Origin of the sequence: Paraburkholderia bonniea (assembly GCF_009455625.1) — a bacterium.
Taxonomy (GTDB): Bacteria; Pseudomonadota; Gammaproteobacteria; order Burkholderiales; family Burkholderiaceae; genus Paraburkholderia; species Paraburkholderia bonniea.
In genome coordinates this window covers 2,304,860-2,359,163 of record NZ_QPEQ01000001.1, presented here as the reverse complement: position 1 = coordinate 2,359,163, position 54,304 = coordinate 2,304,860, and the positions used below count along the sequence as shown (strand labels likewise).

68 protein-coding genes and 1 tRNA gene (2 of these 69 cut by a window edge) are annotated in these 54,304 nt (G+C 55.7%); 54 read left to right on the top strand and 15 right to left on the bottom strand.

Going from position 1 to position 54,304, the window contains the following annotated elements:
• Positions 1 to 1,124, top strand: the 3' portion of a protein-coding gene (gene otsA, locus GH656_RS10355; protein ID WP_153075805.1) for an alpha,alpha-trehalose-phosphate synthase (UDP-forming). 271 nt of this gene lie to the left of the window's left edge; 1,124 of the gene's 1,395 nt are visible here — the last part of the coding sequence; its start codon lies beyond the left edge, outside the window; it ends in the stop codon at positions 1,122 to 1,124.
• A gap of 209 nt (positions 1,125 to 1,333) precedes the next feature.
• On the opposite strand, the gene GH656_RS10350 is transcribed toward otsA, so the two are convergent.
• Positions 1,334 to 3,127, bottom strand: a complete 1,794-nt coding sequence (locus GH656_RS10350; protein ID WP_174769738.1) for an ATP-binding cassette domain-containing protein — start codon at positions 3,125 to 3,127, stop codon at positions 1,334 to 1,336.
• Positions 3,128 to 3,834: 707 nt separating this feature from the next.
• Here GH656_RS10350 and GH656_RS10345 point away from each other — a divergent pair.
• Positions 3,835 to 4,899, top strand: a complete 1,065-nt coding sequence (locus GH656_RS10345) for a glycosyltransferase family 4 protein (protein WP_153075803.1) — start codon at positions 3,835 to 3,837, stop codon at positions 4,897 to 4,899.
• 232 nt (positions 4,900 to 5,131) lie between these two features.
• A complete protein-coding gene (locus GH656_RS10340; RefSeq protein WP_153075802.1) occupies positions 5,132 to 6,013 on the top strand; it encodes a hypothetical protein in 882 nt (293 codons plus the stop codon).
• A 42-nt stretch (positions 6,014 to 6,055) separates the two neighbouring features.
• On the opposite strand, the gene GH656_RS10335 is transcribed toward GH656_RS10340, so the two are convergent.
• The 3 genes from GH656_RS10335 to GH656_RS10325 all read right to left on the bottom strand — a co-directional run bounded on the left by GH656_RS10335 (position 6,056) and on the right by GH656_RS10325 (position 7,230).
• Positions 6,056 to 6,346: a hypothetical protein gene (locus GH656_RS10335; RefSeq protein WP_174769737.1), complete on the bottom strand. Its 291-nt coding sequence runs from the start codon at positions 6,344 to 6,346 to the stop codon at positions 6,056 to 6,058.
• Positions 6,347 to 6,359: 13 nt separating this feature from the next.
• Positions 6,360 to 6,683, bottom strand: coding sequence for a hypothetical protein (locus tag GH656_RS10330; protein ID WP_153075801.1), 324 nt, complete (start codon positions 6,681 to 6,683; stop codon positions 6,360 to 6,362).
• A 307-nt stretch (positions 6,684 to 6,990) separates the two neighbouring features.
• Complete coding sequence (locus GH656_RS10325) at positions 6,991 to 7,230, bottom strand: hypothetical protein (protein WP_153075800.1); 240 nt, start codon at positions 7,228 to 7,230, stop codon at positions 6,991 to 6,993.
• Between the two features lie 166 nt (positions 7,231 to 7,396).
• On the opposite strand from GH656_RS10325, the gene GH656_RS10320 reads away from it, so the two are divergent.
• The 5 genes from GH656_RS10320 (at position 7,397) to GH656_RS10300 (ending at position 10,816) form a co-directional block, all read left to right on the top strand.
• Positions 7,397 to 7,567, top strand: a complete 171-nt coding sequence (locus tag GH656_RS10320) for a hypothetical protein (protein ID WP_153075799.1) — start codon at positions 7,397 to 7,399, stop codon at positions 7,565 to 7,567.
• Between the two features lie 180 nt (positions 7,568 to 7,747).
• Positions 7,748 to 8,179: a helix-turn-helix domain-containing protein gene (locus tag GH656_RS10315; protein ID WP_153075798.1), complete on the top strand. Its 432-nt coding sequence runs from the start codon at positions 7,748 to 7,750 to the stop codon at positions 8,177 to 8,179.
• 329 nt (positions 8,180 to 8,508) lie between these two features.
• On the top strand, positions 8,509 to 9,222 hold the full coding sequence (locus tag GH656_RS10310; RefSeq protein WP_153075797.1) for an alpha/beta hydrolase: 714 nt from the start codon (positions 8,509 to 8,511) through the stop codon (positions 9,220 to 9,222).
• 925 nt (positions 9,223 to 10,147) lie between these two features.
• A complete protein-coding gene (locus tag GH656_RS10305) occupies positions 10,148 to 10,462 on the top strand; it encodes a type II toxin-antitoxin system RelE/ParE family toxin (protein ID WP_153075796.1) in 315 nt (104 codons plus the stop codon).
• Between the two features lie 3 nt (positions 10,463 to 10,465).
• Positions 10,466 to 10,816 carry an addiction module antidote protein gene (locus GH656_RS10300; RefSeq protein ID WP_153075795.1) on the top strand — a complete coding sequence of 117 codons (351 nt, stop codon included), beginning with the start codon at positions 10,466 to 10,468 and terminating at the stop codon, positions 10,814 to 10,816.
• A 309-nt stretch (positions 10,817 to 11,125) separates the two neighbouring features.
• Here GH656_RS10300 and GH656_RS10295 read toward each other — a convergent pair whose 3' ends face one another.
• The 3 genes from GH656_RS10295 to GH656_RS10285 all read right to left on the bottom strand — a co-directional run bounded on the left by GH656_RS10295 (position 11,126) and on the right by GH656_RS10285 (position 14,826).
• Complete coding sequence (locus GH656_RS10295; RefSeq protein WP_153075794.1) at positions 11,126 to 11,800, bottom strand: hypothetical protein; 675 nt, start codon at positions 11,798 to 11,800, stop codon at positions 11,126 to 11,128.
• Positions 11,801 to 11,983: 183 nt separating this feature from the next.
• Entirely contained in the window at positions 11,984 to 13,057 is a 1,074-nt protein-coding gene (locus GH656_RS10290) for a phage portal protein (protein WP_153075793.1), read from the bottom strand.
• Positions 13,054 to 14,826, bottom strand: a complete 1,773-nt coding sequence (locus GH656_RS10285) for a terminase ATPase subunit family protein (RefSeq protein ID WP_153075792.1) — start codon at positions 14,824 to 14,826, stop codon at positions 13,054 to 13,056. Before GH656_RS10285 ends, GH656_RS10290 begins: the two co-directional genes overlap by 4 nt.
• A 146-nt stretch (positions 14,827 to 14,972) precedes the next feature.
• On the opposite strand from GH656_RS10285, the gene GH656_RS10280 reads away from it, so the two are divergent.
• The 27 genes from GH656_RS10280 (at position 14,973) to GH656_RS18070 (ending at position 34,053) form a co-directional block, all read left to right on the top strand.
• A complete protein-coding gene (locus GH656_RS10280; protein WP_153076636.1) occupies positions 14,973 to 15,782 on the top strand; it encodes a GPO family capsid scaffolding protein in 810 nt (269 codons plus the stop codon).
• Between the two features lie 87 nt (positions 15,783 to 15,869).
• Entirely contained in the window at positions 15,870 to 16,892 is a 1,023-nt protein-coding gene (locus GH656_RS10275; protein ID WP_153075791.1) for a phage major capsid protein, P2 family, read from the top strand.
• Positions 16,889 to 17,572: a phage terminase small subunit gene (locus tag GH656_RS10270; RefSeq protein ID WP_153075790.1), complete on the top strand. Its 684-nt coding sequence runs from the start codon at positions 16,889 to 16,891 to the stop codon at positions 17,570 to 17,572. The genes GH656_RS10275 and GH656_RS10270 overlap by 4 nt, the downstream gene beginning before the upstream one ends.
• A 113-nt stretch (positions 17,573 to 17,685) precedes the next feature.
• Positions 17,686 to 18,162 carry a head completion/stabilization protein gene (locus GH656_RS10265; RefSeq protein WP_153075789.1) on the top strand — a complete coding sequence of 159 codons (477 nt, stop codon included), beginning with the start codon at positions 17,686 to 17,688 and terminating at the stop codon, positions 18,160 to 18,162.
• A gap of 34 nt (positions 18,163 to 18,196) precedes the next feature.
• Entirely contained in the window at positions 18,197 to 18,403 is a 207-nt protein-coding gene (locus GH656_RS10260) for a tail protein X (protein ID WP_153075788.1), read from the top strand.
• 17 nt (positions 18,404 to 18,420) lie between these two features.
• The gene (locus tag GH656_RS10255; RefSeq protein WP_153075787.1) at positions 18,421 to 18,765 is read left to right on the top strand and encodes a putative holin; all 345 of its coding nucleotides are present in this window, start codon (positions 18,421 to 18,423) and stop codon (positions 18,763 to 18,765) included.
• Positions 18,766 to 18,791: 26 nt separating this feature from the next.
• Positions 18,792 to 19,064: a phage holin family protein gene (locus GH656_RS10250; RefSeq protein WP_153076635.1), complete on the top strand. Its 273-nt coding sequence runs from the start codon at positions 18,792 to 18,794 to the stop codon at positions 19,062 to 19,064.
• Positions 19,061 to 19,885 carry an N-acetylmuramidase family protein gene (locus GH656_RS10245; RefSeq protein ID WP_153075786.1) on the top strand — a complete coding sequence of 275 codons (825 nt, stop codon included), beginning with the start codon at positions 19,061 to 19,063 and terminating at the stop codon, positions 19,883 to 19,885. The genes GH656_RS10250 and GH656_RS10245 overlap by 4 nt, the downstream gene beginning before the upstream one ends.
• 273 nt (positions 19,886 to 20,158) lie before the next feature.
• Positions 20,159 to 20,422, top strand: coding sequence for an Rz1-like lysis system protein LysC (gene lysC, locus GH656_RS17900; RefSeq protein WP_217352249.1), 264 nt, complete (start codon positions 20,159 to 20,161; stop codon positions 20,420 to 20,422).
• Entirely contained in the window at positions 20,419 to 20,835 is a 417-nt protein-coding gene (locus tag GH656_RS10235) for a phage tail protein (protein WP_153075784.1), read from the top strand. Before lysC ends, GH656_RS10235 begins: the two co-directional genes overlap by 4 nt.
• Positions 20,823 to 21,320 (top strand): phage virion morphogenesis protein, encoded by a 498-nt coding sequence (locus GH656_RS10230; RefSeq protein ID WP_153075783.1) that lies wholly within the window; start codon positions 20,823 to 20,825, stop codon positions 21,318 to 21,320. The genes GH656_RS10235 and GH656_RS10230 overlap by 13 nt, the downstream gene beginning before the upstream one ends.
• Positions 21,321 to 21,422: 102 nt before the next feature.
• Positions 21,423 to 21,698, top strand: a complete 276-nt coding sequence (locus GH656_RS10225) for a BrnT family toxin (protein ID WP_153075782.1) — start codon at positions 21,423 to 21,425, stop codon at positions 21,696 to 21,698.
• Positions 21,676 to 21,966, top strand: coding sequence for a BrnA antitoxin family protein (locus GH656_RS10220; RefSeq protein WP_217352248.1), 291 nt, complete (start codon positions 21,676 to 21,678; stop codon positions 21,964 to 21,966). Before GH656_RS10225 ends, GH656_RS10220 begins: the two co-directional genes overlap by 23 nt.
• A gap of 123 nt (positions 21,967 to 22,089) precedes the next feature.
• The gene (locus tag GH656_RS10215; RefSeq protein WP_153075781.1) at positions 22,090 to 22,773 is read left to right on the top strand and encodes a phage baseplate assembly protein V; all 684 of its coding nucleotides are present in this window, start codon (positions 22,090 to 22,092) and stop codon (positions 22,771 to 22,773) included.
• Positions 22,770 to 23,123 (top strand): GPW/gp25 family protein, encoded by a 354-nt coding sequence (locus GH656_RS10210; protein WP_153075780.1) that lies wholly within the window; start codon positions 22,770 to 22,772, stop codon positions 23,121 to 23,123. Before GH656_RS10215 ends, GH656_RS10210 begins: the two co-directional genes overlap by 4 nt.
• Entirely contained in the window at positions 23,120 to 24,028 is a 909-nt protein-coding gene (locus GH656_RS10205; RefSeq protein ID WP_153075779.1) for a baseplate J/gp47 family protein, read from the top strand. Before GH656_RS10210 ends, GH656_RS10205 begins: the two co-directional genes overlap by 4 nt.
• Complete coding sequence (locus GH656_RS10200; RefSeq protein ID WP_153075778.1) at positions 24,021 to 24,563, top strand: phage tail protein I; 543 nt, start codon at positions 24,021 to 24,023, stop codon at positions 24,561 to 24,563. Before GH656_RS10205 ends, GH656_RS10200 begins: the two co-directional genes overlap by 8 nt.
• A gap of 1 nt (position 24,564) precedes the next feature.
• Positions 24,565 to 26,385 (top strand): phage tail protein, encoded by a 1,821-nt coding sequence (locus GH656_RS10195; RefSeq protein ID WP_153075777.1) that lies wholly within the window; start codon positions 24,565 to 24,567, stop codon positions 26,383 to 26,385.
• Between the two features lie 13 nt (positions 26,386 to 26,398).
• Positions 26,399 to 27,031, top strand: coding sequence for a tail fiber assembly protein (locus GH656_RS10190; RefSeq protein ID WP_153075776.1), 633 nt, complete (start codon positions 26,399 to 26,401; stop codon positions 27,029 to 27,031).
• Positions 27,032 to 27,072: 41 nt separating this feature from the next.
• The gene (locus GH656_RS10185) at positions 27,073 to 28,245 is read left to right on the top strand and encodes a phage tail sheath protein (RefSeq protein WP_153075775.1); all 1,173 of its coding nucleotides are present in this window, start codon (positions 27,073 to 27,075) and stop codon (positions 28,243 to 28,245) included.
• Positions 28,246 to 28,261: 16 nt separating this feature from the next.
• Positions 28,262 to 28,771, top strand: a complete 510-nt coding sequence (locus GH656_RS10180; protein WP_174769736.1) for a phage major tail tube protein — start codon at positions 28,262 to 28,264, stop codon at positions 28,769 to 28,771.
• A gap of 70 nt (positions 28,772 to 28,841) precedes the next feature.
• A complete protein-coding gene (locus GH656_RS10175; protein WP_153075774.1) occupies positions 28,842 to 29,249 on the top strand; it encodes a phage tail assembly protein in 408 nt (135 codons plus the stop codon).
• 8 nt (positions 29,250 to 29,257) lie between these two features.
• Positions 29,258 to 29,380, top strand: coding sequence for a GpE family phage tail protein (locus tag GH656_RS10170; protein ID WP_153075773.1), 123 nt, complete (start codon positions 29,258 to 29,260; stop codon positions 29,378 to 29,380).
• Positions 29,373 to 32,054 (top strand): phage tail tape measure protein, encoded by a 2,682-nt coding sequence (locus GH656_RS10165; RefSeq protein WP_153075772.1) that lies wholly within the window; start codon positions 29,373 to 29,375, stop codon positions 32,052 to 32,054. Before GH656_RS10170 ends, GH656_RS10165 begins: the two co-directional genes overlap by 8 nt.
• Positions 32,055 to 32,069: 15 nt before the next feature.
• Positions 32,070 to 32,483, top strand: a complete 414-nt coding sequence (locus tag GH656_RS10160) for a phage tail protein (protein WP_153075771.1) — start codon at positions 32,070 to 32,072, stop codon at positions 32,481 to 32,483.
• Positions 32,483 to 33,571, top strand: a complete 1,089-nt coding sequence (locus GH656_RS10155; protein ID WP_153075770.1) for a phage late control D family protein — start codon at positions 32,483 to 32,485, stop codon at positions 33,569 to 33,571. Before GH656_RS10160 ends, GH656_RS10155 begins: the two co-directional genes overlap by 1 nt.
• A gap of 2 nt (positions 33,572 to 33,573) precedes the next feature.
• Complete coding sequence (locus GH656_RS18070; RefSeq protein WP_246184245.1) at positions 33,574 to 34,053, top strand: hypothetical protein; 480 nt, start codon at positions 33,574 to 33,576, stop codon at positions 34,051 to 34,053.
• 94 nt (positions 34,054 to 34,147) lie between these two features.
• Here the strand turns inward: GH656_RS18070 and GH656_RS10145 are convergent, their stop codons facing one another.
• The 3 genes from GH656_RS10145 to GH656_RS10135 all read right to left on the bottom strand — a co-directional run bounded on the left by GH656_RS10145 (position 34,148) and on the right by GH656_RS10135 (position 36,612).
• Entirely contained in the window at positions 34,148 to 34,642 is a 495-nt protein-coding gene (locus tag GH656_RS10145) for a BRCT domain-containing protein (RefSeq protein WP_153075769.1), read from the bottom strand.
• 462 nt (positions 34,643 to 35,104) lie between these two features.
• On the bottom strand, positions 35,105 to 35,824 hold the full coding sequence (locus tag GH656_RS10140) for an alpha/beta hydrolase (RefSeq protein ID WP_153075768.1): 720 nt from the start codon (positions 35,822 to 35,824) through the stop codon (positions 35,105 to 35,107).
• Between the two features lie 329 nt (positions 35,825 to 36,153).
• A complete protein-coding gene (locus GH656_RS10135) occupies positions 36,154 to 36,612 on the bottom strand; it encodes a helix-turn-helix domain-containing protein (protein ID WP_153075767.1) in 459 nt (152 codons plus the stop codon).
• 83 nt (positions 36,613 to 36,695) lie between these two features.
• On the opposite strand from GH656_RS10135, the gene GH656_RS10130 reads away from it, so the two are divergent.
• Together GH656_RS10130 and GH656_RS10125 are read left to right on the top strand one after the other, a co-directional pair.
• Positions 36,696 to 36,932, top strand: a complete 237-nt coding sequence (locus tag GH656_RS10130) for a hypothetical protein (RefSeq protein ID WP_153075766.1) — start codon at positions 36,696 to 36,698, stop codon at positions 36,930 to 36,932.
• Between the two features lie 2 nt (positions 36,933 to 36,934).
• A complete protein-coding gene (locus GH656_RS10125; RefSeq protein ID WP_153076631.1) occupies positions 36,935 to 37,213 on the top strand; it encodes a DNA-binding protein in 279 nt (92 codons plus the stop codon).
• A 34-nt stretch (positions 37,214 to 37,247) separates the two neighbouring features.
• Here the strand turns inward: GH656_RS10125 and GH656_RS10120 are convergent, their stop codons facing one another.
• A complete protein-coding gene (locus GH656_RS10120; RefSeq protein ID WP_153075765.1) occupies positions 37,248 to 37,553 on the bottom strand; it encodes a hypothetical protein in 306 nt (101 codons plus the stop codon).
• Between GH656_RS10120 and GH656_RS10115 the strand changes: the two genes are divergently transcribed.
• From GH656_RS10115 to GH656_RS10060, 12 genes are all read left to right on the top strand, one after another.
• Positions 37,552 to 37,809, top strand: coding sequence for a hypothetical protein (locus GH656_RS10115; protein ID WP_153075764.1), 258 nt, complete (start codon positions 37,552 to 37,554; stop codon positions 37,807 to 37,809). The two genes, GH656_RS10120 and GH656_RS10115, sit on opposite strands and share 2 nt — an antisense overlap.
• Positions 37,810 to 37,849: 40 nt before the next feature.
• Positions 37,850 to 38,098 (top strand): Ogr/Delta-like zinc finger protein, encoded by a 249-nt coding sequence (locus tag GH656_RS10110; RefSeq protein WP_153076630.1) that lies wholly within the window; start codon positions 37,850 to 37,852, stop codon positions 38,096 to 38,098.
• An 85-nt stretch (positions 38,099 to 38,183) separates the two neighbouring features.
• The gene (locus GH656_RS10105) at positions 38,184 to 38,732 is read left to right on the top strand and encodes a BRO-N domain-containing protein (RefSeq protein ID WP_153075763.1); all 549 of its coding nucleotides are present in this window, start codon (positions 38,184 to 38,186) and stop codon (positions 38,730 to 38,732) included.
• Positions 38,733 to 38,745: 13 nt separating this feature from the next.
• Positions 38,746 to 38,961, top strand: a complete 216-nt coding sequence (locus GH656_RS10100) for a hypothetical protein (RefSeq protein ID WP_153075762.1) — start codon at positions 38,746 to 38,748, stop codon at positions 38,959 to 38,961.
• A 13-nt stretch (positions 38,962 to 38,974) separates the two neighbouring features.
• Positions 38,975 to 39,178, top strand: a complete 204-nt coding sequence (locus GH656_RS10095; protein ID WP_153075761.1) for a hypothetical protein — start codon at positions 38,975 to 38,977, stop codon at positions 39,176 to 39,178.
• Positions 39,179 to 39,222: 44 nt separating this feature from the next.
• On the top strand, positions 39,223 to 39,435 hold the full coding sequence (locus GH656_RS10090) for a hypothetical protein (RefSeq protein ID WP_153075760.1): 213 nt from the start codon (positions 39,223 to 39,225) through the stop codon (positions 39,433 to 39,435).
• The gene (locus GH656_RS10085; RefSeq protein WP_153075759.1) at positions 39,432 to 39,674 is read left to right on the top strand and encodes a hypothetical protein; all 243 of its coding nucleotides are present in this window, start codon (positions 39,432 to 39,434) and stop codon (positions 39,672 to 39,674) included. Before GH656_RS10090 ends, GH656_RS10085 begins: the two co-directional genes overlap by 4 nt.
• On the top strand, positions 39,675 to 40,067 hold the full coding sequence (locus GH656_RS10080; RefSeq protein WP_153075758.1) for a hypothetical protein: 393 nt from the start codon (positions 39,675 to 39,677) through the stop codon (positions 40,065 to 40,067).
• Entirely contained in the window at positions 40,054 to 42,852 is a 2,799-nt protein-coding gene (locus GH656_RS10075; protein ID WP_153075757.1) for a toprim domain-containing protein, read from the top strand. The genes GH656_RS10080 and GH656_RS10075 overlap by 14 nt, the downstream gene beginning before the upstream one ends.
• The gene (locus tag GH656_RS10070; protein ID WP_153075756.1) at positions 42,849 to 43,538 is read left to right on the top strand and encodes a Baseplate J family protein; all 690 of its coding nucleotides are present in this window, start codon (positions 42,849 to 42,851) and stop codon (positions 43,536 to 43,538) included. Before GH656_RS10075 ends, GH656_RS10070 begins: the two co-directional genes overlap by 4 nt.
• On the top strand, positions 43,538 to 43,891 hold the full coding sequence (locus GH656_RS18065) for a helix-turn-helix domain-containing protein (protein ID WP_153075755.1): 354 nt from the start codon (positions 43,538 to 43,540) through the stop codon (positions 43,889 to 43,891). The genes GH656_RS10070 and GH656_RS18065 overlap by 1 nt, the downstream gene beginning before the upstream one ends.
• Entirely contained in the window at positions 43,804 to 44,838 is a 1,035-nt protein-coding gene (locus tag GH656_RS10060; RefSeq protein ID WP_246184301.1) for a site-specific integrase, read from the top strand. Before GH656_RS18065 ends, GH656_RS10060 begins: the two co-directional genes overlap by 88 nt.
• A 54-nt stretch (positions 44,839 to 44,892) precedes the next feature.
• On the opposite strand, the gene GH656_RS10055 is transcribed toward GH656_RS10060, so the two are convergent.
• From GH656_RS10055 to GH656_RS10040, 4 genes are all read right to left on the bottom strand, one after another.
• Positions 44,893 to 44,967: transfer RNA gene (locus GH656_RS10055), tRNA-Val, on the bottom strand.
• A gap of 123 nt (positions 44,968 to 45,090) precedes the next feature.
• Positions 45,091 to 45,807, bottom strand: a complete 717-nt coding sequence (gene dnaQ / locus GH656_RS10050) for a DNA polymerase III subunit epsilon (RefSeq protein WP_153075753.1) — start codon at positions 45,805 to 45,807, stop codon at positions 45,091 to 45,093.
• 64 nt (positions 45,808 to 45,871) lie between these two features.
• Positions 45,872 to 46,321, bottom strand: coding sequence for a ribonuclease HI (gene rnhA / locus GH656_RS10045; protein WP_153075752.1), 450 nt, complete (start codon positions 46,319 to 46,321; stop codon positions 45,872 to 45,874).
• Entirely contained in the window at positions 46,318 to 47,133 is an 816-nt protein-coding gene (locus tag GH656_RS10040; protein ID WP_153075751.1) for a class I SAM-dependent methyltransferase, read from the bottom strand. The genes rnhA and GH656_RS10040 overlap by 4 nt, the downstream gene beginning before the upstream one ends.
• An 18-nt stretch (positions 47,134 to 47,151) precedes the next feature.
• Between GH656_RS10040 and gloB the strand changes: the two genes are divergently transcribed.
• The 5 genes from gloB to carB all read left to right on the top strand — a co-directional run.
• Entirely contained in the window at positions 47,152 to 47,943 is a 792-nt protein-coding gene (gene gloB, locus GH656_RS10035; RefSeq protein WP_153075750.1) for a hydroxyacylglutathione hydrolase, read from the top strand.
• Between the two features lie 159 nt (positions 47,944 to 48,102).
• A complete protein-coding gene (locus GH656_RS10030; protein ID WP_153075749.1) occupies positions 48,103 to 49,737 on the top strand; it encodes a transglycosylase SLT domain-containing protein in 1,635 nt (544 codons plus the stop codon).
• A gap of 265 nt (positions 49,738 to 50,002) precedes the next feature.
• On the top strand, positions 50,003 to 51,220 hold the full coding sequence (locus GH656_RS10025) for an MFS transporter (RefSeq protein WP_153075748.1): 1,218 nt from the start codon (positions 50,003 to 50,005) through the stop codon (positions 51,218 to 51,220).
• 396 nt (positions 51,221 to 51,616) lie between these two features.
• Positions 51,617 to 52,774, top strand: coding sequence for a glutamine-hydrolyzing carbamoyl-phosphate synthase small subunit (carA, locus tag GH656_RS10020; RefSeq protein WP_153075747.1), 1,158 nt, complete (start codon positions 51,617 to 51,619; stop codon positions 52,772 to 52,774).
• 94 nt (positions 52,775 to 52,868) lie between these two features.
• Positions 52,869 to 54,304 carry the 5' end (the start) of a carbamoyl-phosphate synthase large subunit gene (carB, locus tag GH656_RS10015; protein WP_153075746.1) on the top strand. It continues 1,819 nt past the right edge of the window, so only the first 1,436 of its 3,255 coding nucleotides appear in the window; the start codon lies at positions 52,869 to 52,871; the stop codon falls past the right edge of the window.

The window sequence follows — 54,304 nt, the reverse complement described above, 5'->3', positions numbered from 1 at the left end:
ATTACCGGGCAGATTTGCTGCAATACGACCGGCATGATTTTGCCGGCTATTGCCGCGTCAACATCTGGCTGGCGCGACAGCTCGTGCCGCTCTTGCATCCAGATGATGTGATCTGGGTGCATGACTATCACCTGATTCCCTTTGCCCAGGCGCTACGCGCAGCGGGCGTGAAAAACCGCATTGGCTTTTTCCTGCATATCCCGTTTCCGGCTTCGCAAGTGTTGCTGGCCGTGCCGCCGCACCGGGAACTGGTCGAGGCGCTGTGTTCGTTTGATCTGCTGGGGTTTCAGACCGCACCGGATGTCCGGGCATTTTGCGATTACATCGTGAATGAGGCCAATGGGTCCGTTGAGCCAACGGCGGAAGGTCCGTGCTGCGTGAAAGCGTTTGGCCGCACGTTGCGCGTGGCGGCCTATCCGATTGGCGTGTATCCCGATGAGATTGCCGAACTGGCGAAAGCGGGCCAGCGCGGCCGGCCGGTGCGGATGATGAAGGCGACGCTGCATGCCCGCAAGCTGGTGATGAGCGTTGACCGGCTGGATTATTCGAAGGGCCTGGTCGAACGTTTCAGAGCATTCGAGCGCTTGCTGGAGCAAGCGCCTGGTCAGCGCAACAAGGTGTCGTTTTTGCAGATTGCGCCGCCGACCCGGGCTGACATGAATGCCTATCAGGACATTCGCCTGCAACTGGAAGGGGAGTCGGGCCGCATCAATGGCCGCTTTGCTGAACTGGACTGGACTCCGATCCGGTATATCCACCGGCAGTACGAGCGCTCAGTACTGGCTGCGTTGTTCCGGAGCGCTCATGTGGGCTACGTGACGCCGTTGCGTGACGGCATGAATCTGGTGGCCAAAGAATACGTGTCGGCGCAGGACCCGGAGGATCCCGGCGTGCTGGTGCTCTCGCGTTTTGCAGGTGCCGCGCAGGAACTGAACGGCGCGCTGATCGTCAATCCGGCTGATATTGATGGCATGGCAGAGGCGCTGTCTTGTGCGCTGGCGATGCCGCTGGCGGAGCGGCAAATGCGTTATCAGGAAATGATGACGCAGATGCGCGAAAACAATGTCTCGGTCTGGCGCGACAACTTCATGCGCGATCTTCAGGCAGCGGGTACAGCAAGGTAGGCAAGGTAGGCCGCGCGTGGGCTTGATGCCAGCCTGGCGTGAGTTCGGCATGGCAATTTGCCCGAACCCTGCGCCTGAACCCTTCGCAGCAAAAGCAATCAACCGCACCTCAGCGTTCTGGGGGGCGGTTGATTGGTTTAATGCATTAAATAACGCTTAATTAATGTTTAAAGCCACTCGTCTGAGCGTTGCCTGATATTTGCCCGATATCAGGCAACCGGCTGCTGTTCATCGTGCTTTTTGCCACCGAGATGCAGCGTAGTGGTTTTGCCGTGCTGCTTCGAGAGCAATTCGTTGTAGAGCCCAGGGCGGTTGCGCAAGATTTCCGGGCTGCCATCGTCGATCACCTTGCCGTTGCTCATCACGATGATGCGGTCGAAGTGATGCAGCGTCGATAGCCGGTGGGCAATCGCAATCACCGTGCGGCCGACCATCAGGCGGTCAAGCGCGTGCTGGATGGCTTCTTCCGAGGCGCTATCGAGTGCTGAGGTTGCTTCGTCAAGCAGCAGAATCGGAGCGTTTTTCAGAATCGCACGGGCGATGGCGATCCGTTGCCGCTGCCCGCCCGAGAGTTTCACGCCACGGTCGCCCACGATCGTGTCATAGCCATCGGGCATGTTCTCGATGAAATCTGAGCAGCGTGCTTCGCGGGCGGCGGCGAGCACTTCGTCACGGGTGGCGTCAGGCCGCCCATAGGCGATGTTCTCGTACACCGAGCGGTGAAACAGCGAAATGTCCTGCGGCACAAGCGCGATGGCGTGACGCAGGCTTTCCTGTGTGGTGCCCGCAATATCTTGCCCATCAATCTTGATCTGGCCACCCTGGGTTTCATAGAAACGCTGCAGCAGCGCCAGCACCGTAGATTTGCCCGCGCCCGATTTGCCGATCAGCCCGACGCGCTGGCCAGCTTCGATACGCAGGTCAAAGTGGTCGAGGATTGGTTTGCGGCGGGGGTAGGCAAACGTCACTTTGTCGAACTCAACCTGACCGCCCTGCGGTATCAGCTCAACAGCATTGGGCCGGTCAGGCATGCCGTGCGGCTCCAGCAAGGTTTTGACGGCTTCAGCCAGTCGCGCTATGTGCTGGGTTACGTCGACAAGAGCAACGGCCAGATCCCGTGTGCCGTGCAAGATGGTGAAGCCCAGCGAGCTGACCAGCACGATATCGCCGGACGTGGCTTTGCCCTGATCCCAGAGCCACAGCGCCCAGCCCAGCAGGCCCGCCGACAGTAACGCGGTGATGACAGCGTGCAGCAGGCGCAGCTTTTCGAGGTAAAGCAGGCTTTGTTGGCGCGCGTCCATTTCTGCCTTGACCGTGGCACCGAAGCGGGCGTGTTCCCGCCGGGTCATGCCAAACGCCCGCACCAGCCCCATGTTGCTGATGACATCAACCAGTTCACCATCCACCGATGCGGCCCGGGTGGCGAACTGATGATGCCGCTCCGAGCCGCGCCCGGCCAGGCGGTACAGCACGAGGGCGAGAATCGCCGAGCAGGCCAGCAAGCCCGCGGCCATCAGCGGATTCACCGTGACGATCATCACGATGGCCCCTAGCACCGCGATACAGGGTGGCAGCACGTTCCATGCAACGGTGTTCTCGGCGGTGTAGACCGCATTTGACGTGGCGGTGATGCGGCTGGCGAGCATGCCAGGTTGCCGCTCTGCGTAATAGGTCGGAGAGTGGCCGCTCAGATACTGGAACAAGTCGCGGCGCAAGTCGCCGGTGACGGTGACGAAGGTATGCGCGGCCACCCAGCCGCCGACGCGCCACAACAGGTTATCGGCGGCGATCAGACCGACCAGGATAGCGAACGCGCTCCAGAGCGGCCCAGGATGATGGCGGCCAGTGCCGAGCACGTCGATCAGGTGCTTGATTGCATATTGCGAAGCAAGCGCGCAGCCGACTGCGGCCAGCACACTGCACAGCACGGTGGTGTGGGCGAGCGGATGGCGCCGGATATAGCGAAAGAGAAACGCCAGTGGCCGGTGCGCATAGCTGGCCATCCGGACATTTTCTGCGTTCCGCTGGGCGATGGTGAGAGGTTCCAATTGGGCGAGGAGCTGAAGGAGTGGGGTTTATGTCAGGAGCCATAGAGGTGCTACGGGCAATGAAAGCTGGGCCCCCTGGCAGAGTGCTTCGCATTGTAAACATGCCGAAGCCAATATGTAGCAGCCTGAGCGCAATGATCTGCAGGCTGGTGCCTGGTGAATCGGCGATGGATGGCGGACGTCCCCGCGCACCGCAGCACCGCGTATGCCGTAGCTTATCCCAGACTGTGGTTTTTTCGAGATAGAATTACAGATTGCATTCGGCTTGTCCGGAAATGGCGGGGCGGGTGCTAGGCAATGTAAAACTCTTATTTAAAACAAAGGTTTGTAAAGTGTGTCAACTTTGTAACAAGGTAAAGACTTTGAAATAGCTGCCTCGCATGCGCCATGTGACACGGATAATCGCTCCCCAGTCGCTTTGAATTTGTTGTAAAGACTTGCCCGCCGTGTCAACGAATGTTCTTCCGGTGCGTTAGGCACGGAGCATGATTTCTGTGAGATAGCTTGCCTGGGCACTGTGGCCAGGCACTTTAAGCGACGAATTGATTTTTAGACATGAGGGGGCATCCGGACTGGTTGGCCCATTCATCCTGATGAGCCTGCGGCTAGCCCCTGATATACCGCAGCATTTTTTGCCTGATTTTTTACGAGGAGTTTTTATTATGCGAATCGCTCAAATCGCTCCGTTACACGAGGCGGTTCCTCCCAAGCTGTATGGCGGCACAGAACGGGTGGTGTCTTACCTGACCGAAGCACTGGTCGAACAAGGACATGACGTGACGCTCTTTGCTAGCGGCGATTCACAGACCTCGGCAAAACTCGAAGCGTTTTGGCCCCAAGCCCTGCGTCTTGACCCGACGATTCGGGACACGATGGCACCCCATATGCTGCTGCTCGAGGAAGTGCGCCGCCGCGCCGACGAATTCGACGTGCTGCATTTCCACATCGACTACTACCCGTTCTCGCTTTTTACACGCCAGCCGGTGCCATTCCTGACAACTCTGCATGGCCGCCTTGACCTGCCAGAGCTGCAACCTGTTTTCAGCACCTTTAACGACGTACCGGTGGTGTCGATCTCGGACAACCAGCGCATCCCATTGCCGCAAGCCAACTGGCTCTCCACCGTGTATCACGGGCTGCCAGAAAACCTGCTGACCCCGCGTACCGATGTCAAACCAGGCTATCTGGCGTTCCTCGGCCGCATTTCGCCGGAAAAACGTCTGGACACAGCGATCCGCATTGCCCAGCAAGCGGGCATGCCAATCAAGATTGCAGCCAAGCTCGACAAGGCTGACCGTGCGTACTACGACGAAGTCATCAAGCCGTTGATGTCGCTGCCGCACGTTGAATACATTGGCGAAATCGGTGAAGCCGACAAAGCTGAATTTTTGGGTGGAGCGCATGCATTGCTGTTTCCGATTGACTGGCCAGAGCCGTTTGGCCTGGTGATGATCGAAGCGATGGCGTGCGGTACGCCGGTGATCGCCTTCAAACGCGGCTCGGTGCCAGAAGTGATCGAAAACGGAGTGTCGGGTTTTGTCGTCGAAGACGAAATCAGCGCGGTAGCCGCTGTTAAACGCTTGTCGTCATTGCCGCGCGCCCGAGTGCGTCAGGCATTTGAAGATCGTTTTTCATCGAAAGTAATGGCGCAAAACTACGTCGCTTCATACGAAGAGCTGTTGCGTCAAAAGCGCCGGACTGTGCTGCGCGAAGTCAACGCTAGCTAACACGCTGACCGGGCTTGCCCCGGCCGGTCGATGATCTGCTGAAACAGCGTCTGAGGGGAAACCCATCAGACGCTGTTTTTATTTGCGCAGCTGAAAGTGCAGGAGGTGGCCGGGAGCGGCAGGAGGCGTTTCGCGGGCTGGCCGGTGAGATGCGCTGCCATTGTCCCTATAATGGCCGGGCTGTAAATTTCGCGGTCGTGCGTTTGATGACGAGTGATGACAGGAGAATGCTTTGACGAGAACGACAGAAACGCGTGCGAATACGGTGCCCGGTGCCGGGACGATTTTCGTGCTGCGCGCCATCGGGCTCGTGATTCTGGTGCGCTGGCTGCTTTCGATGTGGCAAATGGGCATGCTCATTTCGATATTTTCGGTGCTGGACGCGTTTTCAATCATGCAGGCGTCACCGTGGGTCTATATCAGCCTGGTTTTTCTGTTTTTGCTGATTTTTTTGCCAGGCGCGCGCGCTCGTGCCGAGCGCCCATTTCATCCGCTGCCGCAATGGCTACGGCAGGCGTTACGGCTGCTGGCTTTACCTGGATTTTTGTTCGCCGTCTGGTCGATTGGCGTTTTTGTCTCGACGGTTGGTTTGAGCCAGGCATGGATCGCCGTTGCTGAGACCAACGGCTGGCTGATTGCGGCTCCCATGCTGTATGCCGCCGTGATCTGGATTTGCCGGCCACGGCCACTGTGGCGCAGCAATTTTGCTGCACGGCGTTTTGCGCTCGGACGTTATGCGGTGGCGCTTGATGTTGCGACGCGCACGGCGAGTGTCTGGGCTGAAAACCGCAAGCTCGGTCAGTACGATGCGCGCGAACTATCGGTGCGCTGGGCGGGGCGAGGGCCTGTAGGAAGGCCGCTGGCTGGGGTGGCCATAGGTGAGTTGCCCGCAGCAAGTGAGGCAAGTGAGGTGCCGCGGCACATTGCTGCTGCGCCGGCGCTGCGGGATGCGGCAAACCTGTCGCGCTGGACCAAGGTCGAGTTGTTATGGGATTCGCCTGCGGCAGCGGGCCACAACCGGCAAAGGGTGTTTCGGGTCACCCTGATGACCGAAGGTGACCGGGCGGCGGTGATGGCGCTGGATGCCGCGCTCGCTTCGTTACGGCATGACTGAACTGCATGGTTTATCGCAGAGCACAGTCTCGCCGCATTACCGTTACCGGTTTTTAAACGCAGAGATTCTTCTGCTACCCGTTTGCGGGGTGATGGCATGAACGTCGTGAACCTCACCCGTGACGGCGCAACCGCTGATGGGCGAAAGCGTCGGCATGTCATGCCGGCAATCCCAATGACAGCGCACGACATAGCCGAGACGACGTGCGATATCGCGGAACAGCATCGGGTCGATATCGGCATTCCACAAGCGGCGCAGATAAGTACGGCGATCTTCAACAGAGAACGAGGCGAGCTTGTCGAGAGGAAAAAGCGGGGTAATCGCGCGGATCATGTCGATCTTCCTGTCAGTCGGCTAGCGTTTGTTGTTTGAGATTTGGCATCAACATCTCAAGATTGCAGGCCGGCATGCCGGGTAGATAGACGTCACGTGGGCTGAAAATCCGGATCTGCTGGCAGTCACCGGATGTTTTGGGCTCGACCAGCCGAGTCATTAATTCGGTAAGTTCGTTGGCACGGCGCTTGTTAGGCAGGTTGATAGCGCTGCGTTTTTCATCACTCAAGACCGCCTCAATCGAAGGTGCCTTTAGCCGCGGCACGCTATGCCTGTCAGTCACATCGAATTCGATGTTTTCGAATAGCAGAATTGCGTTTGAACAAATGCTTTCCATAGGTGTCTCCTTTTCCTTTTGTCAGGCAAAAAAATCACCACACACCAGACAGGCGTGATTTGAAATCAAACAGGGGATTCGTTAAAAAAACGTTAGACAGGCAATTCAGGTTGCTGCGCAAGCGTTCACGCGCGTGTGGTGAGAGCAATAAATTCAACTGGCAGGTTCGGCATAGCAGAGGGCGATAACGGTTCGCGCGAACGCTATATCGACTACATACGTATGGCTGCATTTCGGGCTTGTTTTCTCACGGTATGTGCCCCGGACGAAATGCAAGTTTCAAACGACATCTCAGCCGAGCGCCCTCTCATCCATAGTCCGGATATCCCGGCATGTACATGGCAGAAGTGCGTTGCAGGCTAGACTGCGCAGCGGAATCCGGCTGACCAAGAAGGGGGTCGTAGCAGGCGAGCAACTGACCGTCTGGGCAGTAGTAGAAATTAACCATACGTGGCGGATCACCTTCATCACCCGAACCAGTCGCCACGCGCACGTGAATGACTTTGATTAATTTTGTTTCAACGGAAAGCGGAGAGAATTTATTCATGAAAGCCTCGGGGAAAATTTTCGTTATTCATGGCGATAGTGATTAATCTGCCGGTATGCCTATGCAGATTCAATGTCATGTAAAAACCAGGAGGAGTTATTGAACTTCGATTACATTGAGCAGCACTGCGCTTCCGATAACCAGATCAGGCAGGAGGAGGCCGGGTATGAAAGGCTTTAATTGCGCTTGCCTTCAGTCGGGAAAATTCCAGTATTGGGTGATGCGTATTGATTCTGGCGGAAGACCATTGCTGAACGGTATTGCAAGCGGAAATCTGTGCGATTTTCCCTCTGCGATTAAATATCGAGCGATTTTTATCGGAGAGGAGATGGCTTAATGTGTTTTTTTCGTCTGGTATTAGGAACATGCAAATCGGCTTGCCAGACAACGTGCCGCGTGATGTGCGCGTGACGGGATATTTCTTCGGAGTCATGTCGATATACTCGCTGCTGGTAACTTTACACAGCACTCGTAATAGTGAACAAACGTTTACCTGTATACGAATATTGGTGGCCAATTGATTGATTTTTTCCAGCGTCTGAAAGAAGAGCGAAAACGTCTCAAGATGAATCAGACAACCTTTGCTGCTTTAGGAGGAATCACAAAAGAAACTCAGCTTCGATACGAAAATGGTTCACGACAACCAGATTCGTCTTATCTGAAAGCAATTGCTGGGCACGGGGTGGACGTACTTTATGTATTGACGGGCCGTCGGGATACCTCAGCGTTGTCGCCGCATGAAGCCGACCTCATTAACCGATACAGGGAGGCGCCGGACGTGGTGCGTGTTGCGGTGTTTGCTGCGCTTGCTGCAGGCTCCGCACCCGGCAAATACCATCAAGACTTTAGCGGTGCGAACATTGGCCAGCAGGTAAGCGGTGACGTCACCGCGCCATTTTCAATCAACATGGCTGCAACAAAGCGCACCGGGAAGAAGCGGGAATCCTGAGCGCGAGGAATGCGCAAAATGATCTCACTGGCCGTAAGAGAAAAAGAAGAGAACGTTGCCAGCAGCAGCGCGCAGCCCAATCAATGAGCCAAGTGCGGATATAGCACGCTGACCCAAGGCATTGAGTCATATGCGGTGCAGTAGCTTCGTTTACCTATATACGAACGGCCTAATACCCAGCCTCAAACGTCCCGCATCACATTTTTAAGATGGTCGCAGAGATATACTTTTTTCCTTCGCCTTGCACTGCGCAAAAGAGTGAGAGCCATCTAGCCTGCGCAGAAACCCAAGCCACGATCGGGCCGGTCGTGAAGGAGATGAGTAAGGAAATGAATCAAAAATTCTCAGGGGACATCGGGCAGGTGGCCGGTCGGAATGTGTGGTCAAACAGCATTCAATCTACAGTGAGCGTGCATATTCATGATGGAGCGAAGGCTCGATATGTCACCGAGCGGCAGCGTGCTGCAATCGCCAGGCTAGTGTTCAAAATCGAAGCAAAGACCTATACCGACAAGCTGATGGTTTATCGGCGGTTGATGAACGAATTTGGTTTCCCGAGCATGGATACGCTGCCTCGCGGAAAATACACCCACATTATTTTTTATCTTGATAACTGGTTGCGTACCGGTGAGGCACCGCAACGGATCAGCGATCCGGTCTTTGCAGCGCGAGTCCGTCCTGAATCTTGCCCGAATAACAATGCCAGGTTGGCGCGATCCAATACGAAGCAACTGCGCGAGCCGGCGTTTGCTCAGGCGCTGCCTGTTCAAAGCGCAATGCTTGCCAGAAAAATATCCTGGCGCATCGTTGTTGTCGTAGGTGGCGCTATAGCGGTAGCTACCACAAGCACGTATATCGCTATAGGGCAGTCTAGAGCTATGGCGCTTGCTGCTGTCGTTACTCATGCGCCGCTGTGTGAATACGGTGGCAGCCAGTACTCGATCGGGAGTGTCGTCATGCAGGCGGGTGTGCGCCAGCGCTGTGACGTAGCGGGTAATCAGTACGTTGTATGGCAACAGGCTAATGCGGGCCGCCAACGCTGACCGGTTTGAGAGGCTGATATGAGCCGTCTCGTGCTACGTGCTTTTGCTCAAGATGATTGCGCTTGAATGATTTAAGGGCGGCGGTGATGCCGGTTTTCCGGGAGGCGGTTTTAGTTCGCTGAGGAAGGGCAATGATCTGACGCGAAGGGCTCTGTAAAAGCAGGCCTGCGATAAGTTTTGATGATGAGCGCGCCAAAGAATTGTTGGCATTGCCGGCACGTCGGATGGTGACGCAAGCCTGTGCTTCGCGGCTGCTGAGCCAGATTCGGGCAATAAAAAAACCACGCCGTGTAGCGTGGTTTTTTATATCAATGACTTGGTTTGCTTCTAAGTCATTGATTTTTTTGGTGGGCGGTACAGGGTTTGAACCTGTGACCCCTGCCGTGTGAATTCTATCTACGCTACCTAGTGCCTTTATAAATCAACGCCTTACGCAACTCGCAAATTGCAAAACCAAGGTGGATCAAGGCCAATCAAGGCTGATAAAGATCACTTCAGCTGTAATTTAGCTGCACTATTGCTTTGGCCGAGCGTACTAATCTCCCCACTGATGTTTGCGTCAAAGTGCATCATTTGCGCATCAAAATGCGTCAATTTTCCGCATCATGAAATCCGCTCCAGCACGTGTGGCAAGGCCTTGGGGCTTTGGCGGGGTGATGCACCAAAACCACACACTTAAGCGAAGCCCGCAGGCGGGGAGGGGACTGCGATTTTGCCGCTGGTGTTCATCATGCCGCGACCCAATATTGAGGGGGCGGCGGTCGAACCAGATCATCTTAAATGGGCCATAGTGGCTCATAGGCAGCCCGCCAGAGCTTTTTGGGTCGCGCGACCTTCCAGGTCGCATCGGACGCTGTCAGCGTGCGGTAGCGCGTAACAATCATTTAAAGCAGAAGTTACAATTACGCTAGCAAATTTGTCCCTCATGGATTACGATTTCAACGTGAACACGATTCTGCGCACCTCCGAATTTGATGCTTGGCTCGATAAGCTGCGTGACCCAGTAGCGAGTGCCGCGATTAACATCCGCATCGAGCGCGCACGGCTCGGCAATCTCGGAAATTGGAAGGCGGTGGGAGAGGGGGTGTGCGAGATGAAAATTGACGTCGGGCAGGGATACCGTGCTTACTTCGTACAGCGCGGACAAATCATCGTGGTCCTGCTCTGTGGCGGTAGCAAATCGACGCAGCAAAAAGACATCAAGTTAGCGAAAAAGCTCGCCGGCGAACTGGAGGAATGATTGATGAAACTCAGCGAACTGAAAGAATATGACGGGTCGAAGTATCTGAAAGACGAAGAAACGATCAGATGCTATCTGGCGGGAGCTTTCGAAGATGGCGACCCGAGATTGATTCAGGCCGCGCTCGGAACTGTTGCGAAAGCACGCGGTATGTCAGCGCTCGCACGAGATTCGGGTGTCAAGCGTGAAGCGCTTTACCGTGCGCTGTCGGATGGGGGAAATGCCGAATTTGCAACGATCATGAAAGTCATGCTCGCGCTCGGGCTGCATCTGACGATCGCTGAACCAAAGCCTGCAGCCAAAGCCGCATCTAAACCTGCGCGTAAGTCCGCGCGCGAACCGGTGCATGTGTAGCGCTTAGGTTGGAATAATTGTGTCAAATGATTTTCGGCTTAGCTAAACGGCTGCCGGTAGAGTCTCATGTCCGCCACTTCTCCCCCTAATAGGGGGATTTTTCGGCAAACCAAAAATCAAAAGACCCCTCGGCTTTACGCCTGAGAGCTTTTTGCTGCGGGGGCTTCGTGAAGCATCCCGCAAATCTGGTGGGTGGTGCACAGGTTTGACCCTGTGGCCCGTGCCGTGTGAAGGTGCTAGGCAGAAGTGATTGGGTACGCGCGCGGCTGCATGTGCATATGTAGCGGATCATGGGGCTCTTTCAAGCAATCATCTAATCATCTCGACAGCCGCAAAGAAGTCTTTGAAATTACTCTCCGCAAAATCGAGATGCACCTTGACGTTTCTTTTCAACACGGCTCGTGCATTTTCAACCATCCGGTCAATCTCTTTGCGGTCGCAATCTTGTTTCTTGAGTTTCTTAATTTCTTCTATCGTCTCCGGGTCTTTATATGGTCCGTCAATGTATGACTTTATCGATTTTTTTAGGAAAGGAAACTGCCCGATCAAAAGAATAAATGAATTTATCGCCTTGTCTGAGCCGAGTTCGCTAACCGGCAACTTCGACATAATATCGACGAATGAATCAATTATCGAATCGTGGTAAACGTCATGGATATTTAGATCAGATTCTTCAAGCCCTTTTCTGATTTCATCCAGGCGGAATTTGGCGGCCTGAATCACAGACAATATGCTTTTCTGGCGCTTTTCTTCAGCCAAATTATGTGCATCCTGTGCCGCACGTAACGTCGCTTTGGCCTGGCGCTCGCCGACAATGTAGGCCCCGACGATTGCAACGACAGAGCCGACCGCCTGCACCCATGCTGCGACACTCTCAGAGTTCCAGCCCCACGCACGGGTTGCCATGGCTGCGACCGAAAGAGTGATTAAGAATGTCGCAGCGATGACAAAAAATGCGTCTGAGGTGATGCGAAATAGTTTCACTTTATTTTCCTTTTCGGAGAAATCGTAACACGGGGGATGTTCAGATGGCATTGCGCATTTTCCACAAAATCACTCGCGTAAGCGATTCCTCATTTGCGACGAAAAACCGCGTAGTTATGAACTGCCCCCCAAAGATTGGATCAATGTCCAACTTTTTTGGGGGGCAGTTTATTACGCGGTTTTTTAATCGATTCTCTGTTCGGCAACGTGTTTTTTTTCTTGGGTGGTCGCCGCTGGAATCTCGTAATCGTTGAATCGGATTACCTCTTCTCCAAGCCACTCATTAAGCTCAAGAAAGCGTGCCTGGAGCGGATTAATTTCATTCCGCGCGAACACGCGGGCTGCGGTGTCCGGCGTGCCAAAACCGCCAGAATTGCTGGGCACTATGCCCAGCAGCTGAGGCGGCGTCCGATGCGCAGCAAGCAGATCGTCGCGCGTCACGTTCTTGATATTGAAAAACTCATCTTTCGCGGCGACCTCCGACACCGGAATTAACTGAATGCCATCCTTTTTACCGTTCGGCGCATAAACGAAAACGTTCCGGAAATTGCCGGGGCCTTTGCTCTTCTTCAGCGCATCTCGCATGCCGTCCACGTCGGCCTGATTCTGTGCCGCGTCGGTCATATACAGAATGAACCCAGCATGACTGCCGTTCTCGTAATACTTTCGGCGGAATAGCGTCGAAGACTCGTTCAGCCACGCCGAATGCAGTGAGCTGAGATATTCCGGCAGGCCGTACACCTCCTGATTAATATCCGGTCGCATCAGATGGAATACGCTATCCGGCTCGAACTCGTGCGTGTCTTGCCAGCCGTTCACAAACACGTAGCCGCTAAAATCCGACTTGCGCCGCATATATTTGGCCAGCGCAGGGATGAGTTGCAGCGCTCCGCCCAGGCGATTGCACCGCTTCTCAAGGTAGCCGTTCCCAAACGTCAGAAAATCCAGTGCGAAACGCTCGAATGCCTGCCGCGATAACAACCGGTGCGGTATGAACGTCGAAGCCAGCAAATTCGATTTGAAATACAGCGCAGAGCTGTGATGCGTGCTCGCCCGGAAAGATTTCGCCAGTCCGGCCCAGCTAACCGGCGGCTCAAACCACTGCCCGTTGGACCAGCATTCAGCGTAATCGAGAATTTCGGCGCGGCTCATTACTGGCACCGGCTCATCAAAAGTGAATACCTCGGCCTTTGATGGTGGCGAAGCGTCACGCTGCTCATTTTCGACTGACACGTGTTTCGTACGCTTTTTTCTCATGAATAAAACTCCATAAATCCTGTGGTTTCAATACCGCCACCGGCAAGCGGTTCACGATCAAGGGCATGCAGGCAAGCCCAGGCCAGATCGGCATGCCCCGTTTCCTCATTGCGGCCAGCCGAATAAGTTGACTGACGCCCGCTTGCCGTCATCGCGTGTTTGATCGCCATAAACGATGCGGCGAAGTCCGTCCAGCCTGCATCGAACTGCAAGCGGCCATTGCGAATAACCGATTGCCCTTTGAGAACCAGCCGGGTCTTGACCTCGGGCGAATAATTAATCGCCACCACGGCGGGATAGAACTTGCGCACGAGTTGATAGGCCCCTTGGCCCATACCCGTTGTGTCGATAGCTAAATGCCCGACGTTGTAGCGTTCAGTTATTTTCTTGATTGCCTCAGCCTGGGATTCGAAGTCATTCCCGCGAAACTGATGTTTTTCCAGAACACGGAATGCACCGCCTTCGACCAGCGGCGGGGCGATCACCACCAGACCCGCCGAATCACCGGTTAGCGCCGGGTCGTAACCAACCCAAACCTCGCGGTAACCAAATGGGCGCAACGCGAACGGCGAAAAATCCTCGGACCACTCCTCCCACGAATCGACCATGCAGCGTTGCAATTCAGCGAGTTTGAATGCCGATGCGGTGTCGTCAATGAAGCCGCACATCAGCAGATTTTCAAACTCTTCCGGGCTGTACTCGCGCAGTAACTCGGCCAGATCAAACAAGTTACAGCCGCCCTCAATGGCATCCCGCACTGTGACTATCTGGCGCCACTGCGCATCCGCACCCAGCATGCCGCGCACCAGCGCTTCGTGGCTCGTATCAATCTCAATCCGGTCGGACCTGTCGCGGCTACGGCCACGGTTCGCGTGAGACCCGCTCCAGAATGCGTAGGCCTCGTGCGTGACGCTGGACGGCGTGCTGAAATAGGTTTTACGCCAGCGCTTGTGCATCGCCATGCCCGACGCGACTTTATTCAGCTCGCGAAATTTCGGAACCCAGAAATATTCATCGAAATAGAAATTGCCATGGTAGCTCTGAGCCGTGCGCGCATTCGTTCCAAGAAAATAAAGAATGGCTTCATTCGGTAAAACAATCGGATCGCCGGTTAATTCAACGTCCGTTGCTTCACGCGCGAACTGCGCGATGTACTGCTTGAAAACGTGCGCCTGAGCTTTACTCGCGGACAAAAAAATCTGGTTTCGTCCCGTCTCAAGCGCGTCGACAAACGCTTCGCGGGCGAAATACCAGGTCGCGCCAATCTGTCGTGACTTCAAGATATTCCGCGTGCGTTGATCGCCGTTTCGATACCATACTTTCTGATAATCGAACAGCGATTCACGAAATGCCGACACGATGCGCTCATGCTGCTCGTCGCTGATCTCGTTGCGTCTCGGCTTTCTTTTCCGGCCTGCATTACGCGCTTCAATATTCGGATTGAGATCAGCCTCCCGGCCCGTCTCGCCGTACTTGCGCACGCGTGCGATTCGCTCGATTTGCCGCCCAAGAAGATCGATTTCTTTGAAGTCAGCCCCGTCTTTTTTCTTTTTCTCGATCAGCACCACAAGGCGTGTTTCTAGCGATGACTCGACTCGCTCAATCGGGTTCGCTTCCTTCCATTTTTCGCGCCGACACCATGACGCAACGGTAGATCTTTCGATCTTCAGTTGGCGCGCAATCGACGAAATGCGCCAGCCCTGCCAGTAAAGCGAGCGCGCAATTTTTCGAACGTCGGTTTCGCGTGAATGGTTTGTGTTTTCGAGCATGCGGCAAGGGTAGCGACACCTCGCGCGCGTAAGCACGCGCGGCAATATGTCCCCAGCCCCGCGACCTACGGCGGTCGTTGAGACATCGCGTGTAAACGCAGATGATGAGAATCAACCGAACTCAACCGAAAAACAGGGCATTCGAAATGGCAACAAAATCGAAGTTCTTCCGGGTCGCAGTCGAGGGAGACACGACGGACGGTCGTGTCATTCAGCGCGAATGGATTCGACAAATGGCGGCAAGCTACGACCCCGCGACCTACGGCGCACGCGTCAATATCGAACATATCCGGGGCTATGCGCCGTTATCCGACAAAAACCCATTCGGCGCTTACGGCGACGTGATTGAGCTTGAGGCGCGCGAGATTGAAGACGGCCCGCTAAAAGGAAAAATGGCGCTGTTCGCCAAAATTGATCCAACGCCACAACTCATTGAGCTGACGAAGGCACGGCAAAAAATCTACACGTCGATTGAGATTGACCCGTCGTTTTCCGATAGCGGTAGCGCCTATCTTGTCGGACTCGCCGCGACCGATAACCCCGCCAGCCTCGGCACAGAAATTCTCTCCTTCGCAGCACAAAACCCGAGCGCAAGCCCGTTCACGGCAAAGAAGCAACGTCCAGAAAACCTGTTCACAGCAGCATGTGAGGTGGTTATCGAATTCGAGGCAGACGGCGATAACGCGGGTCTCTTTTCTATGGTCAAAAACCTCCTGACCGGGGCGAGCCGGAAAAATGCTGTCGATGACTCACGATTTTCCGACGTAGCAAAAGCTGTCGAAGCGCTGGCCACGCATTCATCCAGCGAAGCTCGAACGCTTGAAAAATTGGACCTACGCGTTGCTGGCCAGGAAAGCGAGCTTGTTGAATTGAAGAAAAAAACGGACGACTGCAAAGAAGCGTTTGAGGCTCTGAAACAAACGCTATCTAGAACTGACGGCAGCACGACACATTGACCGAAATCGACCGGCGGCGGAACAGACGCGGTAACTGATTGCTAAACCTGTTCATCGTCTCTCGCTAAACATCCCGGAGAATAATTAATGAAGAATCAAACTCGCGTGGCATTCGATGGCTACGTCTCGCAGATTCAAACGCTCAACGGCGTTGAAAACGCACGGACAAAATTCAGTGTGACGCCATCGGTTCAGCAAACGCTAGAAACGAAGATGCAGGAATCCAGTGAATTCCTGAAGCAAATTAACGTCTGGCCAGTCGCCGATCAGGAGGGGGAAAAGCTGGGTCTCAGTATCGGCAGCCCGGTTGCCGGAACCACTGACACGACAGCGAAAGAACGGGAAACCCGCGATTCGACGGCGCTGGAAAGCAATAAATACCGATGCGAAAAAACCGATTTCGACAGTCACATCACATATCAAAAGCTTGATGCGTGGGCAAAATTCGCGGACTTTCAGCAGCGTATACGCGATGTGATCGTGCGTCGCGCGGCGCTCGACCGGATCATGATCGGATGGAATGGAAAAAGCCGTTCTGCCACATCAGATCGCGTGACAAATCCCTTGCTCCAGGACGTCAACATCGGCTGGTTGCAGCAATACCGAAACGCTGCACCGCATCGCGTATTGAGCAGCGGAAAGGTCGACGGAAAAGTCACGTTTGGCTCGAAAGATGCCGACTACGCGAACATCGACGCGGTCGTGATGGACATTCTGTCGAACATGGTTGATCCCTGGTTTCAGGAAGACACCGAGCTCGTCGTGATCTGCGGCCGAAAGCTGCTGCATGACAAGTACTTTCCTATCGTCAACGCGACCCATTCACCCACTGAGCGGCTGGCAGCTGACCTGATCGTCAGTCAGAAACGCATTGGCAACCTGCCAGCCGTCCGCGTGCCGTCGTTCCCCGCCAATGCGCTGATGGTCACGCGATTGGACAACCTGTCGATCTATTTTCAAGAAGGCGCGCGGCGTAGAACGATTGTCGATAACGCAAAGCGTGACCGGATCGAAAACTACGAATCGTCAAACGACGCCTATGTGATTGAAGATTTCGGTGCGGGTTGCGTTGCTGAGAACCTTGAACTGCTCTCGGATGCGAAGCCATGAAGAGCCCAGCGCAAGTTCATTTCGAACGGGTAGCCGCCTCGCTCATGGCGGCGGCTACTCCGCCAGGAGCCTCGATGGCGGGTGCCAGCCGCTATGAACTGATGCTTGCGAAGCTGGCCGCAGACCGGCGCACGCTGAAAGGCATTCAGTCCATCGCGCGAAAAATAGAGGTCAAAAAAAGGCTATTGCCTGAATACCTCGAGTACGTTGCGGGCGTCCTTGAATCGGGTCGTGGAGCACAAGACGACGTGATCGTGACTGTGATGATCTGGATGATCGACGCCGGTGGCTATGACGATGCGTTGATGATCGCCCGCTACGCGCTGAAGCATGGCCTGGCGTTGCCGGAACAGTTCGAGCGAACGCTTGCATCTGCGGTCGTTGAACAGTACGCGGATGCGGCGCTCGCCGCGCTTGCAGAAGGCGAAACGTTCGACGCGGCGCTACTCGCTAACGTTGCAGAGCTGACCGAGGGCGCTGATATGCATGACCAGGTGCGAGCGAAGCTCTACAAATCGTTGGGCTACGCCTTCACTGAATCAGAGCCGCAAGCCAAACTTCACTACTTGCGCAAAGCACTTTCGCTGAATGATCGCGTCGGCGTAAAGCGAGATATCGAGCGGCTGGAAAAACAGATCAAAAACGATGCCGCCGGTGAAGGTTCCGGCGACAGCGAGTAAAGAGCCCCTACGGCATGGCGGCACCGGCGTTCAATTTCTGCACTCCATTTAACGAAAATGTAACGCCGGTCCACCGCCATCCATCGTCAATTTTCAGTCGCGGAATTTCACGCATGAGTAGCTTTTTTGCATCGCCGCCAAATCCTGCGCCGCAGCCGGATACAAGCACGCTGGTTATCAAAAACGATAGCTGGTTTCCAGATATCGACCTGATTGCGCTACGGGCGTCGGCCAGATTTGACGGCACCGTCACGCATGAGCGGCTGCGCGAATCGGCTATCGATGCAATCTCGTCTGTGAATGAAGAGCTAGCGGAGTGGCGTTTCACACACGCAGATTCAGCCACGCTGGCGGATGTTCCCGCACCGAAAATTGGCGGCGAAAGCATGCAAGTCGCTCGATATCGCCGCGCGGTTTATAGCCTCGCGCATGCCGATTTGACGGAGCGATACCGCGATTTAGACACGACAAAATCGGGCGGGCAGAAGGCGGAAGAGCTTGAGGAAACGATATGCCAGTCGCGGCGAAACGCGAGATGGGCGTTGAACGATTTACGCGGTATCGCGCGCACCACGATTGAACTGATTTGACCGATTACTAACCGATGACACGGATACCTGAACAATGATCGTGCTGGCCCAGCAATACGACACCGTTGACTCACTCTGCTGGCGTCATTACCGCCGCACGGATGGAACGGTAGAAGCCGTGCTGGAAGCTAATGCGGGTCTCGCTGATTTTGGCGTTTTCATCCCCATCGGCACGCCCGTATTTCTGCCAGAACCGGGGCGAATCGATACAACTGCGCCGTTACTTCAACTGTTTGATTAAACAAAGGAGCGCTGCAAATGGCTGAACCGAGTACAACCGCGCTGGCCTTGTCAGCATTGACGGTTGGCATCGCGAGTCTAGCGCCAGGCGTTGACGGAAACGCGATGATTGGTGCGTTCGCGGGCGCGGCGCTCGTCGTCGTCACATCGAAAGACCTCGGCATTCTTACCCGCGTTACGTACATGCTGATCTCTCTTGTTATGGGATATCTCGCGGCGGAAGAAATTGTTAGCAAAACCCCAATCAGATCAACTGGTGTTGCGGCATTTTTTGCCGCAGCGCTGGTTATCTCGGTGACGCTGCAACTGATCGACCGTATGAAGAGTATCGATCTGCTATCGGCGTTCAAGAGGAAAGGTTAAACATGCCCGTACTTAAACTGATTGCAATGCCGACTGTGCTTTCGATCATCGCTATGGCGGCTTACCTCGTCGCTATTGTTCGAGTTCTAACGTACCGAAAACAGGGCGCGCGCCATCGACCGCATGTTTCATGGACCGCATGGGCGCTTGTCGCTGTACTAGGCGGGTCCGCCATCGAAATGGCACTTCACGTGCAGTCAGTTGGATTTTTGGAAGCGTGCCGGGCGACTTTACTGGCGCTGTTCGTCTCGTGCGTCCGAGGCAACGTCGCGTGCTTGATGAGGAGCTGGTCGAAATGAAAACTCATCGACATGGCGATTACGGCGACGATATCGGTTTGCTGCAACGCCGCCTTGTTCGAGCTGGCGAGCCCGTCGCAATCACGTATCTGTACGACGATGAAACGGAATCTGCTGTTGCGTCGCTGCAGAATCGCTTTGGGCTCGTCGTGGATGGAATCGCAGGGACAAAAACATACGCTGCGTTGCTGAGCGGCCAGCGGGACGTCAAACACTTGCGCGATGCCGATTTGATCGAAGCTGCGGATGCACTCGGCGTGCCTGCGGCATGCATTCGCGCGGTGAATGACGTGGAGTCCCGAGGTTGCGGCTTTCTAGCTGATGGACGCCCTGTCATTCTTTTTGAGCGGCACAAGTTCTGGCAGCGCCTGGAAGCATGTGGCACCAATCCATCACCGTTTGCTGCACGTTCGCCGAATATCGTTTCGCAGAAAGCGGGCGGCTACCAGGGCGGGGCAGCTGAATACATCCGTCTCGCAGCAGCGGAGCTAATTAACCCCGTAGCGGCCTGGGAATCCGCCAGTTGGGGCGCATTTCAAGTGATGGGCTATCACTGGCAGCGCCTGGGCTACGCCAGCATTGATGATTTTGTCGCGAGCATGGAGCGCGACGAAGCGTCCCAGCTCGACGCATTCGTGAGATTTATCGCAGCCGATCCGGCGCTTCTCGCTGCGCTGAGAGGGCGGAAGTGGATACAGTTCGCGAAAACCTACAACGGCCCGAACTATGCGCGAAATCTCTATGACGCGAAGCTGGCACAGGCATACCTCAAATACACCGCCCCAGCGCAGCACGCCCGCACTGATGAGGTTGCCGCATGAGCGTATTGACCGTGAAGTTAGTGACAGGTTTTGTCGCGCTGTCAGCGATTGCTGGCGCGTCGTTCTATGTCCGTGCACTGCACGCGGATATCACTCGATTAACTGTTCAGGCCCAGCGCGCGCAGTCGGACGTTGCTGCGCGCGACGCCGTGATTAACCGGTTGAACGCAAACGAACAGGAAAAAATTGAAGCACATCAGAAACTCGAATCTAGTCGCGCGAGCATCGCGGGAACACTTGAGCGCGTACAGGAAATTAACAAAAGGCTAGTTTATGAAAACGCTGAATTTCGCACTTGGTCTAACGGCGCTTTACCTGCTGACGTTATCCGCATGCAGTCCGCTCCCGCTCTCACCGGTTCAGCCGATTATCTTGAACACGTGCCTGCCAGTGACGGCGTGCCGGTTACCAGCGATGCATCCGCGAACTAACGGCGAGTTGAACGCCGCGCTGTCAGTCACGAAAGCCGCCTGGGCGACATGCGCGGCTCAAGTGGATGCGGTTATGACCTGCCAGGCCATGGCGAACGAAAGATGAAGAAACCAGCGAGCCTGCGCGCGGCGCTGGTCGCCGCTCTTCCCGCGCTTGAAACCGATCCGGACCGGCTCGCCGTTTTTATCGACAAAGGCGTGACGATGGCTACCGGCACGAGAACGCCATCGTTCGAATACCGCTACGTGCTGAACGTGCTGATGCTCGACTTCGCTGGCAATCCCGATGAGGTGATGATCGTGCTGATCGGCTGGGCAAGGGCAAATCAGCCCGACCTCGTGACGAACGACGCGCTGCGAGATATCGGCATCACGTTCGAGATCGACATCCTCAATCACGAAACTGTGGACCTGTCGATCAAACTGCATTTGACCGAAAGCGTGGTGGTATCGACCAGCGCAAGCGGCGAGCGCACGGTGACTCACGTCGATGATGCGGCGGAACCGTGGCTGACGTAACGGACAATCTCCAGGCGCTGGAAACGTGGGCCACGGCGTTGCTGGCAAAGCTCTCTCCGGCGCAGCGACGCACCGCTATGCGCGACGTGGCTCGCGCGTTACGGACAAGTCAGCGCACGCGTATCGCTTCGCAACAGAACCCGGATGGAAGCGCATACGAACCTCGCAAAACTCGCAAAGCGCGTGCGCCGAAGAATGGAAAGAAGCTGCGCGAGAAAAAAGGACGAATCAAGCGGGCGGCGATGTTCAAAAAAATCCGTACCGCTCGCTACCTCAGAACAGAAACGAGCGCCTCAGGTATTGCAGTCGGATTCAGCGGTCCCATCGCACAGATCGCGCGGATTCACCAGGAAGGCATGACGGCACCGGTCGCGCCGGGCGGTCCGGAATACCGCTACCCGGCACGGGCGATACTCGGTTTCACCGAAGCGGAGCGAGAGTTGATTCGTGACAGATTGCTGGGACATTTCACGCCAGACAAGTAGCCCGCCGTGGCCCCCCTGTTCACAGGCACGTCCTTCAGTATAATTTTTTGGGGGTACAAATAATCGTTGAAAATCATATTTTCCGGGGGTACAATTATTCGAATGGAAATCACATATGATCCAGCCAAGAATCAGACAAATATCGCAGAGCGCGGTTTGTCGTTCGAAATGGCCCGCGAATTCGAAATGGCGGGTGCGCTAATTTCGGAAGACCAGCGAAAAGCATATCCGGAACGTCGGTTCCAGGCGCTGGGTTATATCGGGACGAGAATGTACATGCTGGTATTCACACCGCGCGATGAAAAACTCCATGTCATCAGCTTCCGTAAAGCCAACCTTCGTGAGGTAAAGCATTATGAGCAAGAAAAAAGTCAGTAAGCCGATGGATGACAACCCGGTATGGGGAGCTGCAGAATTTGCGCGTGCACGGCCAGCAGAGGAGGTCTTGCCAGAGCTATTTGGAAAGGACGTAGCCGAAAAAATAATCCGGCCACGTGGGCGACCGAAGTCATCGAATCCGAAAACACCGCTCAAAATCCGCATCGACCCAGATGTTTTGCTGGCGTACAAGAGTCAGGGTGACGGATGGCAAACACGAATGAACGATGCTCTGCGCGATTACGCAAAATCTCACGGAATGATGTAGAACCGCGAAAAATAGACTCGATCCCGCCGATAAAAAATTACTTTGAAGTAGTCCCTTCTGTTCCCAGTCCAACGACATACCGTACTGCTCGCGTGACGCGCGAGCGGTCGGCACTATGTGCGTATGGACTCAAACGAAATTCAACGCCAGGCACGCAACGCGGTTCGAAAGGGATCAGTTCTCGCCGTCGATCACGCGCGTGCGTTATGTCGTGTCGCGGTCGGAAATCCGGCTGAAGGCGACGGGCTGGAAACAAACTGGATTCCGTGGATCGCCGCCGCAGCGGGTGAAACCCGTGACTGGAATCCACCTACCGCTGGCGAACAAGTCATTCTTTTGTGCCCGATGGGCGACCCTGCCCAAGGCGTTGCGCTACGCGGCATTTACTCCGACGCCGCGGCGGCACCAAGCCAACGCGCGACTGTTCATCAAATCGCTTATCCGGACGGCGCCGTGGTTCAGTACGACCACGCTGCACGCGCTCTGGAATGCACGTTACCCGCAGGCGGTACCGCAATAATTTCGGTGCCGGGAGGAGTGGTCACGGTCGAAACGCAAACGGCAATCGTGAAAGCTGAAAGCGTCACGCTGGATTCACTGGAAACAACCTGCACCGGCAGTTTGCTGGTGAAAGGTTCGCTCGCGTTCGAAGGCGGAATGAGCGGCAAGGGTGGCTCAGGTAAGACCATCAGGATTGACGGCGCGGCAGAATTCACAGGCGACGTAAGCGCAGCTGGCGTCAGCGTGGCGAAGCACCGGCACATGGAGCAAGGCGACGGCGCGCCGACTGGAGAGCCTATCCCATGATCGGCATGAACGCTCAAACTGGCCGGTCGATATCCGGACACGCGCACCTCTATCAGTCGATTGCGAAAATCCTGACGACGCCGTTGGCTACGCGCATCAAGCGCCGGCATTTCGGCTCAGAAATTCCCGACCTGCTCGACGCTGCAAATAACGGCACGACACGAGTCCGGCTGTATGCGGCAATCGCCACTGCACTGCTGCGCTGGGAGCCACGCCTGAAACTCACGCGAGTTTTGCTCACAACAGATGGACAGAGCGGTCATCAGTACGTCGATATCGAAGGTATCGCCAGCGAGGCTGGAGAGCCGGTTTCGGCACGCGTACCAGTCTTTTACGGGAGTGGAAAATGAGCGCCACGCCAATCGACCTGTCACGCCTGCCGGTTCCCGACATCGTTGAAACGATCAGCTATGAGGTTCTACTCGAAAAACGCAAGGCTGAATTCATCGCGCGATTTCCTGAGGATGAGCGAAACGACGTAGCGGCTGTTCTGAAGATTGAGTCTGAGCCGCTGGCGATTCTGGCGCAGGAACATACATACCGCGAGATCGTTATCAGGCAGCGTGTCAATGACGCCGCACGCTCGATCATGCTGGCCTACGCGGCCGGAACAAATCTGGAGCATCTCGCCGCGCTGTTCGACATCGAACGTTTAACGCTTGTACCGGGCGATCCGGAGAACGGAACGGCCGCCGTCATGGAGCGCGATCCGGATTTGAGAAAGCGCATCCAGCTCGCGCCACAAGGGTTTTCTGTGGCCGGGCCGGAGGGCGCGTATATCTCGCATGCACTCAATGCCGATGGCCGCGTGCTCGATGCGTCGGTGACAAGTCCGGCCCCGTGCGAAGTGCTGGTGACGATTCTTTCGCGGGAAGGTGATGGAACTGCTGCAAGCGACCTGCTGGCGAAGGTTAGCAAAGCGCTGCGTGATGACGACATTCGTCCGCTGACAGACAAGGTGACAACGCAGAGTGCCGAAATAAAACGGTATCGCGTGCGGGCTACGCTTTACACATTCTCCGGGCCGGATTCCAGCGTCGTCTTGACCGAGGCGCGTAAACGCCTGGCGGTATACGCGAAGGAAACGCACCGGAACGGGCGAGAGGTCACGCTGTCCGGCATCTACGCCGCGCTGCATGTTGACGGTGTCGAGCGAGTCCAGCTCGACGAGCCAGTAGCAGACATTCCGGTGGCTAAAACCCAGGCGCCGTACTGCATCGAGATGAGCGTTACTCACGGTGGCATTTATGGCTGATCTGCTCCCGCCGAATTCGACCCGGCTAGAACGCAACGTCGCAGCCACCTGGGCGCATATCAGCGATATCCCGTCACCGCTGCGCGATTTGATGAATCCGGACACGATTCCGCTAGCGCTCTTGCCATGGCTTGCGTGGCACATGGGCGTGAACACGTGGAAAGACTACTGGCCGGAGCAAGTCAAGCGAGCGCGCGTCAAAGCTGCGATATCAATCGCACGAAAGAACGGCACGGCGGCGGCTGTCCGCCAGGCCGTCGCGGCTTTCGGCGCGAACATCGCGCTGCGGGAGTGGTTTGACATGGCCCCGCAGGGGAAACCGGGAACGTTCGACGTCGTGGTGACGGTCAGCGGCAGAGAGGGAGAGCCAGCATCGGCCGAATATGTTGCCGACATCATCGCCGAGATCGAACGAACAAAGCCGGTTAGCGCGCATTACGCCATCACCCAGGGTATTTCAGCTCGAGGGCCGCTAGCGGTAGCCGCCGCGATGCGTGTCGCCGTTTATCGACGTATGTCATTAGTGGATGCATGAGATGCCGGGATTTTTAATCACAGTGACTGATGCGGGTCGTGCCGCGCTCGTCGCGGCTGGAAACAGTGGAACGAATGCGCACTGCGTGCTGGAAATTGGTCTGAGCACCGCGCCGTTCAACGCGGATAAAAGCCTGGTCGCGCTGCCCGACGAGAAGAAACGCATCAACACATTCGCCGGTGAAAACGTCGCCGCTGACACGATACACATCACGTTACAAGACGAAACCGCCGATCAGTACACGCTGTTTGGATTCGGCTTATATCTGGAAAACGGTGTGCTCTTCGCGGTCTACAGTCAGGCCGCGCCGATCATGGAGAAATCGCCAGCCGCTATTTTGCTGCTATCGGCGGACATTCAGCTCACGACTATCGACGCCTCTGCGCTGACGTTTGGCGAGACGTCATTCACGAATCCACCGGCTACCACCGAATGGCGGGGCGTGATTGAAATTGCGACGCAAGATGAAACTGACGCAGGTCAAGATTCGAGCCGGGCATTAACGCCGAAGACGGCCGCGCAGCGTTATGCCGCTTTGCCCGGTGCCCGATTCACCGGCACGGTCGGCATGCCGGAATTACTTGTAGGAAAAAGCGAGAGCGACGGGAAGAATGCATTGCAGGTAGCCGGTTCGGTGCGCATCGATTACGACTTGACCATTCGACGGGAGGGCGGTGAGGGTCGCATCTATATCGGTGAGAACGACGGCTATTTTTACGCAAACGCGGGTGGTGCCGGCTGGTATTCGTCGCTGGGTGCCTTTCAATATTTCGCTGACAGCAAAGAATTCAAGGTCAATGCCAATCCGGTCTGGCACACCGGGAATTTAACTCCGCTCGACAGAAACAGAGGCGGCTCGATTTACGGTGACGTTCGCATGGAAGTCGGCAAACGCTTGTTCGTTGCCGAAGGAAGCGCTGCGTCTCCATCGCTGGTATTTGATCGCGCCGATTCTCCGGATACCGGTTTGTGGCACGACGGGAAGGGAACGATTGGCGTCGCATGCGACGGGACGTCAGTCGCCCGATTCACGTCTGAGAAGACCTGCTTTGATATTCCTGTTCAGGGACCTACACCGCCAGAAAACGACCGCTCTGAGCGGTTTGCCACTACCGCGTGGGTCCGGTCGGTCATGTCGATGGAAACGATTGGACAGATCGTGCTGGAGCCGCGCACGTCAGCGCGAGCGGGCTATATAAAAGCGAATGGCGCATTAATTAATCGTGCGGATTATCCAGCATTGTGGGCGTACGCCCAAGGGAGCGGCGCACTTTATACAGAAAGCGATTGGGCCAGCGAATTTTCCGGCGGTTTTTCACACGGTGACGGCGTCACAACGTTTCGCATCCCGGACCTGCGTGGCGAACATTTGCGCGGCTGGGATGACAGTCGCGGACTCGATCCGCAGCGGCGGATCGGGACAAGACAGGACAGTCAAAACTTATCGCACGATCACGCTGCTAAAGCCGACGAAGTTGCTGGCCACCAGCACCCGGTCTGGTCCGAGATGGCCGGACAACACGAACACCCGCTGAGGGACCCGGGGCATGGCCATAGAGTGCACGGACAGGACCCGGGATATCCCGGGATTGTCACCGACAGCGCGGTTTTGATTCGAGATAGGCAGGGAAATTCGCCATCAGACATCGATGTAACGAGGTCGGCTACGGGGATAACCATCGGTCAGGCCGGTGAGCATTTTCACATTATCAAAATGGGTTACGCCGGGGGGCACGTTCCTGTCGTTCATATCGAGCGCAGCGGCGGAAACGAAGCTCGGCCGCGAAACGTGGCGCTGCTGGCGTTGATCCGCGCGTACTGATTAGGGAGAAAAAATGCTGATTCATCAATACGACAGCGCCAGCGGCCAGTACATCGGTAGTTGTCTCGCCGATGCCGATCCGCGTAACCCGGAGCGCTGGCTCATTCCGGCTAGCAGTACAACGGAGACGCCTCCGGAGCGCACGTCTTTGTCCTGGCCGTTCTATAAAAACGATGCCTGGTTACTGCTCCCCGACTATCGCGGTCGGCAGCTCTATAAAAAAAGTGACGGCGAGCATGCCGAAATTTTTACGCCGGGCGTCACGCCGGACGAGTGCGGTTTGACGGATATTCCCAGACCTTCTGAAAAGTACGTGTGGGGTGAAGCTGGCTGGGCTATCGACCCCGAAATTGAACAGCAGGAAAAGCGCGCGGCCGCGATGACTGAATTCGAGCTTCGGCTTGATCGTGCTCGAAAGCAAAACGCGGGAAAGGCCGATGCGTTCGCGGCTGGCCTGCTGTCGGACGAAGAGATTTATTACTTCAAAGCGTGGGCCAGTTATCAGATGGCGCTTGTCGCAGCGATTGAAAAATCCACATTTCCTGACGCGGTCGATTGGCCCGACACGCCAGCGGCGTATGCGCCTCCGCCGCCCGTCGTTGACGCGCCAGGCGACGCGTCTGATCGAACGGGTTCGTCAAGCTGAGACTGGTTCAGCTCCCGATTTCACTCACCTTAGGAATTCACATGCCCCAGGACTATCACCACGGCGTTCGCGTTCAGGAAATTAACGAAGGAACGCGACCGATCCGAACGATATCGACAGCAATTATCGGCGTGGTCTGCACAGCAGAAGATGCAGATGAAAAAACGTTTCCACTCAACACACCGGTCCTGCTGACGAACGTCGTCGCTGTGCTTGGAAAAACTGGGAAGAAAGGCACGCTGCGCACCGTGCTCGACGCAATTGGAAAGCAGACGAAGCCGGTCACGATAGTCGTGCGCGTGACCGAAGGCAAAGACGCGGACGAAACGACAAGTAACGTGATCGGCACCGTCACGGCAGAAGGCCGTTACACCGGCATCAAGGCATTGCTGACGGCCCAGGCTGTGATGGGTGTGAAGCCGCGCATTCTGGCCGCGCCAGGTCTCGATACCCAGGCTGTCGCAGCGGAACTGGCTGCAACCGCGAAATCGCTGCGCGGCTTCGCGTATGTCAGCGCAAACGGCGCTAAAACAAAAGAAGAGGCGACGACATACAGGAAGCAGTTTAGCCAGCGGGAAGTGATGGTGATCTGGCCGAATTTTCTGGCGTGGGACCCCACGACGAACAGCACGGTAGAGGTTCCGGCTACGGCTTATGCCGTGGGTCTTCGAGCGCTCATCGATGAGGAAACAGGCTGGCACAAAACGCTATCGAATGTCGGCGTGAACGGCGTGACGGGTATCAGCATTCCCGTGTTTTGGGACTTGCAGGAATCGGATACTGACGCGGGATATCTCAATGAGCAGGATGTGACGACGCTGATTAACAGGGATGGTTACCGCTTCTGGGGCTCCCGCACTTGTTCCGATGACCCGCTATTCGCGTTTGAAAACTACACGCGGACCGCCCAAGTGCTAGCGGATTCGATTGCGGAAGCACAGATGCCAGTGATCGACGGTCCGTTAAATCCATCGCTCGCGCGGGACATTATTGAAGTCATCAATGGGAAATTCCGCGAGCTGAAGTCGCTGGGCTATCTGATCGACGGATCGTCGTGGTACGACCCGGAACCGAATACTTCGGACGTACTGAAGTCGGGCAAGTCATATATCGACTACGACTATTGCCCCGTTCCACCGCTTGAGAATTTGAATATGCGCCAGCGAATAACGGACCGGTATTTAGCCGATTTTGCTGCGCGCGTAATGGCATAAAAGGAGTTTGAAAAAAATGGGTATGCCGCGAAAACTGAAGGGATTCATGCTGTTTCACAACGGTTCGAATTTCATGGGGCAAGTCAAGGAAGTGACATTGCCGAAGCTCTCACGAAAAATGGAGGATTACCAGGGCGGCGGCATGGGCGGCCCAATTCAGATTGACTTTGGACAGGAGGCAATCCAGATCGAGTGGACGTGCGGCGGCTTCATGTCGGAAGTGATTGAACAGTATGGCGTGACAAAACACGATGGCGTCTTACTGCGTTTCGCGGGCGGATATCAGCGTGAAGACCAGGGCAGTTACGATGCCATTGAGATCGTGATTAAAGGTCGTCATAAGGAAATCGATTTCGGTACGGCGAAACCAAAGGAAGACACTGATTTAAAAATCACAACGGTGGCTAGCTATTACAAGCTGTCGATGAACGGTGTCGATTTAATTGAAATGGACTTCATCAACATGGTCGAAAAAAATAACGGCACAGACTTGCTTGCGAAGCTTCGCACCGCCATCGGTCTGTAGATCACGAAGGCCAGACTTTCGACGTGGCAAGCCGCGCATTAATCACCCTCATCACTTTCAGAGATAAAACATGAGCAAGGATAAAAATCAGGAACGCATTGTGATCGACTCCGGTCCAGACGGGCATGCATTCAGCGTGATCGACACGGGAAACCCGGGAGATGGCGATATAGACGAAGCGAAAGACCCGAATACCTGCACGCTGGATACCCCTTTGAAGCGCGGTGAGCAAGTCATTACGAAAGTCACGCTGCGCAAGCCGGATGCCGGTGAGCTGCGCGGGACATCGCTTTCCGATCTCGTCAGTCTTGATGTGGCAGCGCTGCAAAAAGTGTTGCCTCGTGTCAGCACACCGACGCTGACGGAAATCGACGTCGCGCGAATGGACCCCGCTGATCTCGTCCAGCTCGGTGGGATTTTCGTTGGTTTTTTGATGCCGAAAGCCGCGAAATCGAAACTGGAATACCAGACCGGGTAGAAGACCCCATGGCCGATATCGCCACGGTATTCGGCTGGACACCGGAAACGATGAATCGATTCAGTCTGCCCGAACTGATGGCGTGGCGAGAAAGGGCAAGGCAGAGAAGCGGAAACGGCGACGATGGATAACACGTTAAAGCTACGGGTCATGTTTGACATGATCGACAACATGACCCGGCCGTTGAAGGCGGTTATTAATGGCAGTAAGGAGATGGGGCGGGAGCTGAAAAAGACGCGCGACGACCTCAAGAAAATGGGGGAGACGCAGAAAAATATCGGCGCGTTCAGGGAGATTCGAACCGGTCTGGCCGATACGGAATTGAAGTTGGAGAAAGCACAGGCCCGTGTGAAAAAACTCGCGGGGGCGCTGCGCGAAGTCGGTCCGCCATCGTTGCAGATGATGCAGCAGTTTGACCATGCCAAGCAGGCGGCCGCCAGGCTGTCTGTCGAGCATGAAAAACAATCCGGGAAAGTTCGGGAACTGAGATCCCGATTATCAGAAGCCGGAGTGAGTACTCAAAACCTGTCGCGGCATGAAAGGGAATTGAGGTCGTCTATCGCGGCTACCAGCGCGACGATGAAAGACCAGCTCGGCAAACTCGATGCGCTGGCTGAGCGGGAAAAGCGCGTGGCCGCATTGCGCGGAAAAATGCATGCGATGCAGGGTGTTGCCGGTGGCATGGCCGTGGGTGGCTATGCCGCGCGCAGCGCCGGTATGCACGTGCTGGGCGACATGCGTGAAACGCTTGATGAATCGAAGAAGGTTGAGATTGAAGCGATGAAAATCCGGGCGCTCGGGCTGGGGGATCATGCGGCGAAAGACTCCGAAAAATATGCGCGCGCGATGAAGGTTTACGGCACAAGCACCAGCGATAACATTCTATTGATGCGTGATTCATTGACAATTTTTGCCGACGAACATCACGCAAAAATGGTGATGCCAACACTGACAAAAATGAAGTTCGCCAACGACGCGATGTTCGGCTCGGAAGACGGCCACGCGAACGAAGAAAAGTTTATGAACATGCTGAAAGTCATCGAGCTGCGCGGCGGCACTAAGGATGAAGCGACGTTCAAGAGCGAAGCCAATATGGTGCAAAAAGTGCTGACGGCGACCGGGGGGCGGGTCGGCGGCGACGAATGGCGAAATTTCATACAAACAGGCGGCGTCGCCGCAAAGCAAATGCGAAAAGACGCGTTTTTTTATCAAATGGAACCGCTCATTCAGGAAATGGGAGGGCATGCTGTCGGGACCGGATTAATGTCCGCGTACAACAATATTTATCAGGGAAAGACGACGGTTAAAGCCGCGCGAACATTAGTCGGGCTCGATCTGATTAAAAAAGATGGTGTTGAATACAACAAGATGGGGCAGGTCAATCACTTTAAAACCGGGGCGCTAGCGGGCAGTGATCTACTGAAAGCGTCTCCGCTGGAGTGGATGGAGAAGGTTTTGTTACCGAAGTTGCAAGCCAACGGCATCACTGATCAGGACAAGATAAAGGACACGATTGCGACGATTTTCACGAACAGGACAGCGGCGAACCTGTTCACAACGATGTACATGCAGCGCGACCAGATTCATAAAAATGAAAAGCTGAATGCGGGTGCGGATGGCATCGAGGAATTAAACGAAAAAGCCAAGCAGACAACGCAGGGCCGTGAACTTGCGGCACTGGCAAAAATACGTGACCTGAAGCTGGAAATTGGGGAAAAAATTTCGCCTCTTTATAACGCTGTGCTCGAGAAAACAGCTGCGGCAATCGACAGGATCAACGGCTTTATGAAAGAGCATCAGACCGCTGCAAGATTCATTCTTGTTACGGTTTCGGCACTTATGGGTTTGCTGGTCGTGGTGGGCACGTTGACAATCGCGCTCGCTGGTGTGCTCGGCCCGCTGGCGGTCGTCAAGTTCAGCATGCAGACACTGGGCATTCAAGGCGGAATACTGTCTCGCGTGCTCGGTGTGGGTGCTACCGCACTCCGTATTTTCGGCACTGCCGCCATGTTTGCTGGCAGGGCGATGTTTGCCAATCCAATTGGACTGACGGTTCTTGCGATTGTCGCGGTGCTAGCTGTCGCGGCTTTTCTGATTTACAGATACTGGGAACCCATCACTCGATTTTTCGCGGGTTTATGGCAAGAAGTTAAAGCAGCATTTAGCAGCGGTATTTGCGCTATTGCGGTGCTGCTGGTCAACTGGTCACCACTCGGTCTTTTTTATCGCGCGTTCGCGGGTGTTCTATCGTGGTTCGGAATTGATCTGCCCGCGAAATTTACCGAGTTCGGAGCGAACATCATGAGCGGTCTGGCCAGCGGCATCACGAGCGCCATCGACATTGTGAAAAATGCTATCGGCGGCGTTGCAGATAGCACGACCGGCTGGTTCAAAGAGAAGCTGGGCATCCACAGTCCCAGCCGGGTTTTTGGTGAGCTCGGCGGCTTTGTCGGGCAGGGAGCCGCACTCGGCATCGACGGCGAGCGCTCACGTGTGGCCACCGCCGCGCTGGGGCTCGCCACGGCGGCCGCTGTTTCTTTTGGCACACCAGTGTTCGCGCAGCAAACCGCTACGCTGCGGCCCGATAGCATGCCGGTTGTGCGCGCGGCAATTCCGATAGACAACAGGCTGGCACTGGCGTCCGCTGCCCCCGTGCGAACGGCCAGCGCACCCGCTCAATACGTTTTCAATATTTACGCGGCGCCAGGCATGGACCCGGCTGAAATCGGCAGAGTTGTTCGGGCGGAAATTGAGCGAATCGAGCGGGCGAAACAATCGCGTCTCGGCTCGCGTCTGTCAGATTAGCGCAGGGGAAAAGTCATGATGATGTCTCTCGGTCAGTTCGTTTTCAGCCTGACGACTGTCCCGTTTGTTGATCTTCAGCGCCAGCGGAACTGGAGGCACGCAACGAGCTCGCGGATCGGTGTGATGAACGCGAGTCAATTTACCGGACCCGGCGATGACACGATCACGTTGAATGGCATTGTCGCGCCGGAAACCATCGGTTCCATCGCGTCGATTGATGAGCTGGCGGAAATGGCCGGTAAAGGCGAGGCGTATGTGCTGGTCGATGGCCAGGGCAGCGTATACGGTCTGTTCGTTATCGAGAGCCTTAACGAAACGCAGACCTTTCATACTCAGAATGGTGTTCCGCGCCGCATTGAATTCGCGCTGGCGTTAAAGCGCGTGCCGGATAACATGCTGGCTCAGGCCGACAAGGCTGCGAAAAACTGATGGCCAACTCGCTCACACGCACGGCAGAAAGAAACCCAGATAGGGTGGGGCGCACTCAGCCCCAAGCCGACTACAAGATCACGCTCGATGAAAAGGACCTGTCGAGCCTGATCGCCCCTCGGCTGATTAGCCTGTCGATATCGGAGTCGCGTGCGGAGGAATCTGACACATTGGACCTTGTCCTGGACGATTCAAAAGGCGATCTGGCTATTCCAAAGCGCGGGGCAAATATCAAAGTTTCGGTGGGCTGGGTTGGCGAGCCTTTGATCGATAAGGGAACGTTCACGGTTGATGAGATCGAACACAGCGGCGCGCCAGATATCGTGACGATCCGCGCCAGGTCGGCATCGATGACGAGCGCAATGCATGAGCGACGTGAAAAGAGCTGGCACGGTGTGAACATTGGCGCAATCGTGCGGGCGATTGCTTCACGGCATTCGCTGAAGCCGGTTGTCGCTGACGCGCTCGCAAAAGTTGTTATTGCCCATATCGATCAAACGCACGAGAGCGACATGTCATTTTTAACGCGTCTGGCCAAGCGCTACGACGCTGTGATGAACGTGAAAGATTTACGGCTTCTGTTCATGCCCATCGGCACCGGGAAAACCGCGAGCGGGAAAAGCCTGTCCGTGCTGGAGCTGACGCGCGCTAGCGGCGATCAGCACCGGTATCACATCTCACAGCGTGAAAGTTACGCTGCAGTGCGGGCGCACTATCACTCGAACGCGAAGGGAAAGCGGAAGTCAATTGTGATCGGCGGGGAGAACAACAAGAACATCAAGGTGCTGCCGGAAGACTATGCAACCGAAGCTGAGGCACGCGCGGCGGCCAGCGCTGAATTTGCGCGCACGCAGCGCGCCCAGGCGACGAAGGGCTATACGCTCGCGCTGGCCAGACCGGAACTGTTTCCTGAAATGCCAGTGACAGTTGCTGGGTTCAAACCAGAAATTGACAAGACGCCGTGGCTTGTAAAGAAGGCCACGCACTCAATGGGCGACGGTGGATTTGTGACGACGCTTGAACTGGAAATGCGAGACGATCCCACGTCGGAGCGGCATCGTTCGCATTTTAGGAGGGGAGGAAAGTAGCGATGAATGAACAATTGGTATGGGTAGAAAATCAAGCACTTGAAAATATCCGATTCCATATTCAAAGTGCGGAAATCATTTCCAAAGAGGCCAATACGACGCTAACGGTTTTTCTTGCAGGTATTGGTGGCGCTGCCGCTTACACGGTTAATCTGGTAGATACCCACGCAACTATCTGGTTGATATCGGCCACCATTGTTTTTGGAATTTGTTTGCTGATACTCGCCGGATGGATTGTATGTGGCTGCTTGCGACTTAGGCCGATCCCTTCCCCGACAAACGAGCCGGTAAACTTATATCAGCCGGAATTTTCATTGGGGTCACTAAGAGAAGCTGAATTAAAAAATTTGCAAACTCGAATTAACGATCTGGTAACGAGAAATGCGCAGGTAGCGGACCGGTTGAACCGGATCCGCTTTTGCGCTTTGATTTCACCGATTATCGCTTCGGTTGTGGCGCTGGTGGTTTGGGTGAGTCGTTGAATTGATCTCGACGGCTCGGCTGAGGTTGTGGGACTACGGGCTTTGGTTCGTTCATTTTTTGTTTCTTGGGGTGTTATCCGGATTCACGGGATATTTATTCTTCGTCGATTAGTTCGCCCGTTTCTATGAAAGTAGCGAAATGATTACCTGAAATAATATATGTTCCTTGCGTACGCGATTTTTCGATTTTTACTGGGCCAGCATTGGGTCCAGTGCATAGAAACGTCAAGTCTTTCGTAACATCTTTGCGGACATAAAATCCAGCCGCCCACGCACACTGCTCCAATTCATCCCGTTTATTTTTTGAAAATCCGGTGAAAAGAATTTTTGGCACACCAGGCGGAGGCGAGTCGCGTCTGTTTTCTGATGGAATTGGTCGTTTGGGTGGTAGGCACGGAGCGCTAGTCGCTACAGGATTTTCTAACAAATTTTCCGAACCTTGCAGGTATTTTGTTACCCGATCTTTACGGAACGTCCGAAACATGCGTGCGCGTGTACACACACCCTGAATATAATTTCCACTCTCACTCCAATTTACTAACTCATACTCCTGGAATTCGCCTAGATATTTCTGATATATAAATTTCATGGCCGTTAATTTCTCTGTGATTTAGGGCGTGTACAGGCATCGTCCAATGCGTACTTAAACAGCACCGCTGGCTTCAAAATACATCACCACACCATTCAATTTTTAGTCTGCGAGCCCATTTTTTAGATTCAAAAATTTCGCCTGTGTCTAGATCGGATACCCTACTGCCCATTCGGTCGTATCGAAAAGTACGAGTGTCGTGCCTGGATTCGCAATATGCTTTGAAATAGCTTTCTGATACCGAAAGCACGCGGACCCGTCTCTTACTAGGAATGCCTTCCCCATCGGTGTAATTAAATTCTATATATACAGATGTGAAATCTAAATTTTCATTTTTTGAAATTTCATGAGAATTTTTAGCGCTATATTTTTGTAATTTCCATACTCCGACTGCTAGCGCAATTGAGATTAATATAATTATCATGTTTTTCTCGGATTTTTATTTGACCAGAGATTAATGATCTAGCGGCGCCGATTTTTATTTATGGGCTGCCACTCCGCGATGCGCTCTGTATTTGAAACACATTGCTGGCGAACACCGGCTTGCATGACGAAGCTGCCCACCGAGTAATGGCTACCACCGTATTCACATAGTGGCGCGTGGTTAGCAACGGACTCGGATGCAGTTGCAGTTGCCTGAGGTCGCCCAATAGCTATGTAAGCGGCCGTGGTAGCTACAGCGATAACGCCGCCTGCGGCAACAACGATGCGCCAGGGTATTTTCCTTGCGGGTAATGCACTTCGAGCCGACGGTGTTTGAGTGGATGCAGATTCGTGCAGCTTCTCTGCATTCGGTCGTATTAACCCTGCACCTCTACCCGATTGCAATTCGGGACGTGTTTGTGCTGGACGCGTGGGCGTATCGGGCGGCCGGGCTATATCCCGGTTGCGTAGCCATCCATCCAGATAAGCGGTGACGCGCGAATATTGATCCCGGGGCAACGTATCCATACTGCTGAAGTTGAATACATGCAGCAACCGGCGATAGACCATCAACTTGTTGACGCCGGTTTTTGCTTCAATTTGAAAGGCTTTGCGCGCGATTTCTTTGCGCTGCCGCTCTGTGATATACCGCGTCTTGGCTCCATCATGGATGTGCACGCTCACTGTAGATTGAGCGTTGTTTGACTGAACATCTCGACCGGCGACTTGTCCGATATCCCCTGAGAATTTTTGATTCATTTTCTTACTCGTCTCTTTCACGATCGGCCTGATCGCGGCTTGGGTTTCTAAGCAGGTTAGATTGCCCTTACTGTTTTGCGTTGTGCAAGGTTAAGGCAAAAAGTATATCTCCGTAGTCATCTTAAAAATCATGGCGAGGGACGTGTGCGGTTGGGTATATGGCAGCCCGTATATAGGCAAATAACGCTGGTGTATCGCATGCGACTCGATTCATCGAGTCGCCACGTCGCAGAACCGGTTTGCTTATTGGCTGGATTTCATGTTGCTGCTGACATCGTTCACTTTTTTTTTCTTGCAGCCAGCACGCTCCTGTCGCGTGTTCGTCGCAGTCAGGATTCCCGCTTTTTGGCAGTGCGTTTTGAGGTCATGTTGATCGAGAAGGGGGCAGTGACATCGCCGCTGACTTGCTGGCCAATATTGGCTCCCTCGAAATTCTGTTGAACCTTCGTTGGGTTATTCCCCTTTTTCATCGCAGAAATTTGCTGTGCCATCCCTCCGATCATGCCTAGCACGCCAGCACGGCCCGTTGCGTCAAGAGAACGATATCCCGTCAACAGGGCTTGCTCATCACTAGTCAGCGCCACTCCAGAACGTTCTCCAGTTAGTAAATAAAACAAATCAACACCAATTCGGGCAAGTGCAGCCAAATAAATAGCATCGGGTGTTCGCTCTCCAGACTCATAGTGAGTTTGCGCGCGCCGCTGAACGCCACCAACGACGGCGAACTGTTGCTGACTTTGACCAACGCGGATTCGCTCCTCTCGAAGCCGTTCTGAAAATGAGCTCATTTGTTCCAAAATATTGTTGACAAGAGTCCAATTGGACTCTATATTTAAGGTTGTGCAAGGTTACCAACCGCGAGTATATCGACATGACTCAGAAAAAACCCCCTGTCACGCGCTCGCCGCGTGGCGTGCTGTCAAGCAAACCCATTTACATGCGCCTGATGCCGGATGAACGCTGTGCGCTGGAACATCTCTCTGCGATTCAAAACCGCTCGACCTCCAGCGTGGCTCGTCTGGTATTCCTTGAGGGAATCGAAAAATATAGCGCCAAGGTTAGTGGCAACGCCGCTCAAGCGCATTCAAATCGTGTTGCGGGCCGTTGATGATGAAAACGCTCGCCCGCATTGAACCGGCGTTGCGCCATGCCCTGAACGGGCCGCAGCGCCACGAGGTGCAAGCCTCTCTCGGCTGGGATGACTCTCAAATCAGCCGTTTTTTAAGCGGTGGCCAAGGCATCGTGATTCACAAGATCGACACGCTTGTCGCGGCTATTGGCTTTGTTCTGGTCACGAGAAAGTATCTGGATGCCGTCGCCACGCTGGGCGAGGTCGGTGTGCATTGCGAATGTGCTCGCCAGGGCTATGGCGAGTGCGGAAAGCACTGAACGAGGAGCTGGCCGGGGAATTCGGCGAGGCGGGTTAGTCACCACAGCGCATCCACCATGTCGTCCTGATACGAATCATTGCCAGACATGTACGCATCGTTTTAATAACCGCGGTCTGATCTTGTGGACTCAGCTTCAACGCAGTTTCGCTGAAGTAAATGTGTGCAGCATGAACGAGTTCTTCAACTTTTTCGACGCAATACGGACAGACGCCTTGAAACTGGTGAGAAATTTCGGTCAGTTCGTTTATCGCATTGCTGTTTGGGCCAGCGTCATGCTGTGAATCTAAAACCTGCTCAATTTTGAGCGCAAGTATCAGAATTTCATCTGAGGTTTTCATGAATAAATTCTCTCCGCTTCTGGTTGAAACAAAACTAATTAAGGTTATTCACGTGCGCGTGGCGGCTGGGTCGGGCGATAAAGGTGATCCACCACGCATGGTTAATTTTTACTACGGCCAGGACGGTCAGCTGATCGCATGCTACGACCCATTGATTGGCCAGCCGGATTCCGCTGGGCAGTCTAGCCTTCAACGTGCTTCCGCGATGCGCATGCCCGGTGATATCCGGACTATGGATGAAATCACCCTCGGATGAGCGGTCGTTTGCGTATTGCATGCCGTCTGGAGAAGTCATGATGAGAATCCTGAACCGATGCCCCCACTGCCGCTCGCGCGCGACGGCGCGCAGCAGCCGGGATATGTCGCTGACATTCCGCGAAGTCACGTTCTCCTGCAATAACCCGGAATGTGGCCATACGTATGTCGTGAATATGGAGTTCGCACGGACGTTGTCGCCCTCCGCGATGCCGAACCTTTCGCTGAATTTACCGCTCTCGCCGCACGTGCGTGAACGGCTTGCGCAACAGCTTGAATTGCCTGTTTAGCGTTTTTTAACCCATCCCCTGTTTGATTTCAAATCACGCCTTTTAGGCGTGCGGGGATTCTTTTGCCTGAAAAAAGGAGAAGCCTGTGGAAAACATCTCTTCAAACGCGATTCTGATATTCGAAAACATCGAGTTCGATGTAGTCGATATTCATAATGAGCCGTGGCTAAGGGGTCCCCAGATCGGGGACGCCTTGGGCTATGAAAAAGGCCGAATTTCGATTCATAAGCTCTTCGAGTCGAACACCGACGAATTCACCGACTCAATGACGCAGCTCATTGAGCTCGACACAGCCGGTGGCCGCCAGCAGGTCAGAATTTTCAGCCCGCGCGGCTGCTATCTGCTCGGCATGCTAGCCCGCACTGAGCGCGCCAAGGCATTCCGCGCCTGGGTGCTCGACGTGCTTGAAGGCCGGCTCGTCCCGCAGCAGACCGGCCGCCTCACCGTCTCGCAGCGCCTCGCGGCACTGCGCTACCGCGGCACGCTCGCCAAGGACCTCGCCCGGGCAACCGAGCGTGGTCTCGCGCTTGAGCTCTACGCGAACCTCCAGCATGTCTCTCGTCTGCTCGGTATGCCGGTCTGCGACCTTGAGACGTTAGCGTCAGGCCTTAAACAGCAAACGCTAGCCGACTGACAGGGAGACCAACATGATCCGCGCCATTACCCCGTTTTTCCCTCCCGACAATCTTGCCGCGTTTTCGGTCGAAGACCGCCGCACTTATCTGCGTCATCTATGGGATGCCGATATCGACCCGATGCTGTTCCGCGATATCGCGCGCCGTCTTGGCTATGTCGTGCGCTGTCACTGGGACTGCCGGTATGGCATGCCGACGCTTTCGCCCATGCTCGCGCCGCTCCATTAACGCGATGAACGCGATGCATTCCCCCTTGACCGAAGCTGAGCTACGGGCCGCCTGGCAACGCTTGCGCATGTCTGGCGATTTCGACAAGGCAATGAGCCGCACGCCCGTGCGGTGCGCGGTAGAAGCGGCGGCCCGTGCATTCAACGCGCGTATCCGTACTCGGGAAACCCGTTCTCTGGATGCGAAGGAACGCGCTGCCGGGGAAAGGGAAAGCTAGTCAATCTGCGTCAGTTGCTGGCGCTCGCATGAAGGAATTTTTCTATGAAACCGTATCTCTTCGCCGTCGGCGTTGTGCTGATGCTTTCGTTTTCGCTGGCGGGTCTGGTCTGGACGGCCGCCATGGCGCTGCGCCGATTGTTTCCTGAGTGCTGGCGGCTTGGGCCATTAACCGCATTGGCTATTGGCACCACCTTGCTTGTCATTTTGATCACGGTTCTGTCCTGGTCGGTTCCGCCAGGTGGAGGTGTCGCATGAGAGGCGAACTTGAAAATACCGAACACGATGCAGCCCTGGCACATGCCATCGTCCGTGCAGCGGACCAGTTGCGTTTCGATAACCGGCCAGGCAGTCTCGACCGGCAATGCACTCTGGGCCTGTTCGTTGCCGCGTTAAGCGACCGGCTTGCGCTGGAATTTCCTCGGGCAGCGATGGCGTTACATGAGTTGGTGTTTGCGCCCGTGACCACGGGCAACCCTGTTGAGCGGGAGGTTTAAATGAACCTCCGATATCAGATTGTCATCGGCTCACGCTTCAGGACGAAGACTGGCAAATACGTGTCCAGTTTCCGGTTAAAGCCCGTTACCGGAGTCACGGTTGTCATTCCGAACCCGCTTGGCGCGACCTTTGCCGTGCATGAGGAAAAGTACCTGCCAAATGGTCACAAGGAGAAGTTTGTGGCCACCCACGTTGAAAGCGGCTGCGCCGTGGCGATGGGTGCGACGCGCAATGAGGCCATTCAAAAAGCGATACGGGTTGTGACAAGCCAGGCTGGCCAAGCTGCGCTGCTTCATACGCTCAGGCAAGACGTCGCATTTCGGCGGCAAATCGAGCTGGAAGAAGCATTCGACGCACGTCGTGAGACACGGGGCTCTCATGGCCTCGATTGACGAACTCAAGCAGCGCATCGACTTGCACGACCTTGCCGAGCGCCTAGGCCTCAAGCGTGGCCGGGGCGGCGACAAGGCGCTGTATCACTCGCCGCAGCACGAAGACAAAAGTCCGTCGCTGTCGATCTTTCAAAACCATCCGAAACACGGTACCGGCTGGCGCGACCACAGTGCGGACGCGGGCGGCTCATGCATTGACCTGGTGATGTATGCCCGTGGCGGCTCTGTCGCGGACGCGAGCCGGTTCCTGCATGAGGCGTATGGCATCCCATTCGAGCGGCCAGCTAAAGCAACAGAGCGGCGCGAGAAATCGACCATCGAATTTATCGCTGAGCGGTGCCTGGCGGAACGGGTGCGGGTGCGTGACTATCTCGCTGGCAGAGGGATTGCCGACGCGGCGATGGATGCCGCGATCCACGCGAAAACGCTGGGCTTTAACGACTGGACCAGTTCGAGAGTTGCTTCTGGTGATGTGGGCCACGCTGGTCCGGCTGCCGCTTTCATCGTCCGGATGCCAGGGTCTGGCCAGATCGTGGCCGTCGATATGCGCTACGTTGATCCAGCGCTTAACGGCGGTGTCAAAACGCAAACTCAAGGCGGCAAGTCCGGTTATGGCTGGAGCGCTGATCCGCGACGCCTGGACCAAGCCCGCCGGGTCGTGATTGTCGAAAGCGCGATCAACGCGTTATCGGTCGATTCGTGTGCGATTCCTGGAACGGCGGCGTTCGCACTGCGTGGGCTGGCCAACGTCGATCACGTGGATTTCACGTTTCTGCGTGGCAAGCAGGTGGTGATCTGTCTGGATAACGATGAACCGTTCGCCGACGGGCATCCCCGTGCGGGTCACCGGCCAGGGCCGGAGGCAGCGTGGGCGCTATACGAGCGCTTGACCGGGCTGAATATCAGTGCGGTGCTGGTGGACCAGCGCGAATGGCTGGCCGATCTGGCGGATGGCGAGACGGTGGCCAGACCAATCAATGATGTGAACGACTATCTGCAACTGCGGGGCGCACGTGAGTTACAGCGTGCGCTGGATCAATACGAGCCGTGGCTAATTGCCGGGATGGCCGGTGACGACAGCCGTAAGGGCAAACCCAGGATATTCCTGCCTGCTCACGACTTCGCGCAGTACTGGAAATTCCGCACGCGGCCTGATTTCACAAGTCACATTACGAAGATGGATCGGAACGAGGAGAGCGGCGTTGATACGCCGGTGCTGGCCGATTTGTGCGGGTTTCGCATCGCCTCGATTAGCCGGGTTTCGGTGGCCAGCGCGACGTCAACGATGACGGGTGATGCCGACCAGGCTCCCACGGTGTATTTCGCGGTGTCGGTGCAGGCGCCCCGGCATGGCCCCACGCTGCTCCGGCGCGTGATGATGGACGATCAGCTTCACAACACCGATCAGTGGGCCAAGTTCGGACCGATCTGGGCGCGTTCGCCGTTCTTGCGCATGGTGAATATTCTGGAGCGCGGGGCGGATCTTGGGGCGCGGCACGCGGCGAACTTCGTCGGGCTCGCGTGGCGTGATGGGCGGTTGATCGTCAACGAGGGGCCGGACTGTTATTTCACCGAGGCGGAGAAGCAATGCCCGTATCACAACCTGTCGTTCCCCTCCGGCCCGGTTAGCGACGCGCGACGCGTCATCGGCGCTTATCAGGAAACGTTTAAGCAAAGCGCCGCGACTATTCCGCTTGTCTGGGCGCTGGGTGGTCATCTGAAAGCGCTGCTGGGCTTCTGGCCGCATATCACGGTGCAGGCCGATAAAGGCGCGGGTAAATCGACGCTGATTAAACGGCTCGAGCGCACGCTCGCGTTCACCATGTTTTCAGGGCAGTCGCTGCAAACCGAATTCAGATTGTTGACCAGCATCAGTCACACAAGCCATCCGGTGGGGTGGGAAGAACTATCCGCACGGCGGCAAGACGTGATCGACAAGGCCGTTGGCCTGCTCCAGGAGAACTATCAATACACGGTTACCCGGCGCGGCACCGATATGACGGAATACCTGCTGTGCGCGCCGGTGATGCTGGCGGGCGAAGACGTTCCCGTTAAAAGCCTGCTCGGCAAATTAGTCCGCACGTCTCTCACCGGCAAACGTGGTCCGTTGCTGCCCGACGATTTACCGCGCTTTCCGCTGCGGCAATGGCTTGAATTTCTGGCCGGACTCAATAAGCGCGACGTGCTCGATCAGTATCGGGCGATTCGTGAACGGTGTCTGGCCAACTGCCGTGCGAGTAGCGGTGACGATGGCGCGTTACGGATGGCTGGCAATTATTCGGCGCTCGCGCTGGCGTGGCTTTATTTGTGCGAGTTCGCTGGAATGGACCATACGGAAGGCAATTTTGCCCGCGACCTGACTGCTGAAATGAATGGCCATATTGCTGAGACAAGTGCCGACCGGGAGCCATGGGTTTGGATCATGGAAACGGTGCTGTCTGAGATCGACGGAGGCAACTATAAGCACCCGTACACCTTCGACACCATAGCCGGAGAGTTTTGCATTCTGCTGCGCACGGGTCATGTCATGGACCATATCGCGCACACCAGCGCATTGCGGGACAAGTGGAATGGCCTGCCGGTTAAATCTGATCGGGTATTCAAGCGCCAGTTGCACAGCGCTGGCGTGGTGCAAGGCGAAAAAGAGGTGGAGCGGCGGATATACACGCGGCGTGTGCCTTACCTCACGCCGATTTCGCTTAATCGCCTGCATGCGTTCGGCCTGCATGTCTCCGTGCGTGATGACCTGGCCACCGATTGCCGGGAAAACAGGAGCCACTCATGACGCTTTCACCGTGTTCACGGGCGCTGTGCGGCCGTGCCCCTGGTCTTGTTCATTCAGGCCGCGTAGCGGCCCTGGATTCGGGTTCTGTTGACGCAAGTCAATGCGCGCAGCGAATGGCGCGCGTCACCCGGTGCACGCTGCCTGGGTTACTTCCCCCCGTTCCCCCCGCGAATAAAAACGGCTGGGCAACGGCGATAACTGGGAAGAGCGGGGGCCTGGCAGGCGGATTTTGCCAATGGCAGAGGGCGGGCAGCACAAATAACACGTGGTTTTTGCTGGTTGTCGCCGCTAAGTCATTGATTCTTGAGAGAAGTGCCGACATGAGTTGGGCGTTATTTGCCATCAATCGGGCCGTTTTTGCCGCTAGTCGGGTTTTCTGCATTTTTCGCGTTCTATCTCTTTCTTCTCTCTCTAACTTATTGAAAAAGAAGAAGAAAGAAGGCGATGAAGAAGCGAAAACTGATCCTATACCCATGCCATCAATAGTGAATTTTTTGCCATCAGTTAGCGAGGCTGCCTATTTTTTAGGCCATGAGTTACACAGGTCGGAATGGCCTGACTCGTGGCAACTGATGGAAAATAAATTCAATAAAATCAAATGCTTATGTTTGCCGCATAGGCAAGCCACGCGTCCACGTGTTGCGCTGTGTGTGGTCCGCCGCAGCGCCCCTCGGAGGGCGGGCTGATGGATGCCGATGCGAAAACGCTGACGTTGACGCTGGCCGACGCGGCGGCGCTGCTGCACGCCCATCCTGAAACGGTGCGACTGAAAGCGAAGGCCGGCGAGCTGCCGGGCCGCAAAGTCGGAAAACGCTGGATCTTCTCGCTGGTTGCCCTGCAGCGTTATCTGGCGGGAGAATGGATCCCGCGCCTTGTGCAAGGCGACCACAATGAGGAAGTCAAAAAATGTCGCTCTATAAACGGAGTCGAAGCCCGAACTGGTATTACAAGCTGTACCCCCCTGGAGGCGGAACGCCGTTACAGGGCAGCACTGGAACCAGCGATAAAAAGCGTGCGAAGGAATTCTACGACCGGCTGAAAGCGGGTCTTTGGGATCAATCGAAACTTGGCCGAAAGCCAAGCTACACATGGAACGATGCTGTGCTGGAATACCTGACGGATCGGAAGGGCGTTGCGAGCCTGGAAACGAGCAAGACGCATCTGCGCTGGCTTGACAAGCATTTGTCTGGCGTTTTGCTGACAGATATTGATCGTCAACGAATTGACGCGATTGCGCGGGCAAAACAGAAAGAAGTCATCGTGGTCCGCACTCGCACTGGCGTTAAGCCCATTGGACGAACGGTTCGTGAAGGCACTGTGCGGCGGGTTATCGGCGTTCTCGTTGCAGTTTTGAATGCAGCAGTGGAGCGAGAATGGCTGGATCGCGCGCCGGTGTACAAACCGTTAAAGACAATCGTTAGGCGTATTCGCTGGCTCACGCATCGTGAGGCAGACCGGCTGATCAAGGAGTTGCCCGTTCATCTTGCGGATATGGCGCAATTTGGCCTTGAAACCGGGTTACGACGAGCCAACGTTACAGGATTGCAATGGTCACAGGTCGACCTGATTCGGCGCGTCGCTTGGATTCACGCGGATCAGGCGAAAGCTCGGAAGGCAATTACTGTTCCGCTATCGGATACAGCGGTGGCTGTGCTGCGACGACAGCTCCCGAAGCAACGGCACCCGGCGCATCTGGAAAGCGTGTTTGTTTATAAAGGAAAGCCGGTTTATCAAACAACAACGGCTGCATGGAAAAAAGCGCTGCAACGCGCTGATATTCATGATTTCCGATGGCATGACCTTCGTCATACATGGGCGAGCTGGCATGTGCAGCGCGGCACGCCACTGCAAGTACTGATGGAGCTCGGGGGATGGAACTCTATGGAAATGGTGTTGCGGTACGCGCACCTTGCTGCCGATCATCTGGCGCTTTGGGTCAAACCGCACACAAAAGCAACGGACATGCCGAAGCTAGCTGTACTTTAGCTACACCAGAGACAGGCCGTGTGGCGCTGTCTCTAGCTAAGTACTTGATTTAACTGGTGGGCGGTACAGGGTTTGAACCTGTGACCCCTGCCGTGTGAAGGCAGTGCTCTACCACTGAGCTAACCGCCCGAATAGTTTTCTATTATGTCAGTACAACAGCACCCGGTAAAGCATTTTTTGCACAGTAGCCTAAGTTTAAATCGCTGCGGATCAGGCTCATGTGCGGCTGTCGCTACCGGCACCACTTCAGCATCAGGCCTTAGCCGCTGCGCGCCACACACTGCTTGCCTTGAGTGCCCGGTCCAGTCCATCGAGAATTGCCTGATGCGCGGCCAGTTCTTCCTCGTCGGCGGCAAGCACCAGCAAGTCCAGCGTTTCTAGCGCCACATTGGGTACCGGTGCTGCATCGTCATGCACTGGCACATCGCTTTCCAGTTCGATCACCAGATTTTCCTGGCCCCGGGTCATGGCTAGATAAACGTCCGCGAGCAATTCAGAATCGAGCAGCGCGCCGTGCAGCGTGCGGTGTGCATTGTTGATGCCAAAGCGGTCGCACAGCGCATCCAGCGAATTGCGCTTGCCGGGGAACATGCCTTTGGCTTGCGCGAGCGTGTCGATAACGCCATCGCAATGCTGGTCGAACGGCGGCAAGTCTAGCCGGGCGAATTCAGCATTAAGAAAGCCAATGTCGAATGGTGCGTTATGAATGATGAGCTCTGCGCCCTGAACAAAGTCACGGAGCTGCTCTGCGATCTCGGCAAATTTCGGCTTGTCGCTCAGAAACTCGGTCGTTAGCCCGTGAACCGCCAGTGCGCCTGGATCGCTGTCGCGTTCCGGGTTGATGTAGAGATGCAGATTTTTGCCGGTCAGGCGGCGGTTCAGCAGCTCGACGCAGCCGATTTCGATAATGCGGTCGCCATTGCGTGGGTTCAGGCCGGTGGTTTCGGTATCGAGAATAAGTTGACGCATATCGAATGAACCTGCTTTAAGACGTGGAAAGAAGAGGGAAGGGGGCGCTTAAGACGTCGATGAATCACGCTTTTGCGAGCAGCGTAGCCACGCCCTGGTTGGCTAGCGCGTCGGCACGTTCATTTTCGGGGTGGCCAGCGTGACCTTTGACCCAGCGCCATTCGATTTCATGCTGTTGCACCAGCGCATCTAGCCGTTTCCACAAATCGGCGTTTTTCACTGGGGTTTTCGCGGCGGTCATCCAGTTTTTCTTTTTCCAGCCGTGAATCCATTCGCTAATGCCTTTCTGCACATATTGCGAATCGGTATGTACGACGGCTTTGCAAGAGCGCTTTAACGCTTCAAGTGCAGCAATCACGGCCATCAGTTCCATCCGGTTATTGGTGGTGTTGGGTTCCCCCCCGAATAGTTCTTTTTCCTGCGCGCCAAAGCGCAGTAGCGCGCCCCAGCCGCCAGGGCCAGGATTGCCCTTGCAGGCGCCGTCAGTAAAGATGTCAATGATGTCGGTCGTCATTCGGTGTGGTTGCGGGTGTTGGGTGTGGCGGCCGGCGTGAGTCCGGAGGGTAAAACGGCTTTTTTGACTTTCAGTGGCCCCACGAGGTGCATGCCGCGCACGCGTTTGACGGCCTTAATCATGTAGGCCGCACCGAAAATCGGCCACCAGCGGTCGCCAGCTGCTTCCATAAACGCATAGCGCGCGAGCCACTGGTCGCTGGCGAGGGGGGGACGATAACAGCCGAAGCGTCCGCGTTCAAGGTCGAATCCGAGCAGCTTGATCCAGTCTTTTAGGCGCGTGAAGGCAATCAGGTCGTGAGTCGCGGGGACAAATGGGCGGCTGGTTACCTTGCCAACGGATTGCCGTGCGCCCCAGAGCGAAAGTGAATTAAAGCCGAGGATGACCAGTTGGCCTTCTGGCACCAGCACACGTTCCGCCTCGCGCAGCAGGCGATGGGGGTCGCTCGTGAATTCCAGCGTATGAGGCATCACGATCAGATCAACGCTTTGGGCTTCGAACGGCAAATCGAGCAGGTCGCACCAGATGGCGCTGCGGTTGGCGGGGGCATGTTGCGCACCGGCTGTGCTGATCGTGGCGGGCGGCAGGGTATAGGGCAGGCTCGCGCCGCTAGCGGCATCCAGCACTAGACCGCGGCAGGGCATCCGGTTTTCACGCAGCGCATCGAGTTGCGGCAGGCCAAGCTGGAGCGCGTGATAGCCGAACACATCCGACACCACACGGTCGAGTTGCGCTTGCTCCCATTGAAGAACGTAGCGCCCGGGGGGCGAATTGGTCCATGCGGGCCAGTCTATAATCGGTCGGTTAGACATATCGGGAATGCGTTGCCTATGAATGCGCTTGAGTACGTACCCGTCCCGGCTTTCGAGGACAACTACATCTGGCTGGTATCAGACGGCACGTATGCGGTGGCCGTCGATCCGGGGGATGCCGCCCCGGTCCGCGCCTATCTGGCGCAACGGGGCTGGCGACTGAGCGCTATTCTACTCACGCACCATCACTTCGATCACGTCGGCGGCGTGGCTGATCTGCTGAATGGCCAGGCGGTGCCGGTGTATGGTCCGGCTGGTGAGGCCATCGAGCATGTCACGCACCGTCTGGGGGTTGCTGACCGGGTGAATCTCACGGCACCAGCGCTCGAATTTTCGGTGCTGGATGTGCCGGGTCATACGCGGGGGCATATTGCTTATTTTCAGGCTTCGGACCCGGCTGGCCAGGCGCACCTTTTTTGTGGCGACACGCTTTTTTCCTGCGGTTGCGGTCGTCTTTTCGAGGGGACGCCGGCGCAAATGCTGACTTCACTCGACGCACTCACTGCGCTGCCTGGGTCTACCCTGGTTCATTGCGCCCACGAATACACCTTGTCCAATATCCGCTTTGCGCTGGCGTGCGAGCCCGGGAATGCAGAACTTCACGCCTGGCGCGTCAAAGCTGAAACGCTGCGCGCCCAAGGTTTGCCCACTTTACCGACCACCGTTGCCCACGAGCGTGCGGTGAATCCTTTTCTGCGCACCACTAGCCCTGAAATCAGGGAGGTGCTGGCATTAGAGTTACATCAAGCAGTGCCAGACCGGCTGGCCGCATTTACTTTGATGCGTGAATGGAAAAACCGTTTTCGTTAAAACAAACCAGCCGCCCAAAAAGTTCATCTTAAAAATGTAAAAAATTCTCCAAGCCTAAGATTTGTTTGGGTTTTTCTTATTTTTCCGATTGACGTGAACGTCATGCTTTCGATACTATCGGCTGCAAATTCCAGCCCCTTTCTGAAGCACAAAACGTTCATGCGATTTATTTTCAGTGCGTTACTGGTCTTAACGCTTGCTGCTTGCGCAAGCCCAAATCCGGTAACGAAGCAGCCTTCTCCTGTCACCAGTTCCCTCAATCCAGCTAGCCAGCAAGCCGTCGCAGACGCGCTGCGCCGCACCGCTAGCGCCAAAGAAACTATTAATGTCGATCAGGGTTCCGTCACTCAGTTAACGAGCGCGGATAGCGATCTTTGGGGCCGGATCCGTCGCGGTTTCCAGATGCCTGATCTACAAAGCGATCTGGTGGATATGCAGGGTAACTGGTACGCCCAGCGTCCTGAATACGTTGAGCGCATGACTGGGCGCTCGCAAAAATACCTGTATCACATCGTCGAAGAGCTTGAGGCGCGGCATATGCCGACCGAGCTGGCATTGCTGCCGTTTATCGAGTCTGCCTATAACCCGCAGGCACTGTCTGTGGCAAAGGCGGCTGGCATGTGGCAGTTCATCCCGGGTACGGGTCGCTCGTACAACCTTAAGCAGAACATGTGGCAAGACGAGCGCCGTGATGTGCTGGCCTCGACGAGTGCGGCTCTCGATTATCTGTCGCGCCTGCATGACATGTTTGGCGACTGGTATCTCGCGCTGGCAGCTTATAACTGGGGTGAGGGCAATGTGCAGCGCGCGATAGCGCGCAATACAGCAGCGGGCTTGCCAACTGATTATCAAAGCCTGCGCATGCCTAACGAAACACGCAATTACGTGCCCAAGCTGCAGGCAGTCAAAAATATCGTGGCGAATCCCCGGGCTTTTGGTCTGACGTTACCCGAGATTCCGAACCATCCTTATTTTGTGACAGTGACCACCTCGCACGATATCGATGTCGATACAGCGGCCAGGTTGGCGAACATGACCAGCGATGAATTCCGCTCGCTCAATCCGTCGTTCAGAAAGCCCGTGATTCTCGGTGCAACGCAGCCGCAAATCTTGTTGCCGTTTGATAACGCCAGTGCGTTTGAACGTAATTTAAAAACGTATACGGGCTCATTGTCCTCGTGGACGACTTATACGGTGACAGAGCGTGCTCGCCCAGCTGCTATTGCGCAAAAGATTGGCGTAGACCCATCCACGTTAATGGCCGTCAACAAAATCCCAGCGGGGATGCGTCTGAAGCCGGGTTCTGTCATCGTCGTGCCGCGCGGTGACGATGATGAAGATATCAGTGCGGATATTGCTGAAAGCGGGATGCTGGCGATGGAGCCGGATGTGCCTGATACCCGCAAGATGTTGATCCGGGTCCGGCGCAAGCAGACTCTCGCGGCACTGGCTGTGCGCTATGGCGTTTCGGTGGCGCAACTGAAGTCATGGAACAAATCGCACGGGAACACGCTTGCTCCCGGCCAGGTGGTGGTGCTGCACGTGCCGGTGGGCCGGGCGCTGCCCAGCGAGCCAGGTCCGCAACGGATCTCGACTAATGTCCGGGGCGCTCGTGCGGAGAAAGTCGGCACGCGAGCCGTTGCTGGCAAGAATGCCTCCCGTGATAACAAGAAAACGCGCGCTGTGTCCGGCGCTGTCAATGCGTCCTCGAAGGCCGCGAAAAGCAAGCCGGCGGTGAAGGCCACACCGGTTTCGGCGAAAAAGACAGCGAAGGCTGGAGCAACGCGTAGTTAATTAGCGCATCCCGGGTTACGTCAAGGTGCTTGCGCGCCAGTAGCCAGGCGTGGCTCGTAGCGGCATCCCCTGACAGCAGAATGCGTTGCGGGGGCGTTGCCTGAAGCCACGCTGGCCATGCTGTTTCTCTAATGCCGTTATCCATGCGATGACGGCATTTTTATTTCCATTTTCAGCAAACGTTTTGTTTAAGGCCTGCTTTCTCAATGGCGCTTATTCCTTTATCGTTTGCGCTTTCGTTAGAACGGTAAGTTTCCCTCACGCTATGTCTTCAACTCAGCTCCGCGTTTTCTTGCTGTTTTCTGTTGGTTATTTCGTTTCTTATGTATTTCGTGGCATCAATCTAGGCTTCGCGCCATTTATTACGCACGATCTGGGTTTATCCGCAGTCGATCTGGGCTTGCTGACCAGTCTGTATTTTCTTGGCTTCGCCGGTGCGCAAATTCCCGCGGGTGTGTTGCTCGATCATTACGGCTCACGTCGGGTAACGGCAGCCACGCTGCTTTTCGCCGCTGCGGGGGCGTGGTTGTTTGGCGCGGCGCACAGCGTCGGGATGATGATGGCGGGGCGCCTGCTGATCGGCGTGGGTGTGTCGGTCTGCCTTGGGGCGGCATTCAAGGCGCTGGCACAGTATTTCCCTGCAGGACGTTTGCCGCTGATGAATGGCCTTGTGATGGCGCTTGGTGGGCTGGGCGGGGTCGTCGTTGGTTCGCCGTTGACCTGGGTGCTGGGCCTGACAAGCTGGCGCATGGTGTGCGTGGCGCTGGGCGTGCTGACCATTCTGGTTGCTGTGGCCATCTGGCGGCTGGTTCCTGAGACGCGTGAAAGCCATCGCCAGACGAGCCTGGGTGGCCAGTTCAAGGGCACTTTGCATATCCTGAAGAGTGGCGCGTTCTGGAAGATCGCGTCGTTTTCGGTCGTCACGCAAGGGGTGTTTTATGCCATGCAGTCGTTATGGGTTGGCGCGTGGCTGCGTGATGTTGCCGGGCTCGCCCCGGGCAAAGCGGCGGCGCTAGTTTCGGTTTTGGGTTTTGCGATGATGGCGGGCTGTGTCGGTTTCGGTGCGGCGGCGCGTAGCCTGGAGCGGCGGGGCGTGTCGCTGTACGCGTTTTGCGGCGCGGGGATGGTGCTTTTTGTGGTGGCGCAACTGTTAATTATGTTTGGCGCGCCATTGCCTGCTGGCCTGCTGTGGACTGCCTATGGGATTTTTGGCGGCACGGGAATTCTGAGCTATGCCATTCTTGCCCGGCATTTTCCGCCCCACCTGATTGGCCGGGCCAATACCACCTTCACGCTGGTGATCTTTTTGCTGATTTTCGGCTTCCAGCTTGGTGTGGGGGCCGTGTTGTCGCTGTGGCCTACCACTGGTGGCCATTACCCGGCAGCGGCGCATCTGACGGCGTGGAGTCTTTTGCTCGTGCTGCAGGTTTTGAGCGCGATCTGGTATTTCGTGCCCAGCCGGGCACTGTCCAAGTCCTCATAAGCGCGCGGAACATTGTTATCCGGATGTCGCAGAAGTCCGCTATTTGCCGCTCCTGCCTTGGCTCGCAGCGCGTCATGCCATCCTGGATTTGAAGAGCGGGGTATTTTGGCGCTATAATTCGAAGGTTTGAGCTTATCAACCCGCACCCTGGCGCCTGCTTTACCCGTTCATCCGTCGCGCATCGCTAACGTTACATTTTTCCGTCTATTACGCCTTCTGGGCTGAGTCATCGTCTTCCTGCAAGCAGGTGGGCGGCCTCTGCGGGCGGCCGGCGAGTGTAACGTCCGCTGTCTACGCGCCATGCGAGCTTGTGCGCGCATCATCTGATGCGCTTTGACGCAGCTGCATGGCCGGATAAACAGGACGGCAACAGGGTGTTCCCCCAAGGAGTTCCCCGTGTTGCCGTCCTTTTCTCCCGCTCTGCTCGCGCTTGCCGACGGCACGGTCTTTCGTGGTTACTCGATTGGCGCATCCGGTCATACGGTTGGCGAAGTCGTTTTCAATACGGCCATGTCGGGTTACCAGGAAATTCTGACCGACCCCAGCTACGCGCGCCAGATCGTCACCCTGACATACCCGCATATCGGCAATGTCGGCGTCAATGCCGAAGATGTCGAGGCTGCGAAAGTTCATGCCGCTGGCCTCATCATTCGTGACTTGCCGGTACTCGCGTCCAACTTCCGCATGGAACGTTCGCTTTCCGATTATCTGAAAGCGGAAGGCGTAGTGGCCATCGCCGGAATTGACACACGCAAGCTGACCCGGTTGCTACGCGACAAGGGTGCGCAAAATGGCGCGATTCTCGCTGGCGTGGACGACGAAGCGCAGGCGATTGAGCTCGCTCGCTCGTTCCCTGGCCTCGCCGGTATGGATCTCGCCAAGGTCGTTTCTACATCATCTTCTTTCGAGTGGACTCAGACCGAATGGCGTCTGGGCCGTGGCTACGGCGTGCAAAATGCGCCGAAGTATCGCGTGGTGGCCTTCGATTACGGCGTCAAGTACAACATCTTGCGCATGCTGGCCGAGCGTGGCTGTCATGTCACCGTGCTGCCCGCACAGGCGTCGGCGGCTGATGCGCTCGCGCTCAACCCGGACGGCATCTTCCTGTCAAACGGCCCCGGCGATCCAGAGCCTTGCGCTTACGCGATTGCTGCTGCCAAAACGCTGATCGAAAAAGGCATTCCCACTTTTGGTATTTGTCTCGGGCACCAGATCATGGGCCTCGCGCTAGGGGCTAAAACCATCAAGATGAAGACCGGCCACCATGGTGCCAACCATCCAGTGAAAGATCTTGAAGACGGCCGCGTCGTGATTACTTCGCAAAACCACGGCTTTGCCGTTGATGCCGCGACGTTGCCTGCCAATGCCCGTGTCACGCACATTTCGTTATTTGACGGCACGTTGCAGGGCTTTGCGCTGACCGACCGGCCGGCATTCTGCTTTCAGGGCCATCCGGAAGCGTCGCCAGGCCCGCATGACATCGCGTATCTGTTCGACCGTTTTACGGCATTGATGGACGCGCACAGCAAAACAGGGAAGAGCGCTGCGGCATAAATGACGCACGGTGGCAGGTAACACCTGGCGTGTGCGGCGGCATTGCCCGCGCACGCCAGCAGAAAGAATTCAGGAATACATTAGCGAGAGCGTTATGCCGAAGCGGACAGACATTAAGAGCATTCTTATCATCGGCGCTGGGCCGATCATCATCGGTCAGGCGTGCGAGTTTGATTACTCGGGCGCGCAGGCGTGCAAGGCGCTGCGCGAGGAAGGTTTCAAGGTCATTCTCGTCAACAGCAATCCCGCGACGATCATGACCGACCCGAACACGGCTGATGTCACCTACATCGAGCCGATTACATGGGAAGTGGTTGAGCGGATCATTGCCCGTGAGCGCCCGGATGCCATCTTGCCGACGATGGGTGGGCAGACCGCACTGAACTGCGCCCTTGATTTGCATCACCACGGCGTATTGGCGAAATACAACGTCGAGTTGATTGGCGCTTCGCCGGAGGCGATCGACAAAGCCGAGGACCGGCAGAAATTCAAAGATGCGATGACGAAGATTGGCCTCGGTTCGGCCAAGTCAGGCGTGGCGCACTCGATGGACGAGGCACTCAAGGTGCAAAACGAAATCGCCGCTGCTACAGGCAGTGGCGGCTATCCGGTCGTGATTCGCCCGTCGTTCACCCTTGGTGGTTCGGGTGGCGGTATTGCTTATAACCGTGACGAATTCGAAGAAATCTGCAAGCGCGGGTTGGACCTGTCGCCCACGCGCGAGCTGCTGATCGAAGAATCGCTGCTGGGCTGGAAAGAGTATGAGATGGAAGTGGTCCGTGACAAAAAGGACAACTGCATCATCGTGTGTTCGATTGAGAACCTTGATCCGATGGGTATCCATACGGGCGATTCGATCACGGTAGCACCAGCGCAAACGCTGACCGACAAGGAATACCAGATTCTGCGTAACGCTTCGCTGGCAGTGTTGCGCGAGATCGGCGTCGATACCGGCGGCTCGAATGTGCAGTTTTCGATTAATCCGGTAGATGGCCGGATGGTCGTGATCGAAATGAATCCGCGTGTCTCGCGTTCATCCGCGCTGGCGTCGAAGGCGACGGGCTTTCCGATTGCGAAGATCGCCGCGAAGCTGGCGGTTGGCTACACACTCGACGAGTTGAAAAACGAAATTACCGGTGGTCAGACTCCGGCTTCATTCGAGCCAACCATCGACTACGTGGTAACGAAAATTCCGCGTTTTGCGTTCGAAAAATTCCGTGCCGCTGATCCTCGTTTGACTACCCAGATGAAGTCTGTCGGCGAAGTCATGGCGATTGGCCGCACGTTCCAGGAATCATTCCAGAAAGCGTTGCGTGGGCTGGAAGTGGGGGTTGATGGGCTTGACGAGAAAACCGTCAACCGCGATGAAATCATCCGTGAGATCGGAGAGGCAGGGCCGGACCGGATCTGGTATGTCGGCGATGCATTCCGGATTGGCATGACCCAGCAGGAAATTTTCGAAGAAACGGCCATCGACCCATGGTTTCTCGCGCAAATCGAACAGATCGTGCTGAAGGAAAAGGCGCTCGC

Bases quoted from the DNA above. Each gene is read 5' to 3' on its own strand.
- GH656_RS10350 (WP_174769738.1), bottom strand. From the start codon at position 3,127: ATGGCCAGCTATGCGCACCGGCCACTGGCGTTTCTCTTTCGCTATATC.
- GH656_RS10345 (WP_153075803.1), top strand. From the start codon at position 3,835: ATGCGAATCGCTCAAATCGCTCCGTTACACGAGGCGGTTCCTCCCAAG.
- GH656_RS10335 (WP_174769737.1), bottom strand. From the start codon at position 6,346: ATGATCCGCGCGATTACCCCGCTTTTTCCTCTCGACAAGCTCGCCTCG.
- GH656_RS10330 (WP_153075801.1), bottom strand. From the start codon at position 6,683: ATGGAAAGCATTTGTTCAAACGCAATTCTGCTATTCGAAAACATCGAA.
- GH656_RS10325 (WP_153075800.1), bottom strand. From the start codon at position 7,230: ATGAATAAATTCTCTCCGCTTTCCGTTGAAACAAAATTAATCAAAGTC.
- GH656_RS10320 (WP_153075799.1), top strand. From the start codon at position 7,397: ATGAAAGGCTTTAATTGCGCTTGCCTTCAGTCGGGAAAATTCCAGTAT.
- GH656_RS10310 (WP_153075797.1), top strand. From the start codon at position 8,509: ATGAATCAAAAATTCTCAGGGGACATCGGGCAGGTGGCCGGTCGGAAT.
- GH656_RS10305 (WP_153075796.1), top strand. From the start codon at position 10,148: ATGGATTACGATTTCAACGTGAACACGATTCTGCGCACCTCCGAATTT.
- GH656_RS10300 (WP_153075795.1), top strand. From the start codon at position 10,466: ATGAAACTCAGCGAACTGAAAGAATATGACGGGTCGAAGTATCTGAAA.
- GH656_RS10290 (WP_153075793.1), bottom strand. From the start codon at position 13,057: ATGAGAAAAAAGCGTACGAAACACGTGTCAGTCGAAAATGAGCAGCGT.
- GH656_RS10285 (WP_153075792.1), bottom strand. From the start codon at position 14,826: ATGCTCGAAAACACAAACCATTCACGCGAAACCGACGTTCGAAAAATT.
- GH656_RS10280 (WP_153076636.1), top strand. From the start codon at position 14,973: ATGGCAACAAAATCGAAGTTCTTCCGGGTCGCAGTCGAGGGAGACACG.
- GH656_RS10275 (WP_153075791.1), top strand. From the start codon at position 15,870: ATGAAGAATCAAACTCGCGTGGCATTCGATGGCTACGTCTCGCAGATT.
- GH656_RS10270 (WP_153075790.1), top strand. From the start codon at position 16,889: ATGAAGAGCCCAGCGCAAGTTCATTTCGAACGGGTAGCCGCCTCGCTC.
- GH656_RS10265 (WP_153075789.1), top strand. From the start codon at position 17,686: ATGAGTAGCTTTTTTGCATCGCCGCCAAATCCTGCGCCGCAGCCGGAT.
- GH656_RS10260 (WP_153075788.1), top strand. From the start codon at position 18,197: ATGATCGTGCTGGCCCAGCAATACGACACCGTTGACTCACTCTGCTGG.
- GH656_RS10255 (WP_153075787.1), top strand. From the start codon at position 18,421: ATGGCTGAACCGAGTACAACCGCGCTGGCCTTGTCAGCATTGACGGTT.
- GH656_RS10250 (WP_153076635.1), top strand. From the start codon at position 18,792: ATGCCGACTGTGCTTTCGATCATCGCTATGGCGGCTTACCTCGTCGCT.
- GH656_RS10245 (WP_153075786.1), top strand. From the start codon at position 19,061: ATGAAAACTCATCGACATGGCGATTACGGCGACGATATCGGTTTGCTG.
- lysC (WP_217352249.1), top strand. From the start codon at position 20,159: ATGAAAACGCTGAATTTCGCACTTGGTCTAACGGCGCTTTACCTGCTG.
- GH656_RS10235 (WP_153075784.1), top strand. From the start codon at position 20,419: ATGAAGAAACCAGCGAGCCTGCGCGCGGCGCTGGTCGCCGCTCTTCCC.
- GH656_RS10225 (WP_153075782.1), top strand. From the start codon at position 21,423: ATGGAAATCACATATGATCCAGCCAAGAATCAGACAAATATCGCAGAG.
- GH656_RS10220 (WP_217352248.1), top strand. From the start codon at position 21,676: ATGAGCAAGAAAAAAGTCAGTAAGCCGATGGATGACAACCCGGTATGG.
- GH656_RS10215 (WP_153075781.1), top strand. From the start codon at position 22,090: ATGGACTCAAACGAAATTCAACGCCAGGCACGCAACGCGGTTCGAAAG.
- GH656_RS10210 (WP_153075780.1), top strand. From the start codon at position 22,770: ATGATCGGCATGAACGCTCAAACTGGCCGGTCGATATCCGGACACGCG.
- GH656_RS10205 (WP_153075779.1), top strand. From the start codon at position 23,120: ATGAGCGCCACGCCAATCGACCTGTCACGCCTGCCGGTTCCCGACATC.
- GH656_RS10200 (WP_153075778.1), top strand. From the start codon at position 24,021: ATGGCTGATCTGCTCCCGCCGAATTCGACCCGGCTAGAACGCAACGTC.
- GH656_RS10195 (WP_153075777.1), top strand. From the start codon at position 24,565: ATGCCGGGATTTTTAATCACAGTGACTGATGCGGGTCGTGCCGCGCTC.
- GH656_RS10190 (WP_153075776.1), top strand. From the start codon at position 26,399: ATGCTGATTCATCAATACGACAGCGCCAGCGGCCAGTACATCGGTAGT.
- GH656_RS10185 (WP_153075775.1), top strand. From the start codon at position 27,073: ATGCCCCAGGACTATCACCACGGCGTTCGCGTTCAGGAAATTAACGAA.
- GH656_RS10180 (WP_174769736.1), top strand. From the start codon at position 28,262: ATGGGTATGCCGCGAAAACTGAAGGGATTCATGCTGTTTCACAACGGT.
- GH656_RS10175 (WP_153075774.1), top strand. From the start codon at position 28,842: ATGAGCAAGGATAAAAATCAGGAACGCATTGTGATCGACTCCGGTCCA.
- GH656_RS10170 (WP_153075773.1), top strand. From the start codon at position 29,258: ATGGCCGATATCGCCACGGTATTCGGCTGGACACCGGAAACGATGAAT.
- GH656_RS10165 (WP_153075772.1), top strand. From the start codon at position 29,373: ATGGATAACACGTTAAAGCTACGGGTCATGTTTGACATGATCGACAAC.
- GH656_RS10160 (WP_153075771.1), top strand. From the start codon at position 32,070: ATGATGATGTCTCTCGGTCAGTTCGTTTTCAGCCTGACGACTGTCCCG.
- GH656_RS10155 (WP_153075770.1), top strand. From the start codon at position 32,483: ATGGCCAACTCGCTCACACGCACGGCAGAAAGAAACCCAGATAGGGTG.
- GH656_RS18070 (WP_246184245.1), top strand. From the start codon at position 33,574: ATGAATGAACAATTGGTATGGGTAGAAAATCAAGCACTTGAAAATATC.
- GH656_RS10145 (WP_153075769.1), bottom strand. From the start codon at position 34,642: ATGAAATTTATATATCAGAAATATCTAGGCGAATTCCAGGAGTATGAG.
- GH656_RS10140 (WP_153075768.1), bottom strand. From the start codon at position 35,824: ATGAATCAAAAATTCTCAGGGGATATCGGACAAGTCGCCGGTCGAGAT.
- GH656_RS10135 (WP_153075767.1), bottom strand. From the start codon at position 36,612: ATGAGCTCATTTTCAGAACGGCTTCGAGAGGAGCGAATCCGCGTTGGT.
- GH656_RS10130 (WP_153075766.1), top strand. From the start codon at position 36,696: ATGACTCAGAAAAAACCCCCTGTCACGCGCTCGCCGCGTGGCGTGCTG.
- GH656_RS10125 (WP_153076631.1), top strand. From the start codon at position 36,935: ATGAAAACGCTCGCCCGCATTGAACCGGCGTTGCGCCATGCCCTGAAC.
- GH656_RS10115 (WP_153075764.1), top strand. From the start codon at position 37,552: ATGAATAAATTCTCTCCGCTTCTGGTTGAAACAAAACTAATTAAGGTT.
- GH656_RS10120 (WP_153075765.1), bottom strand. From the start codon at position 37,553: ATGAAAACCTCAGATGAAATTCTGATACTTGCGCTCAAAATTGAGCAG.
- GH656_RS10110 (WP_153076630.1), top strand. From the start codon at position 37,850: ATGAGAATCCTGAACCGATGCCCCCACTGCCGCTCGCGCGCGACGGCG.
- GH656_RS10100 (WP_153075762.1), top strand. From the start codon at position 38,746: ATGATCCGCGCCATTACCCCGTTTTTCCCTCCCGACAATCTTGCCGCG.
- GH656_RS10095 (WP_153075761.1), top strand. From the start codon at position 38,975: ATGCATTCCCCCTTGACCGAAGCTGAGCTACGGGCCGCCTGGCAACGC.
- GH656_RS10090 (WP_153075760.1), top strand. From the start codon at position 39,223: ATGAAACCGTATCTCTTCGCCGTCGGCGTTGTGCTGATGCTTTCGTTT.
- GH656_RS10085 (WP_153075759.1), top strand. From the start codon at position 39,432: ATGAGAGGCGAACTTGAAAATACCGAACACGATGCAGCCCTGGCACAT.
- GH656_RS10080 (WP_153075758.1), top strand. From the start codon at position 39,675: ATGAACCTCCGATATCAGATTGTCATCGGCTCACGCTTCAGGACGAAG.
- GH656_RS10075 (WP_153075757.1), top strand. From the start codon at position 40,054: ATGGCCTCGATTGACGAACTCAAGCAGCGCATCGACTTGCACGACCTT.
- GH656_RS10070 (WP_153075756.1), top strand. From the start codon at position 42,849: ATGACGCTTTCACCGTGTTCACGGGCGCTGTGCGGCCGTGCCCCTGGT.
- GH656_RS18065 (WP_153075755.1), top strand. From the start codon at position 43,538: ATGGATGCCGATGCGAAAACGCTGACGTTGACGCTGGCCGACGCGGCG.
- dnaQ (WP_153075753.1), bottom strand. From the start codon at position 45,807: ATGCGTCAACTTATTCTCGATACCGAAACCACCGGCCTGAACCCACGC.
- rnhA (WP_153075752.1), bottom strand. From the start codon at position 46,321: ATGACGACCGACATCATTGACATCTTTACTGACGGCGCCTGCAAGGGC.
- GH656_RS10040 (WP_153075751.1), bottom strand. From the start codon at position 47,133: ATGTCTAACCGACCGATTATAGACTGGCCCGCATGGACCAATTCGCCC.
- gloB (WP_153075750.1), top strand. From the start codon at position 47,152: ATGAATGCGCTTGAGTACGTACCCGTCCCGGCTTTCGAGGACAACTAC.
- GH656_RS10030 (WP_153075749.1), top strand. From the start codon at position 48,103: ATGCGATTTATTTTCAGTGCGTTACTGGTCTTAACGCTTGCTGCTTGC.
- GH656_RS10025 (WP_153075748.1), top strand. From the start codon at position 50,003: ATGTCTTCAACTCAGCTCCGCGTTTTCTTGCTGTTTTCTGTTGGTTAT.